This is a genomic window from Yoonia sp. 67-2 (assembly GCF_035117555.1).
Taxonomy (GTDB): Bacteria; Pseudomonadota; Alphaproteobacteria; order Rhodobacterales; family Rhodobacteraceae; genus Yoonia.
Map to the genome: position 1 here is coordinate 1 of NZ_JAYKPK010000001.1, position 54,693 is coordinate 54,693.

At 59.9% G+C, this 54,693-nt stretch carries 60 protein-coding genes and 1 tRNA gene (1 of these 61 only partly in view); 30 read left to right on the forward strand and 31 right to left on the reverse strand.

The window, feature by feature from the left end; translation table 11 throughout:
- On the forward strand, window positions 1-506 hold a 506-nt coding region (locus VOY09_RS00005; protein WP_322892943.1), incomplete at its 5' end, for a hypothetical protein.
- A 331-nt stretch (window positions 507-837) separates the two neighbouring features.
- Here VOY09_RS00005 and VOY09_RS00010 read toward each other — a convergent pair.
- Complete coding sequence (locus VOY09_RS00010; protein WP_322892942.1) at window positions 838-1,365, reverse strand: REP-associated tyrosine transposase; 528 nt, start codon at window positions 1,363-1,365, stop codon at window positions 838-840.
- A 55-nt stretch (window positions 1,366-1,420) separates the two neighbouring features.
- Here VOY09_RS00010 and VOY09_RS00015 point away from each other — a divergent pair, with 55 nt between their 5' ends.
- On the forward strand, window positions 1,421-1,741 hold the full coding sequence (locus VOY09_RS00015; RefSeq protein ID WP_322892941.1) for an arsenate reductase family protein: 321 nt from the start codon (window positions 1,421-1,423) through the stop codon (window positions 1,739-1,741).
- On the opposite strand, the gene VOY09_RS00020 is transcribed toward VOY09_RS00015, so the two are convergent.
- Complete coding sequence (locus VOY09_RS00020) at window positions 1,738-1,947, reverse strand: cold-shock protein (protein WP_322892940.1); 210 nt, start codon at window positions 1,945-1,947, stop codon at window positions 1,738-1,740. The genes VOY09_RS00015 and VOY09_RS00020 overlap by 4 nt on opposite strands.
- A 131-nt stretch (window positions 1,948-2,078) precedes the next feature.
- Here VOY09_RS00020 and VOY09_RS00025 point away from each other — a divergent pair, with 131 nt between their 5' ends.
- A complete protein-coding gene (locus VOY09_RS00025; RefSeq protein ID WP_322892939.1) occupies window positions 2,079-2,408 on the forward strand; it encodes an arsenate reductase family protein in 330 nt (109 codons plus the stop codon).
- Between the two features lie 43 nt (window positions 2,409-2,451).
- Window positions 2,452-2,820 carry a hypothetical protein gene (locus VOY09_RS00030; RefSeq protein ID WP_322892938.1) on the forward strand — a complete coding sequence of 123 codons (369 nt, stop codon included), beginning with the start codon at window positions 2,452-2,454 and terminating at the stop codon, window positions 2,818-2,820.
- Window positions 2,821-2,837: 17 nt separating this feature from the next.
- Here VOY09_RS00030 and thrS read toward each other — a convergent pair whose 3' ends face one another.
- Window positions 2,838-4,784 carry a threonine--tRNA ligase gene (gene thrS / locus VOY09_RS00035; protein ID WP_322892936.1) on the reverse strand — a complete coding sequence of 649 codons (1,947 nt, stop codon included), beginning with the start codon at window positions 4,782-4,784 and terminating at the stop codon, window positions 2,838-2,840.
- A 191-nt stretch (window positions 4,785-4,975) separates the two neighbouring features.
- Here thrS and VOY09_RS00040 point away from each other — a divergent pair, with 191 nt between their 5' ends.
- The 4 genes from VOY09_RS00040 to VOY09_RS00055 all read left to right on the forward strand — a co-directional run bounded on the left by VOY09_RS00040 (window position 4,976) and on the right by VOY09_RS00055 (window position 8,106).
- On the forward strand, window positions 4,976-5,221 hold the full coding sequence (locus VOY09_RS00040) for a hypothetical protein (protein WP_322892935.1): 246 nt from the start codon (window positions 4,976-4,978) through the stop codon (window positions 5,219-5,221).
- A 53-nt stretch (window positions 5,222-5,274) separates the two neighbouring features.
- Window positions 5,275-6,549, forward strand: coding sequence for an MFS transporter (locus tag VOY09_RS00045; protein WP_322892934.1), 1,275 nt, complete (start codon window positions 5,275-5,277; stop codon window positions 6,547-6,549).
- Window positions 6,542-7,291, forward strand: coding sequence for an alpha/beta hydrolase (locus VOY09_RS00050; protein ID WP_322892933.1), 750 nt, complete (start codon window positions 6,542-6,544; stop codon window positions 7,289-7,291). The genes VOY09_RS00045 and VOY09_RS00050 overlap by 8 nt, the downstream gene beginning before the upstream one ends.
- 95 nt (window positions 7,292-7,386) lie before the next feature.
- Window positions 7,387-8,106: an alpha/beta hydrolase gene (locus VOY09_RS00055; RefSeq protein WP_322892932.1), complete on the forward strand. Its 720-nt coding sequence runs from the start codon at window positions 7,387-7,389 to the stop codon at window positions 8,104-8,106.
- Here the strand turns inward: VOY09_RS00055 and phaZ are convergent.
- A complete protein-coding gene (gene phaZ / locus VOY09_RS00060; protein WP_322892931.1) occupies window positions 8,103-9,371 on the reverse strand; it encodes a polyhydroxyalkanoate depolymerase in 1,269 nt (422 codons plus the stop codon). The two genes, VOY09_RS00055 and phaZ, sit on opposite strands and share 4 nt — an antisense overlap.
- A gap of 62 nt (window positions 9,372-9,433) precedes the next feature.
- Between phaZ and VOY09_RS00065 the strand changes: the two genes are divergently transcribed.
- The 3 genes from VOY09_RS00065 (at window position 9,434) to phaR (ending at window position 12,512) form a co-directional block, all read left to right on the forward strand.
- A complete protein-coding gene (locus tag VOY09_RS00065; RefSeq protein WP_322892930.1) occupies window positions 9,434-11,233 on the forward strand; it encodes a class I poly(R)-hydroxyalkanoic acid synthase in 1,800 nt (599 codons plus the stop codon).
- 143 nt (window positions 11,234-11,376) lie between these two features.
- Window positions 11,377-11,823, forward strand: a complete 447-nt coding sequence (locus VOY09_RS00070) for a phasin family protein (RefSeq protein WP_322892929.1) — start codon at window positions 11,377-11,379, stop codon at window positions 11,821-11,823.
- 152 nt (window positions 11,824-11,975) lie between these two features.
- Window positions 11,976-12,512 carry a polyhydroxyalkanoate synthesis repressor PhaR gene (phaR, locus tag VOY09_RS00075; protein ID WP_322892928.1) on the forward strand — a complete coding sequence of 179 codons (537 nt, stop codon included), beginning with the start codon at window positions 11,976-11,978 and terminating at the stop codon, window positions 12,510-12,512.
- A 3-nt stretch (window positions 12,513-12,515) separates the two neighbouring features.
- Here the strand turns inward: phaR and VOY09_RS00080 are convergent, their stop codons facing one another.
- From VOY09_RS00080 to rlmJ, 10 genes are all read right to left on the reverse strand, one after another.
- A complete protein-coding gene (locus VOY09_RS00080; RefSeq protein WP_322892964.1) occupies window positions 12,516-13,820 on the reverse strand; it encodes an FAD-binding oxidoreductase in 1,305 nt (434 codons plus the stop codon).
- A complete protein-coding gene (locus VOY09_RS00085) occupies window positions 13,817-15,169 on the reverse strand; it encodes a glutamine synthetase family protein (protein ID WP_322892927.1) in 1,353 nt (450 codons plus the stop codon). The genes VOY09_RS00080 and VOY09_RS00085 overlap by 4 nt, the downstream gene beginning before the upstream one ends.
- Complete coding sequence (locus VOY09_RS00090; protein ID WP_322892926.1) at window positions 15,166-15,849, reverse strand: type 1 glutamine amidotransferase; 684 nt, start codon at window positions 15,847-15,849, stop codon at window positions 15,166-15,168. Before VOY09_RS00090 ends, VOY09_RS00085 begins: the two co-directional genes overlap by 4 nt.
- A 68-nt stretch (window positions 15,850-15,917) precedes the next feature.
- The gene (locus VOY09_RS00095; protein ID WP_322892925.1) at window positions 15,918-17,249 is read right to left on the reverse strand and encodes a glutamine synthetase family protein; all 1,332 of its coding nucleotides are present in this window, start codon (window positions 17,247-17,249) and stop codon (window positions 15,918-15,920) included.
- Window positions 17,246-18,052 (reverse strand): ABC transporter permease, encoded by an 807-nt coding sequence (locus VOY09_RS00100; RefSeq protein ID WP_322892924.1) that lies wholly within the window; start codon window positions 18,050-18,052, stop codon window positions 17,246-17,248. The genes VOY09_RS00095 and VOY09_RS00100 overlap by 4 nt, the downstream gene beginning before the upstream one ends.
- Window positions 18,049-18,933, reverse strand: a complete 885-nt coding sequence (locus VOY09_RS00105) for an ABC transporter permease (protein WP_322892963.1) — start codon at window positions 18,931-18,933, stop codon at window positions 18,049-18,051. The genes VOY09_RS00100 and VOY09_RS00105 overlap by 4 nt, the downstream gene beginning before the upstream one ends.
- A gap of 65 nt (window positions 18,934-18,998) precedes the next feature.
- Complete coding sequence (locus VOY09_RS00110; protein WP_322892923.1) at window positions 18,999-19,718, reverse strand: transporter substrate-binding domain-containing protein; 720 nt, start codon at window positions 19,716-19,718, stop codon at window positions 18,999-19,001.
- A 21-nt stretch (window positions 19,719-19,739) separates the two neighbouring features.
- Entirely contained in the window at window positions 19,740-20,513 is a 774-nt protein-coding gene (locus VOY09_RS00115) for an amino acid ABC transporter ATP-binding protein (protein ID WP_322892922.1), read from the reverse strand.
- Between the two features lie 139 nt (window positions 20,514-20,652).
- A complete protein-coding gene (locus VOY09_RS00120; RefSeq protein ID WP_322892921.1) occupies window positions 20,653-21,096 on the reverse strand; it encodes a TerB family tellurite resistance protein in 444 nt (147 codons plus the stop codon).
- Window positions 21,097-21,133: 37 nt separating this feature from the next.
- Complete coding sequence (gene rlmJ, locus VOY09_RS00125) at window positions 21,134-21,922, reverse strand: 23S rRNA (adenine(2030)-N(6))-methyltransferase RlmJ (protein WP_322892920.1); 789 nt, start codon at window positions 21,920-21,922, stop codon at window positions 21,134-21,136.
- A gap of 136 nt (window positions 21,923-22,058) precedes the next feature.
- On the opposite strand from rlmJ, the gene VOY09_RS00130 reads away from it, so the two are divergent.
- On the forward strand, window positions 22,059-22,796 hold the full coding sequence (locus VOY09_RS00130; protein ID WP_322892919.1) for a MipA/OmpV family protein: 738 nt from the start codon (window positions 22,059-22,061) through the stop codon (window positions 22,794-22,796).
- 56 nt (window positions 22,797-22,852) lie between these two features.
- Here VOY09_RS00130 and VOY09_RS00135 read toward each other — a convergent pair whose 3' ends face one another.
- From VOY09_RS00135 to VOY09_RS00150, 4 genes are all read right to left on the reverse strand, one after another.
- Entirely contained in the window at window positions 22,853-24,136 is a 1,284-nt protein-coding gene (locus VOY09_RS00135; protein WP_322892918.1) for a PQQ-dependent sugar dehydrogenase, read from the reverse strand.
- A 152-nt stretch (window positions 24,137-24,288) separates the two neighbouring features.
- Window positions 24,289-25,932 (reverse strand): CTP synthase, encoded by a 1,644-nt coding sequence (locus tag VOY09_RS00140; protein WP_322892917.1) that lies wholly within the window; start codon window positions 25,930-25,932, stop codon window positions 24,289-24,291.
- A gap of 158 nt (window positions 25,933-26,090) precedes the next feature.
- Window positions 26,091-26,441 carry a preprotein translocase subunit SecG gene (gene secG, locus VOY09_RS00145; RefSeq protein ID WP_322892916.1) on the reverse strand — a complete coding sequence of 117 codons (351 nt, stop codon included), beginning with the start codon at window positions 26,439-26,441 and terminating at the stop codon, window positions 26,091-26,093.
- Window positions 26,442-26,526: 85 nt separating this feature from the next.
- Entirely contained in the window at window positions 26,527-26,922 is a 396-nt protein-coding gene (locus VOY09_RS00150) for a DUF6524 family protein (protein ID WP_322892915.1), read from the reverse strand.
- A 136-nt stretch (window positions 26,923-27,058) separates the two neighbouring features.
- Here VOY09_RS00150 and VOY09_RS00155 point away from each other — a divergent pair, with 136 nt between their 5' ends.
- Complete coding sequence (locus VOY09_RS00155; RefSeq protein ID WP_322892914.1) at window positions 27,059-28,351, forward strand: adenylosuccinate synthase; 1,293 nt, start codon at window positions 27,059-27,061, stop codon at window positions 28,349-28,351.
- A gap of 5 nt (window positions 28,352-28,356) precedes the next feature.
- Window positions 28,357-28,569: a DUF2842 domain-containing protein gene (locus VOY09_RS00160; RefSeq protein WP_322892913.1), complete on the forward strand. Its 213-nt coding sequence runs from the start codon at window positions 28,357-28,359 to the stop codon at window positions 28,567-28,569.
- Between the two features lie 109 nt (window positions 28,570-28,678).
- Here VOY09_RS00160 and VOY09_RS00165 read toward each other — a convergent pair whose 3' ends face one another.
- On the reverse strand, window positions 28,679-30,163 hold the full coding sequence (locus tag VOY09_RS00165) for a hypothetical protein (protein ID WP_322892912.1): 1,485 nt from the start codon (window positions 30,161-30,163) through the stop codon (window positions 28,679-28,681).
- Window positions 30,164-30,288: 125 nt separating this feature from the next.
- On the opposite strand from VOY09_RS00165, the gene VOY09_RS00170 reads away from it, so the two are divergent.
- Window positions 30,289-30,957, forward strand: coding sequence for a thiamine diphosphokinase (locus tag VOY09_RS00170; protein ID WP_322892911.1), 669 nt, complete (start codon window positions 30,289-30,291; stop codon window positions 30,955-30,957).
- Here VOY09_RS00170 and VOY09_RS00175 read toward each other — a convergent pair.
- A complete protein-coding gene (locus VOY09_RS00175; protein ID WP_322892910.1) occupies window positions 30,899-31,810 on the reverse strand; it encodes a DMT family transporter in 912 nt (303 codons plus the stop codon). The genes VOY09_RS00170 and VOY09_RS00175 overlap by 59 nt on opposite strands.
- 85 nt (window positions 31,811-31,895) lie before the next feature.
- A complete protein-coding gene (locus VOY09_RS00180) occupies window positions 31,896-33,269 on the reverse strand; it encodes an L-serine ammonia-lyase (protein WP_322892909.1) in 1,374 nt (457 codons plus the stop codon).
- A 145-nt stretch (window positions 33,270-33,414) separates the two neighbouring features.
- On the opposite strand from VOY09_RS00180, the gene rpiA reads away from it, so the two are divergent.
- From rpiA to VOY09_RS00215, 7 genes are all read left to right on the forward strand, one after another.
- Entirely contained in the window at window positions 33,415-34,203 is a 789-nt protein-coding gene (gene rpiA, locus VOY09_RS00185; RefSeq protein WP_322892908.1) for a ribose-5-phosphate isomerase RpiA, read from the forward strand.
- Window positions 34,204-34,236: 33 nt separating this feature from the next.
- Window positions 34,237-35,673, forward strand: coding sequence for an FAD-dependent oxidoreductase (locus tag VOY09_RS00190; RefSeq protein WP_322892907.1), 1,437 nt, complete (start codon window positions 34,237-34,239; stop codon window positions 35,671-35,673).
- A 77-nt stretch (window positions 35,674-35,750) separates the two neighbouring features.
- The gene (gene hflK / locus VOY09_RS00195; protein ID WP_322892906.1) at window positions 35,751-36,917 is read left to right on the forward strand and encodes an FtsH protease activity modulator HflK; all 1,167 of its coding nucleotides are present in this window, start codon (window positions 35,751-35,753) and stop codon (window positions 36,915-36,917) included.
- Window positions 36,917-37,870 (forward strand): protease modulator HflC, encoded by a 954-nt coding sequence (locus VOY09_RS00200; RefSeq protein ID WP_322892905.1) that lies wholly within the window; start codon window positions 36,917-36,919, stop codon window positions 37,868-37,870. Before hflK ends, VOY09_RS00200 begins: the two co-directional genes overlap by 1 nt.
- A 175-nt stretch (window positions 37,871-38,045) precedes the next feature.
- Complete coding sequence (locus tag VOY09_RS00205; RefSeq protein WP_416236723.1) at window positions 38,046-39,512, forward strand: Do family serine endopeptidase; 1,467 nt, start codon at window positions 38,046-38,048, stop codon at window positions 39,510-39,512.
- Window positions 39,513-39,638: 126 nt separating this feature from the next.
- The gene (locus VOY09_RS00210) at window positions 39,639-40,235 is read left to right on the forward strand and encodes a GNAT family protein (protein WP_322892904.1); all 597 of its coding nucleotides are present in this window, start codon (window positions 39,639-39,641) and stop codon (window positions 40,233-40,235) included.
- Between the two features lie 92 nt (window positions 40,236-40,327).
- Window positions 40,328-40,651, forward strand: coding sequence for a 2Fe-2S iron-sulfur cluster-binding protein (locus VOY09_RS00215; protein ID WP_322892903.1), 324 nt, complete (start codon window positions 40,328-40,330; stop codon window positions 40,649-40,651).
- A gap of 151 nt (window positions 40,652-40,802) precedes the next feature.
- Here VOY09_RS00215 and VOY09_RS00220 read toward each other — a convergent pair whose 3' ends face one another.
- Window positions 40,803-41,591 carry an adenosylcobinamide-GDP ribazoletransferase gene (locus tag VOY09_RS00220; RefSeq protein ID WP_416236722.1) on the reverse strand — a complete coding sequence of 263 codons (789 nt, stop codon included), beginning with the start codon at window positions 41,589-41,591 and terminating at the stop codon, window positions 40,803-40,805.
- 50 nt (window positions 41,592-41,641) lie between these two features.
- Between VOY09_RS00220 and cobT the strand changes: the two genes are divergently transcribed.
- Window positions 41,642-42,652, forward strand: coding sequence for a nicotinate-nucleotide--dimethylbenzimidazole phosphoribosyltransferase (gene cobT / locus VOY09_RS00225; protein WP_322892901.1), 1,011 nt, complete (start codon window positions 41,642-41,644; stop codon window positions 42,650-42,652).
- Between the two features lie 5 nt (window positions 42,653-42,657).
- On the opposite strand, the gene VOY09_RS00230 is transcribed toward cobT, so the two are convergent.
- Window positions 42,658-44,973: a hypothetical protein gene (locus VOY09_RS00230; RefSeq protein WP_322892900.1), complete on the reverse strand. Its 2,316-nt coding sequence runs from the start codon at window positions 44,971-44,973 to the stop codon at window positions 42,658-42,660.
- Window positions 44,974-45,161: 188 nt separating this feature from the next.
- Here VOY09_RS00230 and VOY09_RS00235 point away from each other — a divergent pair, with 188 nt between their 5' ends.
- Complete coding sequence (locus VOY09_RS00235; protein ID WP_322892899.1) at window positions 45,162-45,578, forward strand: VOC family protein; 417 nt, start codon at window positions 45,162-45,164, stop codon at window positions 45,576-45,578.
- Window positions 45,579-45,670: 92 nt separating this feature from the next.
- Window positions 45,671-46,180 (forward strand): MgtC/SapB family protein, encoded by a 510-nt coding sequence (locus VOY09_RS00240; RefSeq protein ID WP_322892897.1) that lies wholly within the window; start codon window positions 45,671-45,673, stop codon window positions 46,178-46,180.
- Between the two features lie 33 nt (window positions 46,181-46,213).
- Here VOY09_RS00240 and VOY09_RS00245 read toward each other — a convergent pair whose 3' ends face one another.
- Entirely contained in the window at window positions 46,214-47,197 is a 984-nt protein-coding gene (locus VOY09_RS00245; RefSeq protein ID WP_322892896.1) for a hypothetical protein, read from the reverse strand.
- 172 nt (window positions 47,198-47,369) lie between these two features.
- On the opposite strand from VOY09_RS00245, the gene VOY09_RS00250 reads away from it, so the two are divergent.
- Window positions 47,370-48,692 carry a sulfatase-like hydrolase/transferase gene (locus tag VOY09_RS00250; protein ID WP_322892895.1) on the forward strand — a complete coding sequence of 441 codons (1,323 nt, stop codon included), beginning with the start codon at window positions 47,370-47,372 and terminating at the stop codon, window positions 48,690-48,692.
- 37 nt (window positions 48,693-48,729) lie between these two features.
- Here the strand turns inward: VOY09_RS00250 and VOY09_RS00255 are convergent.
- Window positions 48,730-48,813 (reverse strand) — tRNA-Tyr (locus VOY09_RS00255).
- A gap of 124 nt (window positions 48,814-48,937) precedes the next feature.
- On the opposite strand from VOY09_RS00255, the gene rlmB reads away from it, so the two are divergent.
- Entirely contained in the window at window positions 48,938-49,714 is a 777-nt protein-coding gene (gene rlmB / locus VOY09_RS00260) for a 23S rRNA (guanosine(2251)-2'-O)-methyltransferase RlmB (protein ID WP_322892894.1), read from the forward strand.
- Between the two features lie 203 nt (window positions 49,715-49,917).
- Window positions 49,918-50,334, forward strand: coding sequence for a CoA-binding protein (locus VOY09_RS00265; RefSeq protein ID WP_322892893.1), 417 nt, complete (start codon window positions 49,918-49,920; stop codon window positions 50,332-50,334).
- A gap of 49 nt (window positions 50,335-50,383) precedes the next feature.
- On the opposite strand, the gene VOY09_RS00270 is transcribed toward VOY09_RS00265, so the two are convergent.
- Genes VOY09_RS00270 through hisA form a run of 3 tightly spaced genes read right to left on the reverse strand, consistent with a single transcriptional unit; the run spans window position 50,384 to window position 52,187 of the window.
- On the reverse strand, window positions 50,384-50,689 hold the full coding sequence (locus VOY09_RS00270) for a phosphoribosyl-ATP diphosphatase (protein WP_322892892.1): 306 nt from the start codon (window positions 50,687-50,689) through the stop codon (window positions 50,384-50,386).
- The gene (hisF, locus tag VOY09_RS00275; protein ID WP_322892891.1) at window positions 50,686-51,444 is read right to left on the reverse strand and encodes an imidazole glycerol phosphate synthase subunit HisF; all 759 of its coding nucleotides are present in this window, start codon (window positions 51,442-51,444) and stop codon (window positions 50,686-50,688) included. The genes VOY09_RS00270 and hisF overlap by 4 nt, the downstream gene beginning before the upstream one ends.
- 8 nt (window positions 51,445-51,452) lie before the next feature.
- Window positions 51,453-52,187: a 1-(5-phosphoribosyl)-5-[(5-phosphoribosylamino)methylideneamino]imidazole-4-carboxamide isomerase gene (hisA, locus tag VOY09_RS00280; protein ID WP_322892890.1), complete on the reverse strand. Its 735-nt coding sequence runs from the start codon at window positions 52,185-52,187 to the stop codon at window positions 51,453-51,455.
- 131 nt (window positions 52,188-52,318) lie between these two features.
- On the opposite strand from hisA, the gene VOY09_RS00285 reads away from it, so the two are divergent.
- Window positions 52,319-52,708, forward strand: a complete 390-nt coding sequence (locus tag VOY09_RS00285; RefSeq protein ID WP_322892889.1) for a DUF2147 domain-containing protein — start codon at window positions 52,319-52,321, stop codon at window positions 52,706-52,708.
- Between the two features lie 35 nt (window positions 52,709-52,743).
- Here VOY09_RS00285 and VOY09_RS00290 read toward each other — a convergent pair whose 3' ends face one another.
- Genes VOY09_RS00290 through hisB form a run of 3 tightly spaced genes read right to left on the reverse strand, consistent with a single transcriptional unit; the run spans window position 52,744 to window position 54,478 of the window.
- Window positions 52,744-53,253, reverse strand: a complete 510-nt coding sequence (locus tag VOY09_RS00290) for a lytic transglycosylase domain-containing protein (protein WP_322892888.1) — start codon at window positions 53,251-53,253, stop codon at window positions 52,744-52,746.
- 2 nt (window positions 53,254-53,255) lie between these two features.
- The gene (hisH, locus tag VOY09_RS00295) at window positions 53,256-53,894 is read right to left on the reverse strand and encodes an imidazole glycerol phosphate synthase subunit HisH (RefSeq protein ID WP_322892887.1); all 639 of its coding nucleotides are present in this window, start codon (window positions 53,892-53,894) and stop codon (window positions 53,256-53,258) included.
- A complete protein-coding gene (gene hisB / locus VOY09_RS00300) occupies window positions 53,891-54,478 on the reverse strand; it encodes an imidazoleglycerol-phosphate dehydratase HisB (protein WP_322892886.1) in 588 nt (195 codons plus the stop codon). Before hisB ends, hisH begins: the two co-directional genes overlap by 4 nt.
- Window positions 54,479-54,623: 145 nt before the next feature.
- On the opposite strand from hisB, the gene VOY09_RS00305 reads away from it, so the two are divergent.
- On the forward strand, window positions 54,624-54,693 hold the 5' end (the start) of the coding sequence (locus tag VOY09_RS00305; protein ID WP_322892885.1) for an imidazoleglycerol-phosphate dehydratase. Its footprint extends 515 nt past the window's final position; only the first 70 of its 585 coding nucleotides appear in the window; it begins with the start codon at window positions 54,624-54,626; its stop codon lies beyond the right edge, outside the window.

The following is a 54,693-nucleotide window of genomic DNA, read 5'->3' on the forward strand; positions in this document are numbered from 1 at the left end:
AACAGCAGAAAGCTTTCTGGGCTTCATCGATATCGTTTCGATCCGCCTCTGGCTGCGTCTTTTGTCAACATGACCTAGCGCCGTATTTGACATCCGAAAAAGACCTAAATATTTATTTTGAGAAAATGAATCATGACTACGATGCTATGCGGCGATTTCTTGTGAAAGTGAGAGATAAGCCAGTTTACTCACACTCTCTATCCCTTAGGAGCTTAAATCCATTTGGAATTTCGACTTTAAAAAAAGGTGAGAATGATATGCTGGAGATTGCTGATTTTGTTGCCCACGCGGTCTATCAGTGTGCAAACCTAACTGACTCAAATTTTGGAATTCCAGAGCCAAGATATTTTTTGGAAATTTCGTCTAGATTTGCCGGAGATGAACGCAACTGCCCAAATGGGGTTGGGCTGAAGTTTATTCACGACTTGAAAAGCATGAAGTTTGAGCCTGAAATTGAGACCATGTTCCGGAGTGTAAAGGTTACACCACCGGTGAAGTTAAGGTAGATGTTTGCGCCTGATCTGGAGGTCGGTGTTCTTCCCGCCCTTCCGCAACATTTTCACTACTGATTGCGCCTATCGTGGCACTGGCGGGGTGAACCCCGCCCTACGGGTTCATCTTCCCCGCGGGGAAGGTGGTATGCCGGACTCTGTAGGTCGGGGTTTTCCCCGACACACCGGGAGCTTTCTAAATACGACGGGTGATTGAGTGCGGGGGGCGGCGGGGTGAACCCCGCCCTACGGCGATCTTCCCCGCGGGGAAGGTTTGGTGGATTGTGGTGCGCAGGATGCGCACCCGACGTTGCGGAAATTGTGACCTTCCCCGCGGGGAAGGTTTTCATTGCGCACCGCCCCGGTCCCGGAATGACGTGTAGGGCCAATCCGCAGGATCATCGACAAGGCCGTGTTTCACCGGGTTGATCCGGCAGTAGTCCATATGGGCGGCGAAATCCCTGTCGTCGCGGATGTGATGTTCCCAGAAACGTTTTTGCCAGATCGGTGCTTCGGCGCGTGGGTCGGGGTTTTCCCCGACCCGGATGCGCCCAGCGACGACGCCGTGGGGGTTGTAAGGGTGGGGTGTCGGGGTGAACCCCGACCTACGGACAGCGCGGGAAAAGCGGCCTTTGATGGCGCCCATGCGGGTGGAGTAATCGGAATCGCCGTCCGGCAGGGTCCAGATGCAATGCATGTGATCGGGCAACACGACCCAGGCGTTGACGGTAAACGGGCGCTCGGCCCGGGTTTGCATCACCGCAAGCCGCAGCGCGGCCACCTCGCGCACAAGCAAGACACAAGAACGGTCCGCCAGATTGACGGTAAAGAATATGGTTGCGCCGGGGCGCTGGGGGCGGTGATAACGGGGCATAGCGCAATATCGCGCGACAGGATGAAGATCCGGTTAATCGCAAGGACGTTGCTCTATGATCCTCTATGGCCTGCCGACCTGTTCGGATTGCAAAGCGGCGCTGAAGGCGCTTGCGGATCAGGGGGTGACCTTTCGTGATATCCGCGCTGATCCATTGAGTGCCGCAGAATGGGCGCCGCTGATTGCGGAATTTGGCGACAACCTTATTGACCGCAAATCGCAGACCTATCGCAACCTCAATGCCTGGCTGCGGGAATCGGAGGCGGAAGCGCAGTTGGAGGCGCAGCCCGCGCTGATGGCCCGTCCGGTGATTACGGACGGGAACCGCTGGACGCTGGGCTGGGGCGCGGAGGCGCAGGCGGTCTGGCTGGGTTAATCGGCTTTCGCCAGATTGCCGGCCATCTTGCGGCCATCGCGGCCTTCGATCAGGTCGAAGCTGACCTTTTGGTTATCGGCAAGCCCGGTCAGCCCGGATTGTTCCACGGCGGAAATGTGCACGAAAATATCGTTGCCGCCGTCATCGGGGGCGATGAAACCGAACCCTTTGGTGGTGTTGAACCATTTTACTGTGCCGTTTGGCATGATCTTGTTCTCCTTTTGTCGCCAGCGCTTGGGCTCCGCGACAGGCGGTCTTCCCTTGGCCTTGTATTCTTAGAGTTAAGTGTTTTATCCAAAAGGCAATTGACAGGACGTCGCAGCGAAGGGGATGGAAGATGCGTTTTTTCGGGCTGAAAAGCTGCGATACCTGCCGCAAGGCGCTGGCCGCGTTGAAGGCGCAGGGCATCACGCCAGAGGTGATTGATGTCCGTGCCGATGGGTTAAGCGTGGATGATATCACCGCGATTGTGCAGGCATTCGGTGATCAGGCGATCAACCGTGCATCGACCACTTGGCGTGGATTGTCGGAAGATGCGCGGGGGCAGGATACGGCCGCTTTGCTGGCGGCGCATCCGACGCTGATGAAACGCCCAGTGATTGCGTCGGATGATGGTTGGACGATCGGCTGGAAACCGGATGTGCAGGCGAAATACCTTGGCAGTTGAGGCAGTTGCGCCTATCTGACCCCGATGAATGAAGGAATATAAGATGCGTAATGCTGCCGCTGTATTGGGCCTGATCGCCGGGCTGATCGGGATTGTCGTGGGGATGTTCGGCTATGGGTTTGCCGAATTATCCGAACGCAATGCCGAATTGGGCGAGGTTTTCGGCGTGCTGGAAAACCCCGGGTTCATCCGCTTTGCGAGCTTTATCGCGCCCTTGCTGGCGATTGCGGGCGGAGCGATGGCCAAGACCCGCGCGCTGTGGGGCGGTATCCTGATGCTGCTGGCGTGTGGGTTCTTTTACACCGCATTCGGGTTCAATGTGGGCACGATGTTCCCGATTGGCTTTGCTGGCTTGGGTGGTATCCTTGCCATCGCCGCAGGCAAGCCGGATGAGGAAAAGGCGCACTTTTAAAGCGCGCCTTTCCTAGGTTACAGCAGGTCTGGCGGCGTGGCGCGGGTTTTGAGTTCAGCCACAATTTCGTCCATCGTCACCACGCGGGTCTGGTTTTCGCCCAACTGCCGTGCGGTCGCGGTGCGTTCTTCGACTTCGCGCGCGCCGACCGCCAAAATCACCGGCACTTTGCCGACGGAATGTTCGCGGACCTTGTAGTTGATCTTTTCGTTGCGGGTGTCGGCTTCGGCCCGCACGCCAGCCGCCGTCAGCGCGGCGACCAGTTCATGCGCGTAATCATCGGCGTCGGATACGATGGTCGCGACGACGACCTGACGCGGGGCGAGCCAGAAGGGGAGTTTGCCGGCATGTTCCTCGATCAGAATCCCGATGAACCGCTCGAATGACCCCAAGGTCGCGCGGTGCAGCATGACGGGGCGGTGTTTTTCGCCGTCCATGCCGACATATTCCGCGTCCAGCCGTTCGGGCAGGTTCGCGTCTACCTGCAAGGTGCCGCATTGCCAGTTGCGCCCGATGGCATCGGTCAGGGTGAATTCCAGTTTCGGGCCGTAGAACGCGCCTTCGCCTTCCAGCAGTTCATAGTCATAGCCTGCGGCGCGGCAGGCGTCGCCGAGGGCTTTTTCCATCATATCCCATGTCTCATCCGAGCCGATCCGCTGTTCGGGGCGGGTGGAGAGTTTGATGGTCCAGTCGTGGAAGCCGAGGTCTGCATAGATTTTTGACAGGAAGGCGATGAAGCGGGCTGTTTCCGGTTCGATCTGGTCTTCGCGGCAGAAGATATGACCGTCATCTTGGGTAAACCCGCGCACCCGCATGATGCCGTGCAGCGCGCCCGAGGGTTCGTAGCGCGCGCAAGAGCCGAATTCGGCCATGCGCAGGGGCAGGTCGCGGTAGGATTTCAGGCCTTGATTGAAGATCTGCACATGGCAGGGGCAGTTCATCGGTTTCAGGGCGTTGACCGCTTTTTCGCGGGCGTGCTCTTCGTCCACTTCGACGATGAACATATTTTCCTGATATTTGTCCCAGTGACCCGAGGCTTCCCAGAGCTTGCGGTCCACGACCTGGGGTGTGTTCACCTCCACATAGCCGCCCGCGCGTTGGCGGCGGCGCATGTAATCCTGCAATTCGGTATAGATAGTCCAGCCGTTGGGGTGCCAGAAGATCTGGCCGGGGGCCTCTTCCTGCATGTGGAACAGGTTCATTTCGCGGCCCAATTTGCGGTGGTCGCGTTTGGCGGCTTCTTCCAGACGGTGCAGGTGTTCTTTCAGCCCTTCCTTGTTGGTGAAGGCGGTGCCGTAGATGCGCTGCAGCATCGCGCGGCTGCTGTCGCCGCGCCAATAGGCCCCGGCGATGGACATCAGTTTGAAGGCGTCGGCAGGGACCTGACCAGTGTTCTGCAAATGTGGACCACGGCAGAGGTCCTGCCAGTCGCCGTGCCAATACATGCGCAGGGGCTCGTTACCGGGGATCGCCTCGATCAATTCAACCTTATAGGGCTCACCCCGGTCGGTGTAATATTGCACGGCGCGGGCGCGGTCCCAGATTTCGGTGCGGACATCATCGCGTTTGTTGATGATTTCCTTCATCTTTTTCTCGATCAGACCGAGGTCTTCGGGGGTGAAGGGTTCCTTGCGGTCGAAATCGTAATACCAGCCATCCTTGATCACGGGGCCGATAGTGACCTGTGTGTCGGGCCAGATTTCCTGCACCGCGCGGGCCATGATATGCGCCAGATCGTGGCGGACGAGTTCCAGCGCGGGACCTTCATCCTTCATCGTGTTGATGGCGATTTGCGCGTCGGCGTCGATGGGCCATTGCAGGTCCCAATGCGCGCCGTTGACGGTGGCGGAAATCGCCTTTTTGCGCAGGGATGTGGAAATATCGCTGGCGACATCAGCGGCGGTGATCCCGGATTCATATTGGCGGCTGTTGCCATCGGGAAATGTCAGGGAAATCTGTGCCATTGGCAAGCTCCTCGTCGGTTTGGCGCCCACGGAACGCCCGGTTGCGGGTTATGATGGCGGTGTGATGCCGCCAGTGGGGCCTATCGTCAAGAGGATTGCGCCTGTATGCCCAGATATACGTTGACTGCGACCAGTTGCAGGATAAAACCGACCTTAGTTTCCGATACGAAACCATGGCGCGAGGATGCACGATGCCCAGTTACAACCGCAGCTTTGACCTGAACATCGCCGATATCGACCTGATCGAGGAGGCGCTGCGCGCCCGTGGCCGGGAATTGTCGCGGATGCGGCTGGCGCTGACGGATGGGAATCCGGCCCATGCGGAACAGATCCGGGTGATCGAGGATGATCAGCGCGCGGGCGAGGCTTTGCTGGGGCGCTTGCATGATCAGAAAATCTTTTACCGTCCGCGCAAAGCGGTCTATGTCGGGGGGTAAGTCCCTTTCATAGCCACTTTGACGCCTGATCCCGATCCGGCGGGAGCCAGCCATTGACCACGCCTGCCGCGCAGAAGATTTTCGATACCCTTACCCGTAAAACTGATCCTGACCCTGATTTGCCCGATGCCGCGCAAGCGGCAGAGCCGGGCAATTTTCTGCGCCATATCTGGTCGCTGGGGGCGAGCAAGCTGGCAGATGGGTTGATTGACCCCAAGCTGGTGCTGAGCTGGCTTTTGTCGCAACTGGGTGCGGGCGCCTTCTGGGTCGGGCTGCTGGTGCCGGTGCGCGAGGCGGGGGCGTTGCTGCCGCAACTGCTGGTCACGCCGGTGATTTCGCGCGCGAAACTGCGCAAATATTTCTGGGCCGGTGGTGCGCTGGTGCAGGGTGCTGCGGCGGCGGGGATCGCGCTGGTTGGGTTGACGCAGGAGGGTGCCGTTGCGGGCGGGCTGATCATCGCGCTGCTGGCGCTGTTGGCGGTGGCGCGGTCGGTCTGTTCGGCGAGTTACAAGGATGTCCTGGGCAAGACCGTGGGCAATTCCCGGCGCGGCACGGCGATGGGGCTGGCGAGTTCGACCGGCGCGGTGGGCGTGATCCTGTTCGCGCTGGTGCTGATGTCGGGGTTCGGTGATCGCTATGTGATTGTGATCGCGGCGATCTTTCTGGCGGCGGCGTTCTGGCTGGTGTCGGGTCTGGTGTTTTTCCGGCTGGATGAGACACCGTCGGAACCTGCGGAGATGGATCTGAAACGCGCGTCATTCGGGTTGCTGCGCGCGGAGCCGCAATTGCGCCGGTTCATCCTGACGCGGTCATTGCTGATCGGGACAGCCCTTGCGCCGCCCTATCTGGTGTTGCTGGACGCGGCCGGGGGCTTGGGGGAATTGGGCGCTTTGGTGCTGGCCTCGGCGCTGGCGTCGCTCTTGTCCTCCTTTGTCTGGGGGCGGTTGTCGGATGTATCATCACGCCTTGTGCTGATCCTTGCGGGCTGCGGCGGGGGCGGGGTGTTGGTGGCCACGGTCGCCCTGCATCTGGTGGGGTTGACGGCGGTGCCTTTGGTGCTGCCTGCGCTGCTGTTCGGCCTGATGATCGCGCATCATGGCGTGCGGCAGGGACGCAATACGCAATTGGTCGATATGGCCGATGAGGATCAGCGCACGGCGTTTACCGCGCTGTCCAATACCATCGTCGGGCTGGTGCTGATCGCAGGCGGTGCGCTGTTTGCCGGGATCGCGGCGTTCAGCGTGCCCTTGGTGCTTGGTCTCTTTGGGGGGATGTGTTTTGGTGCGGCCATGCTCGCCACCGGGCTGGAAAAGGTGCAAAATGACTGAAGACTTCATGACCCCCGAAGGGCGCAGGATCGCCTATCATCTGAGCGACGGGACCGGGCCTGCGGTCGTGTTCCTTGGCGGGTTCAAATCTGATATGGGCGGGACCAAGGCGGTCTATCTGGAAGACTGGGCGCGCAAACGCGGGACGGCGTTTTTGCGGTTCGATTATTCCGGCCATGGCGAAAGCGGCGGGGAATTCACCGATGGCGCGATTGGGGATTGGTTTGAGGATGCCAAGGCCGCGCTTGGCCTGATCGCGGGGCCGGTCATTCTGGTCGGGTCGAGTATGGGCGGCTGGATATCTTTGCTGATCGCGCGGGCCATGCCGGAACGGGTGGCGGGGTTGGTGACGATTGCCGCAGCACCTGATTTTACCGAGGACAGTATGTGGGCGAATGCAAGCGCGGCGCAGCGTGAGGCCTTGATGACCGAAGGCCAGATCGCCTTGCCGTCGGATTATGGTGAGCCCTATATCATCACGCGGCGGTTGATCGAGGATGGGCGCGGCCATCTGGTGCTGCGCGATCCGTTGCACCTGCCGTGTCCGGTGCGGTTTTTGCAAGGGACGGCGGACCGCGATGTGGATATGGCCGTGGCGCTGCGCCTGCTGGATCATGCGCAGGGGCCGGACATGCGGCTGACGCTGGTTGATGGCGCGGATCACCGGTTTTCCGACGATACCTGTCTTGACCTGATTGCGGCCTCAATCGCGGATGTCGAAAGCCGCATCCGGCGGGTTTAAGCGGGCTTGTGCCGATGGCCCTTGTGATAGGGGGGCAGAGCGGCCAAAAGGGGGTGCCGTCGCAAAAGGCGCCCAGGAAACAGGTCATCTGATTTATGCCGCGTGAAACTTTGGTCCTTGTGCCCCCGATGCTCTGTGATGCAGAGATTTTTGCGCCGCAGATGCGCGCCTTGGGCAATGATCATGCGGTGATGTTCGCGCCGACGACGCAGGGCGAGCGGATGGAGGAAATCGCCTCGCAGATCCTGACATGGGCGCCCAGCAAATTCGCGCTGGCAGGGATGGGCATGGGCGGCATGGTCGCGCTGGAGGTCTTGCGCCGTGCGCCTGACCGGGTGACGCGGATCGCGCTGATCGCGACCTCTGCGCAGGCCGATACGCCTGATGCGGCGGCTGAGCGGGAAACCCATATCGTTGCCGCCAAAAGCGGCGGACGCTGGCAGGAGGTGCTGCAGGATGAGATCAAATCAAGCTGGATGGCCCCGGCGACCGACCGTGTCGCGCTGACGCGGCAATTGATGCAGATGGGGCAGGGGCTGGGGCCTGCGGTCTATATCGGCCAGTCGCGCGCGTTGCAGCGGCGTAAGGATCAGCAGGCGACGTTGCGTCAGATCAAACAGCCCGCGCTGGTGATTGGCGGACGTCATGACGGGCAATATCCGGTGAAACGGCAGGAATTCACCGCCGAAATGATCCCCTATGCCAAGCTGGAAATCATCGAAGAGGCCGGTTACCTGCCGACGCTGGAAGCGCCGGATCAAGTATCCGATGCGCTGCGGCGCTGGATGAAAGCGCCGCAGATGTCGCGCGCTTAGGCGGCGACGTTTTTGTTTGCTGCTTTGGCGGTATCGCCGGAATGCGCATCAATGAATTCCAGCACCAAAGGCCGGATATTGTTGCGCCAGCTGCCGCCCGCGAAGATCCCGTAATGTCCGGCACCCGGTTCAAGATGCGCGAATTTCTTGCTGTCGGGCAGGCCGGTCAGCAGATCAAGGGCGGCAAGACATTGGCCGGGGGCGGAAATATCGTCTTTCTCACCCTCGACGATCTTGACGGCGACGGTGGTGATCTTGCCCATATCGACAGGTTTGCCATTCACGGTAAAGCAATTGCGGGCGATATCGCGGTCTTTGAAGATGCGTTCGACCGTGGACAGGTAGAATTCGGCGGTCATATCCATCACCGCCAGATATTCATCATAAAACAGGTTATGCTTGTCGTAATCCGAGGCTTCGCCTTTGGCGGTCTTGATGATCTGGTCCTGAAACGCCTTGCTGTGGGTTTCCATATTCATCGAGATGAAAGACGACAGCTGCAACAGACCGGGATAGACCTGCCGACCGACGCCGGAATATTTGAAACCGACGCGCTGGATCATCGTCTGTTCCAGCTGGCCCATGGTGACAGAGCGGCCGAAATCGGTGACTTCGGTCGGGTTGGCATCGGGGTCGACAGGACCGCCGATCAGGGTCAAGGAGCGGGGCTGCGCCTTGGGGTCTTCTTCCGCCAGATAGGCGGTGGCGGCCAGCGCCAAAGGCACGGGCTGGCAGACCGCAATCACATGGATGTCAGAGCCGAGTTCGCGCATGAAATCGACCAGATAGAGCGTGTAATCATCGACGTCGAACTTGCCTGCGCTGACGGGGATGTCGCGGGCATTGTGCCAGTCGGTGATATAGACATCGGCATCGGGCAACAGGCTGATCACTGTCTTGCGCAGCAAGGTCGCGTAATGGCCCGACATCGGCGCGACCAGCAGAACGCGGCGTTTGCTGGCTTTGCGGCCCGGTGTGGTGAAATGCAGCAAATCGCCGAACGGGCGCTTGAGGATGCGTTCAATGACCACAGGATAATCGCGGCCTTTGTCGCCCGCGATCGGCGGCAGGTTCCAGTCAGGTTTGACGACCATGCGGGCGAATGTCCGTTCCGTCACATCGCCCCATGCGCCCAGCCAATCCATCGCCGGGTTCGCGGCCAGCGACATCATCGGATAGGATGCAAAAGCTCGCGCCGTGGCACCAAGCCACTGATTGGTGTTACGCATGCTTTCCATCAGGTCATAGGTCATCATATACTTCATACCAATACTCCGACGGGTTACGCAAAATGCTGCACTCGCAGCATAGGCATAGGTGAGGGACCATGACAACCAACGATTTAGACTCCGTAAAAGAAACGGGCGAAGGTGTTGCAAAGCTGGAAGCCAACCTCGCGCGGGTCGAGGAACTGACACAGCGTTTGTTGAAAGTCATGGGCCAGTCCCGCAAAGTCCCCGCCGCCTTGCAGGGGCCTAGTCAGGAGCTTTATGTCAAAGCGGCCAGCGCCTATATGAATGAGATGATGCAGAACCCGGCCAAGCTGATCGAACATCAGCTGGCGTTCTGGGGCAAATCGGTGAAACATTACGTCGAAGCGCAGCATCTGCTGGCGCAGGGCAAGCTGACCCCGCCGAGCGACGAGACGCCCAAGGATCGCCGGTTTGCGCATGAATTATGGGATACCAATCCCTATTTCAATTTCATCAAGCAGCAATATCTGTTGAATGCCGCTGCCGTGCAGCAGGCGGTGGAGGATATCGACACGCTGGATGAGGGTGAGAAAAAGCGCCTGCGCTATTTCAGCCAGCAATTGGTCGATATGATCAGCCCGACCAATTTCCTGCCGACAAATCCCGAGGCGCTGGCCCTGGCCGCAGAGACGGAAGGCGAAAGCCTTGTCGCCGGTCTGGAAAACATGATTGCCGATCTGGAGGCCAATGGCGGCGATCTGGTGGTGACATTGGCGGATAAGAAGGCGTTCAAACTGGGTGAAAATCTGGCCACGACGCCGGGTTCGGTGGTGTTTCGCAACCATCTGTTCGAACTGATCCAATATGCGCCCAGCACGGATGAGGTGCATGAAATCCCGCTGCTGATCTTTCCGCCATGGATCAACAAATTCTATATCCTTGATCTGAAACCACAAAACAGCCTGATCAAATGGGCGGTCGATCAAGGTTACACCGTTTTCGTCGTGTCCTGGGTGAACCCGGATGCATCCTATGCCGATACGTCGATGTCGGATTACATCGAGGATGGCTATCTGACCGCGATGTCCGAGGTCAAAAAGATCTGTGGCGTGAAAAAGATCAATGCGGTGGGCTATTGCATCGCGGGCACGACCCTGTCGCTGACTTTGGCGCTGATGAAGCAGCGCAAGGATACATCGGTGAATGCTGCGACCTTCTTTACCACGCTGACGGATTTTTCCGACAGGGGCGAGGTGGGGGTGTTCCTGAACGATGATTTCATCGACGGGATCGAGGCGGAAGTGGCCGAGAATGGCATCCTCGATTCCTTTTTCATGTCGCGGACGTTTTCGTTCCTGCGCTCCAACGATCTGATCTATGGACCCGCGATCAAAAGCTATATGATGGGCAAGGCGCCACCGGCGTTTGACCTGCTCTATTGGAATGGTGACGGCACCAACTTGCCAGCGAAAATGGCAGTCGAATATCTGCGGGGCCTGTGTCAGGACGACCGTTTCGCCAATGGTGACGGGTTCGAGATTTGCGGCACCACTGTCCGACTGAAAGACGTGACCGTGCCGCTCTGTGCTGTGGCCTGCGAGACGGATCACATCGCCGCCTGGAAAAGCAGCTATGCGGGAATTCAGAAGATGGGGTCGAAGGACAAAACCTTCATCCTGTCGGAATCCGGCCATATCGCGGGGATCATCAATCCGCCCAGCAAAAACAAATATGGACACTATCTGAACCCCGAACTGGGTCTATCTGTCAACGACTGGCGCGAATCGGCAACGCGGCAGGAGGGGTCATGGTGGCCGCGCTGGGATGCGTGGCTGGCGCCGAAATCGGGCAAATCAGTGCCTGCGCGCACAGCCGGTGATGCGGATCATCCTGTCCTTGCCCCAGCACCTGGCACCTATGTTGCCGCTAAGTAAGCCATATGACAGCACAATCTGGGGTTTACAAAAAATTCATGCTGCGGTGCAGAAAAAAGACTTGAAATGCTGCAGTGCAGCATTCATATTGGTGTCAGACGAAAACAGCGGATGTTGATCCGCAAACACAAAGGATTACTCCAATGGCTAAGACCCAAGATTTCACCGCCGTCTTCAAAGACATGATGGGTTCATTCCCAGTTGACACAAAGTCGATGGAAGACAGCTTCAAGAACCAGACTGCTCTGGCAGAAAAAATGTCCAGCGTTGCCATCGACGCAGCGACCAAATCGACCGAATTGTCGGCGAAATGGGCGCAGGACACGCTGACCAAAATGCAGGCGATCACCACCGCCAAGACAGAGCCTGCTGATTACGCGAAAGCGATGACCGACTTTGCAACCGCAGCGTCCGAATCCGCAGCCGAGCATATGGCTGCTTTCGCTGAGATCGCGAAAAAAGTGCAGACACAGACCATGGAACTGGTTCTGGCTGCTGGCAAAGATATGTCCGAAGAAATGTCCGCCGCTGCCAAAAAAGCCACCAATGAAGTGACTGCTGCTGCGAAAAAAGCAACAGCCGCCAAGTAAGGTTGATCGACATAACCCGGATTTCGTCCGGGGATTGTTTCAGAAACGGCTCGCGTCACGCGGGCCGTTTTTTCGTTTGAGGTAGTGCTTTCCTTTTCGGCAGACGCGTCCTAGGCTTGCCGCAGTGCAACATTCCCCGGGGAGGGCGCGTTTTGGCTGACACCAACAAACCACTACTGATCAAGCGATATGCAAGCCGCCGTCTGTATAATACGGAAACCAGTGATTACGTGACGCTGGAGGATATCGCGCTGTTCATCCGCGAAGGCCGCGAGGTGCAGATCGTCGATCTGAAATCCGGCGATGACCTGACCCGGCAATATCTGCTGCAAATCATCGCCGAACACGAAAGCCGCGGCGAAAGCGTTCTGCCCGTCGACGTGCTGACCGATCTGGTGCGCAGCTATACCACACAGGCCGCTTCGGTGGTGCCGCAATTTCTGCAAGCCAGTTTCGAGATGCTGCGCGATGGTCAGTCCAAAGCGATGGAAAACATGACCAAGGCCAGCCCGATGACCGCGATGCCCGGCTTTGACGCGATGCGCGCGCAGCAGGCGGCGTTTTTCAAGGCGATGACGGGTGGTCTGGTCGGTGCCAGTTCCGGCCCTGCCAAGGACGGCGATGAATTGCGCGAGATCAAAAGCGAATTGGCCGCTTTGCAGGACAAGCTGGCGAAACTGAATAAATAGGCGTCAGATCCCCAGCCGGTCGCGCAGGGCATACCATGTCATTGCCAGCGTCAGCAGTGGCGCGCGCAAGGCGGGACCACCGGGGAAATTGGGCACTTTCAATCCGGCGAGCGTGTCGAAACGACCGGCTTGACCCGCCACAGCCTCTGCCATCACTTTGCCTGCGAGGCCTGACAGGGCGACGCCATGGCCGGAAAATCCGGCACCTGACAGCACATTGGGTGCAACACGCTGGATCGCGGGCAGGCGGGTCATGGTGATGCCAAGCGTGCCGCCCCAGACATAATCCACCTTCACGCCTTTCAACTGCGGGAACAAATTGGTCATCCGCTGGATCAACGCGGTGCTGATATCGCGGGGGTAGCCGATGGAATAGCTTTCACGCCCGCCGAACAGGAAACGGTTATCTTCGGACAGACGGTAGTAGTTCACCACGAATTTGCTGTCGGCCACCGCGATATCGCGCGCCAGCACGTCGTGCGCGCGATCTCCCAATGGCTCCGTCGCGCAGATGAAGCTGTTGATCGGCATGACCTTGGCCGCGACCTTGCGGTTGATGTCGGACAGATAACCATTGCCCGCCATGATCACATGGCGCGCTTTGACCTGCCCCTTGGCGGTGCGGATTGTCGCGGGATCGCCCATGGTGATATCGGTCACTTCGGACAGATCATATAGCTGTGCGCCCGCTGCTTCGGCCAGCCGCGCGAGGCCAAGCGCATAGCGTAATGGGTGGATATGCCCCGCACCCATATCGAGCAGGCCGCCCTGATAGAGCGGTGATTTGACCAGATCGCGCATTTCCTCGGGGGCGAGCTTTTCAATCTGGTCATAGCCATAATGCTGCGCCAGATAATCGGCATCGACGTAATAGTCGCGCGCTTCACCGGCGGAATAGAAGCCATGCGCCACGCCGGGGCGATAGCGCGCCTCGGGGATATGAGTGGCGCAGGTTTGGCGGACATCCTCTTTGGCCTCTTCTGCCAGAACCCAAAGCGCGGTCGCCTGATCCTTGCCCAGCTTGCGCGCCAGACTTTGCTGGCTGGCGTTATAGCCTGACCCGACCTGACCGCCATTGCGCCCCGACGCGCCGAACCCCGCGCGATGCGCATCCAGCACCACAACGCTAAGGCCCTTTTGCGCCAGATGCCATGCCGCCGACAGGCCGGTATAGCCCGCGCCGATCACGCAGACATCGGCGGTGATATCACCCGTCAGGGCCGGGCGCAGGGGCGGCAGGTCGCAGCTCGCGGCATACCAGCTGGGCGGCATTTCACCGGCGCGGTCGTTGCGATACAGCGGGTTCATACGTTCAACAACAAATGTTCGCGTTCCCATGGGCTGATGACCTGCAGGAATTCCTTGTATTCCAGCCGTTTGACGATGGAATAGACCCGCGCGAAATCTTCGCCTAAAACCTCACGCAATTCTTTCGCCTCGTCGAAGAGGTCCAGCGCGTCGGACAATGACCCCGCGATTTCGGATTCGGAATCGTAAGCTTCACCGACCCAGCGTTTTTCGGGGCGCAGTTCATTCTTCAGCCCCAGATACCCGCAGGCAAGCGAAGCGGCGATGCACAGGTACGGATTGCAATCCATCCCCGGCAGACGGTTTTCGATCCGCCGCGCGTCGGGGTCAGAGATGGGAATGCGAATGCCGGTTGTGCGGTTGTCGCGGCCCCATTCAAGGTTCACGGGGGCGGCCGAATCCGGCACATAGCGACGATAGCTGTTCACATAGGGCGCGATCACGGCGATGGCGCTGGGCATATGTTTCTGCAAGCCGCCGATGAAGTGGAAAAACGCATCGGTTTCGCCGCCGCCCGGCCCGGTGAACATATTGCGGCCTTTGCTGTCCAGCACCGAATGGTGGACATGCATGGCGGAACCCGGTTCGCCCTCGATCGGCTTGGCCATGAAAGTGGCGAAGCAATTATGCTTCAAGGCCGCTTCGCGGATCAGGCGTTTGAAGAAGAAGACTTCATCGGCGAGTTTGATCGGGTTGCCGTGGCGCAGGTTGATTTCCAACTGGCCTGCGCCGCCTTCCTGCGCGATGCCGTCGATTTCAAACCCCTGAATTTCGGCAAATTCATAGATATCGTCGATGACCGGGCCGTAATCATCCACCGCCGACATCGAATAGGCCTGCCGTCCGGCGGCGGGGCGTCCGGTGCGGCCCATCATTGGTTCAATCGCCTTGGCAGGGTCGATGTTGCGGCCCACCAGATAGAATTCCATTTCGGGGGCGACAACCGGCGTCCAGCCTTCGGCTTTATAGAGGTCGACCACCCGACGCAGCACGTTGCGGGGGGAAAAGGCGACAGGATTGCCTTTCTGGTCATAGGCGTCATGGATCACCTGCAATGTGCCATCGGCGGCCCACGGCGCGGCAGTCGCGGTCGAAAGGTCTGGTTTCAGGATCATATCGGGTTCAAGGAAACCGTCCGGGCCGGAAGCTTCACCCCATTCGCCGGTGATGGTCTGGAAGAAGATCGAATTGGGCAGGTGGAAATGGCTTTGCTTTTCCCATTTGCCCGCTGGCACGGCCTTACCGCGCGCGATGCCGGGCAGGTCGGCAATGACGCATTCGACCTCGTCCAGACGGTTTGCCTCCAGATAGGCGGCGGCGGCGGCGGGGATTTTTGTGGTCCAGCTCATGCGAGTGTTCTTTCCTTGAAGAACCGCGCGATCTGCGCGGCAAGGCGGGGGCTATCCACCGGTTTGTCCAGATCGTCACGCACCTGTTCCAGCTGCGCATCGGGCACATTGCCGGGGCCGCGATATTTCAGCAGCCCGTCAATGACCGGCGTGTCGAATTCAGGATGCGGCTGCACGGTGAAAATCCGGTTGCCATAGACCAGCGCGGCATTGGTGCAGAAATTATTGCTGCCTACGACAGTCGCATCATCGGGGCGGGTGACCACCTGATCCTGATGCCAGGCGTTCAGGGCGTATGCGGTGCCGTTGATGTCATATTCCTGCCGCCCGACAGCCCAGCCGCCCGCGAATTTTTCGACCTTGCCACCCAGCGCCTGCGCGGTGATCTGATGGCCGAAACACACACCCACCAAGGGGATATCAGCGGCATAGATGTCGCGGATCAGCGCCTCAAGCGGGGGGATGAAGGGATGGTCTTCATAGGCGCCATGTTTGGACCCGGTGATCAGCCAGCCGTCGCAATCGCTGACCGCCTGCGGGAATTCCATGTCCACGACATTATAGACGATAAAGTCAAAGCCATTGCCGCTTAGAAGCCGTTGGAACAGGTCTGCGAAATCACCAGTGGTCGGGCGCAATTCGTCCGGCGCGTGCCCTGTTTGCAGGATGCCGATTTTCATCATTTCACCATATGTTGGGTTTCGCCGCCAAGCTAACCCGCCATTGATGTGGCTGCAAGCAGACAGCGTCAGACAGTGTCGAGGTAAAGTTCCAGCTGCTGTTCTTCGGACAGTTCGGCGAAATAGTGGAGTTCCTGCCGCTTGGTCATCACGAAGTTATCGACCAGTTGATCGTCGAAAATCCGCCGCGCCAAGGGGCTGTGTTCGAAGGCATCAATCGCGGCGGCCCAAGTGTCGGGGATTTGCGCGAGATCCTGATCATAGGCATTGCCGGAAATCGGCTTTGGTGGGGTCAGATCATCCTCGATCCCGATCAGGGCCGATCCCAGCACGGCGGCAAGGAACAGATAGGGGTTCACATCGCCGCCCGCGACGCGGTGTTCGACACGGCGCGCCTTGAAACTGCCACCCGGCACCCGGACCGAGGCGGTGCGGTTATCATAGGCCCAGCAAACGCCTGTTGGCGCATGGCTTTCGGGGACCAGCCGTTGATAGGAATTGCCATGCGGCGCGAAGATCAGCGCGAGGTCGGGAATGCCTTTGAGGCAACCGGCAATCGCATTGTGCAAAATCCGCGTGCCTTCAAATGTGTCATTGGCCATCAAATTGTTGCCTTCGGCATCGACAACCGAAAAATGCGTATGCAGACCGCTGCCCGCATATTCCTCATAGGGTTTGGCCATGAAACTGGCGGCCATGCCGTGGTTGCGGGCAAGGCCGCGCACCAGCATCTTGAACAGCCACGCATCATCCGCCGCTTTCAGCGCATCGGGGACATGTTCGAGGTTGATTTCGAACTGGCCCATGCCGACCTCTGATATCGCCGCCTCGGCGGGGATATTCATCGCGTCGCAGGCATCGTAAAGATCGTTGAAGAACATATCAAAGGCGTCAAGCGCGCGCAAAGACAGGATTTCCGCACCGGGGCGGCGTTTGCCCGACCGGGGCGAGCGGGGTTGGCGGATGCCATCGCCGCTGTCATCGACCAGATAGAATTCCATTTCCGTGGCGACCACAGGTGTCAGCCCGCGCGCCTCGAACCGTTCGACGACGCGGGCCAGCGCCTGACGCGGATCACCGGCGAAGGGGGTGCCGTCTTCGTGAAACATCCACATCGGCAGCAGGGCGGATGGGCTGGACAGCCAGGGCATCGGGACATAACCACGTTCGGTGGGCATCAGCAGACCGTCGGGATCGCCTGCTTCGAACACCAGCGGGCTGTCTTCGACATCTTCGCCCCAGATATCGAGGTTGAGGATCGAGAACGGGAACCTTGTGCCTTCTTCTTCCAGCTTGGCGGCGAATTTGCGCGGCACGCGCTTGCCCCGTGCCTGACCGTTCAGGTCAGCGGCACCACAACGTACATTGCGCACTTCGGGACGATCGTCGATCCAACTCATCTGATTACCTGTGGTTTGAAACGCAGCTTTGCGCGGACGTTTTGCGGAAGATGGCGGTTCAACCGATTATTGACCAGCCCGAATATGGCAATAATCACAAGCGTCAGCAGAATGAAATAGCCCGCGAGGATCGGATAGGGGATGAACGGGTTGAAGGTCTTATCGGCAAAATAGCGGGCGTAATACAGCGCATCGCCCTTTTGCTGGATCGCCGGGAAGCCGGAAAAGAACACCAAGGTGGTGGCGTGAAACAGAAAGATCGCTTCATTCGTATAGGCGGGCCAGGCAAGACGCAGCATCGTGGGCCAGGTGATCCGCCGGAACCGCGCCCAGCCGGACAGGCCGTAAGCATCGGCGGCGTCCAGATCGCCTTTTGGGATGGATTGCAGCGCGCCATGGAAAATCTCGCCCGAATAGGCGGCGGTGTTCAAGAACAATACCACCAGCGCGCCCAACCATGCAGAGGTGAACGGGTCAAAGAAAGGCGAGACATTCTTGAGGCTGAGAAACAGGAAATAGGCAAAGAAGAACTGGATGAAGAGGGGCGAGCCGCGGAAGATGAAGATGAACCATTCCGAGGCTTTGCAGATCACACGGTTCTGTGCCGCTTTGCCAAGGGCAACCGCGGTGGCAAGGAAAAACCCGCTGCACAGCGCAAAAAGCCCGAAATAGATGTTCCAGATCATCCCCGAGCCGATCAGGGTGAATTGCTGACACAACGTGAAATCGCGCTGCGGCAGCAGGCGTTCGCCGATGCCCTGACTGCGCAGACCGTAGTCGAGGATGGTTTCCCAACAGCTCATATCTGCGCCTTGCGTTGCGCTTCACCGGCGGCGGTGGCTTGGCCATAGGTCAGGCGGGCCATGATCCGGTCCAGCACAACCTCCGACACTTTGGTAAAGCAAAGATAGAAAACCAGCAGGGCAAGGAAGTACCACATCCGCCAGTCAGGATGCGGGTAATCGGTGAAACGCGGCTGTTTTGCGCCACCTAATTCACGCGCCCAATAGACAATATCCTGAATGCCGAGCAAGAACAGCAATGGTGTCGCCTTGATAAGCACCATCCACAGGTTCGACAGGCCGGGCAGGGCAAAAACCCACATCTGCGGCACCAGCACGCGCCAGAAGGTCTGGCGCTGGCTCATGCCATAAGCCTCGGCTGTTTCTAATTGGCCGCGCGGCACCGCGCGCATCGCCCCGAACAGGACGTTGGCGGCAAAAGCGCCAAAGACGATGGCAAAGGTCAGCGTCGCGATCAAAAAGGCATAGGTGTCGTGGACTGACTGCGGCGCATTGCTCAAAGGCATTTTGGCGATGTCACAGACAACGAAATCACTGCCTTGCCAGATCGGGCCTTCCCAATCGGGGCATTTGAGCCGGTGGCGGATATATTCAATTGCCTGATCCAGTGCGATCACGAAGAACAGGAAAAACGCGATATCGGGCACGCCGCGCACCACCGCGATATAGGTTTTGCCAAACCAGCGGAATGGCGCAAAAGCGGCCCGCGCCGCCGCCGCCCCGGCAAAACCGAAGGCCAGCGCCAAAGGCGCGGTCAGTGCCAGTAGCAAAAGCACGGTAAAGACGGCGGTATAAATCTCCATATGCTTGCCGGTTGTCAGGTAACAGGCAAACCATTGCAGACCGTCAAGGGTCGCAGGATCTGTGCAAAAGCTGAATATGGCGTAACCCGCGTGTCAGGAATGGGTGGGTGAGGCCCCGGCGCAGTGGCCGGGGCGCTCGGTGTTCAGAACGTTGCCGAACCGGGAAGCCATTCGGTGATCAATTCGTTCAACGTGCCGTCATCCTTCATCGACTGGATCGCGGCGCTGAATGTGTCGCGCAATTCGGTATCCGACTGACGTATGCCCAGACCGATGCCGCCACCGAGCAGAACGTCTTCGCCCACAAAGGACACCTCTGCGTCGGATTCCGCGATTGGTTCAAGGAAAGCCTTATCGGCCAGAACGGCGTCGACCTCACCGCTGCGCAAGGCAGAGACGGACTCGTCAGGGGTGGCGAATTCCAGCAAGGTCGCACCTTCCATCGAGGTTACATAGCTGGCTTGAATAGTGCCGGTCTGTGCCGCGATCAGGGCATTTTCCAGATCAACTTCACCAAGTGCGAGGAAGGCAGATGGATCAGGCTGTGTATAGGGGTCGGTGAAATCGATGACCTCTTTGCGTTCATCCGTAATCGACATGCCCGCGATGATTGCGTCGTAATTGCCGGACACGAGGTTTGGAATGATGCTGTCCCAGTCGGTGACGACCCAGGTGCAGTTCAGTTCGGCGCGCAGGCAGAGCTCATCACCAAGCGCGCGTTCGAACCCGTCGACTTCACCGGCGTCGTTGATGAAGTTGTACGGAGGGTAGGCACCTTCGGTCCCCAGACGGATCACGTCCTGGGCCATGGCGGCGCTGCCCAGAAGGGCGGCGGTGACACTTGTCACGATCAGTTTGTTCATCTTTTCTCTCCTGTTAGATGGTTATGCGGCTGTCGCGGACAGAAATCCGCGCAGACGGTCGGTTTTTGGGCTGCCGAATAGGATATCCGGCGGGCCTTGTTCTTCGATGACCCCTTGATGCAGAAACACGACATGGTCGCTGACATCTGCGGCAAGGCGCATATCATGGGTGACGATGATCATGGTGCGGCCTTCGGCGGCCAGATCCTTGATCACGCGGATCACTTCCTGTTCCAGTTCAGGGTCAAGCGCGCTGGTCGGTTCGTCAAACAACAGCGCCTTGGGTTCCATACAAAGCGCCCGCGCGATAGCGGCACGTTGTTGCTGGCCCCCGGATAATTGCGCCGGATAAGCATCGCATTTATCGCCGATGCCGACCTTGTCCAGATAGGCGCGGGCTGATGCCTCGACCTCTGCCTTGGGTCGTTTCAGCACCGTCACCGGCGCTTCCATCACATTTTGCAGAATCGTCATATGCGCCCAGAGGTTGAATTGCTGGAACACCATCGACAGATTCGTGCGGATGCGGATCATCTGCGCGTGATCGCCGGGGCGGCGGTTCAGGCCCGCGCCTTTCCAGGTCACCGCCTCACCACAGAACAGAACATCGCCTTGCTGGCTGTCTTCGAGCAGATTTGCACAGCGCAGCAGGGTTGATTTGCCCGAACCCGATGATCCGATCAAGGATACGACATGACCGGCGGGCGCGGTGATATCCACACCTTTGAGAACCTCAAGCGCGCCGTAAGATTTATGCAGGTCGCGGATTTCAATCACAGGTGTAGTGCTGGACACGTTTTGACTTCTTTTCTTGTTCCGCTGCTGATTAGGCCCGGTTTTCGCGCGGTTTGCAACGCTTTGGTGACAGATGACGCTGTGTCAATCCGCAACTGCCTGCGGAACAGGCAGCAAGCAATCCAAAGCTGTCGGCCTGTCAGGACCGGCCTACACTGACGCGCAGACGTGCGGCATGGCTGTCCTGATCGGAGACGCCCAGCAGCGATGCGGTCATCCGCATCATGCTGTCCTCGGCATCGTCACGGACACCATCGGCCATGGCGACGCGCCACAACGCCTCGATCACGCCAAGGCGGTTGTCGTAATCGACCGCATCCTTGATCGCGCGGGTAAAACGGACAGTATCGGGAGCTTCGGATTCCAGCACTTCGCAATCAAGGCGCAGGGCTGTGGCCTCGGCTGCGGTCAGGCCATAGCGGGCGATCAGCGCCTGATCGATGGTGGATTGTTCTGCCGGATCATAATGCCCGTCAGTGCGCGCGATGCGCACAAGTAAAGCACCCAGCGCCAGACGCGCATCAGGGTCAGGCAGGGTTTGTGGGGCGGGGGCGGTCATGCGCCGGATCAGATCTGCAAACATGGGACTGACATAAGACCTTTCTGTGTCAGAGCAAACATCACTTCTGCTTGAGCTTGGTGTCAAACAGGGCCGAGAGGCGCTGTGCCTCTTCCGTCAGACCATAAGGCGGGTTCACGACAAACAGACCTGAACCCACCATCCGATGGCCGGGGCGGGCAGGGGGAAAGCCGACCTCGTGCCGCAAGCCATCGGGGAAAGCCTCCCGCAAGGCGCGGAGCATCGGCAGATGCGGGTTGTCGGTCAGCAGGGGATACCACAGCACCAGAATCCCCACGCCCCATTTGCGATGCACCTTGGTCAAAAGCGGCGGAATCGTGTCGTAATCTGCCTTCACCTCGAAACTGGGATCGATCAGCATCAACCCCCGGCGGGGATCGGGCGGGCAGACGGACAGCGCCATTTCAAACCCGTCGCGTTGGCGAAAGACGCCGCCATAAGGGCCCATATGGGTCGCAAGGGCCTGATATTCCTGCGGATGGAGTTCGGACAGTTGGATGCTGTCCATCGGGCGTAGGCTTTCCGCAGCGACAATTGGCGACCCGGGATAAGCATTGGTGCCGTATTTCGCGTGGATACGGCCGAGGACGCGGGTATAGGGATGATCCGCTGCGAACCAATCCGCCGCGATGGCGATGCCTTTCGCAGCTTCTCCTGTCTTTACAGCAGCATCATCGGTCAGATCATAAAGCCCGCGCCCGGCATGGGTTTCCAGATAGGACAGGGCTTTGTCCTTTTGCGTCAGATAATCCAGCATCCAGGCCAGCAGGCTGTGTTTGTGGACATCGGCAAGGTTACCGGCGTGATAGGCATGTTGATAGGACAGCATTGGCAGGGCCTTTGATCAGGTGCGATCCCTGCCTAACTGGCCGCGCGGGCAGTGCCAAGTCATTGCCTTGTGCGCCTGATGCGATATGGTCCGCGTAGTCTGAAAATCTGAAACGAAACATTTGAAAAGGTGCCTTATGCGTAAATTGATGATCGCGGCCCTGTGCTGCCCGTCCTTTGCCTTTGCACAATCCGGGAATGAGGTTGGTGTGACCTTTGGTCTGGGCGTGAAATCGGCGCCGTCCTATTTCGGGGCTGACAGCAATTCATTCGGCCCGACAGGCAGCTTTGCGCTGGAACAGCTGGATTACAACGGCCTGTCCTTGGGCAGTGGCGAAGCCAGCGGTTTTGGTATTGGCGGATCACTGCGGTTTATCGGTGCGCGCGAGGCGTCTGAAAACAGTGAATTGCAGGGGCTGAATGATATCGACGCGACGTTGGAACTCGGCGGCGGTCTGCGCTACGGCCTGCCCGGGTTCAATGCTTTTGCCAATCTGCGCTATGGCATCGGCGGGCATGAAAGCCTTGTCGCCGATTTCGGCGGTGACTTCATCCACCAGATCACCCCGCAATGGGAATTGCGCGCCGGTCCCCGCGCGCTTTGGGGCAGTGAGGATTATGCGCAGACCTATTTCGGCGTGACCGAGGCGGAAAGCATCAGCAGCGATTTTGCGCAATATGACGCGGATGCGGGTTTCGTCAGCGCCGGGCTGGCGGCGAGCCTGACCTATCAGGTGACCCCGGACTGGGGCGTCGTGGGCAAGATCCGCTATGATCAATTGCAGGGCGATGCTGCGGACAGCCCGATTGTGAAGAGTGATGATCAGGTGACCGCCGGTATCCTGATCACACGCCGGGTGAATTTCCGGTTCTGATCTGCCGCGTCAAGGTGATGCCCCGCGCCGGTCAAAACCGGCGCGGGGCTTGTTACTTATGGTTCCAGCTTGATGATCTCACCGGAATCGAGCGCGGTATAAAGCGCCCCATCCGGTCCCTGCACCAGTGACCGGAACCGGCCCGGTTCCATCGGCAAGGTCATCTCGATCACATCCACCACTTCAGTGCCGTCATCGTTCAGTGTCATGACATCGATCCGCTGACCCAGCGGCGTGCCGCCAAAGCCGATGCCCATCAGGCTGACAGCCAGCGCGCCATCCCAGTCGCCCCATTGGTCGCCGGTCAGGAAAGTCGCCGATGATGTGCCCTGCGAATAGCCATTGTTGGTCCAGATCGGTACCATCGCATCGGGGTAGGTTTCCAGATCGGTCATCGGCATGAAGGCCGCCCGTTCAAAGCGGTTCATCCCATCCATCTGGTTCGGGCTGTAGCCGCAATAATCATCGGGGCAATCCTCGCGGCCGGCCATATTGGGGCGCGGGTCCCAGCCACCATTGCCGCCATTGATCAGCACAGTGATTTCATCCGAATGCCATGGGCCATGTTCGGCCACAATCGGCGTGCCGGTGGCAGGGTGAAACGCGATGCCTTGGACGTTGCGGTGACCATAGGTGTAGGTACGCGGGTCGAAACCTTCAGGCGGGCTGTTGTCTTCGGCGGCATTGCCGTCAATGTCGATGCGCAGCACTTTGCTGCCCATGCTGGTCGGGCTTTGCGGGATTTCGGAATTATGGTTGTCGCCGGTGGTGACATAAAGGAACCCGTCGCCCGGATTGAACCTGATCCGCCCGCCGTTATGCGCCCCGGTATCGCCGAAAGGATGGTCCGACGCTTCGGTTTTGTACGGGATATCATCGACGATATCGGTCCGGTCAGCGACCGCGGTGAAATCATCACTGACGGTCAGGCGCATGACGCGGTTGGTCTGCGGATCGGACATTTCCGACAGGGAATAGACATAGACACGGCGGTTGGTTTCAAAATCCGGGTCGAGCGCGACACCATTCATCCCGCCTTGCCCGTCGCAGAACAGATCGCTGGCGGCACTGTCGTAGCCTTCGCTGTCTTTCATCCCGAGCAGTTTATTGACCTCGCCCGAGGGCAGCATCACCGACAGGCCAAGGCATTTTTCGGTGAAAAACATCGTGCCATCATCAAGAAAGGCCATGTCCCAAGGATTGTCGAGCCCTTCGAGCACATAGGTTTCGGTCAGGCTGGTGGTATTGGTCTGCGCGAAGGCTGGCGCGGTCAAAGCGGTCGTCGCGGCCAGAACGGCGGCGATGAGCGCAGCATTGCTTTTGGTGGCGTGGGTCTGCATGTCGTATCCTCCCATTGATAAGTCATGACTTTTCGTGTCGCGCGCGTAGTGCGGCGATCACGTGCAACCAGCATGAGCGTGGGCCAAAGGGATGGCAACCCGATTCGAAATAGGTTGCGGAGGGCGAAAATATTTCGACAGCGTCGCGGTGGTTACACCAGCCGCGACATCTCGACCGCTGCCCTTACGAAATCCGCGAACAGCGGGTGTGGCGCGAAAGGTTTCGATTTCAGCTCTGGGTGGAACTGCACGCCGATGAACCAGGGATGGTCTTTCCATTCCACGATTTCGGGCAATTTGCCGTCCGGTGACATACCCGAAAAGATCAGCCCGCCAGCCTCCAGCACATCGCGGTATTTGACATCGACTTCATAGCGGTGCCGGTGCCGTTCTTCGATCGCGGTGCTGCCATAGATCGCCGCAACCTTGGAGCCTTCGGTCAGGGTCGCGTTATAAGACCCCAGACGCATCGTACCGCCTTTGTCGTCGCCCGCGCTACGGGCGATGGTGTGGTTGCCCTGCACCCATTCTTTGAGGTGATAGACCACGGGTTCAAACCGCTTTGCGCCCGCTTCATGGTCGAATTCCTCGGACCCGGCAGTGGTCAGCCCGGCGACATTGCGCGCGGCCTCGATCACGGCCATCTGCATGCCAAGGCAGATGCCTAGATAGGGGATTTTCTTTTCACGCGCGAATTGCGCGGCCTTGATCTTGCCTTCTGTCCCGCGTTCACCAAAACCGCCGGGGACGAGGATGGCGTGATAGCCTTCCAGATAGGGGGCGGCATCTTCGCGGTCGAAAAGTTCGGCATCGACCCATTCGATCTTGACCTTGACCCGGTTGGCCATGCCGCCATGGGTCAGCGCCTCGGCTATCGATTTATAGGCATCTTCCAACTGCGTATATTTGCCGACGATGGCAACTTTCACATGGCCTTCGGGATTGTGGATACGGTCATAGACATCATGCCACATCGCAAGGTTCGGGGCAGGCGCGGGCGAGATTTCGAAGGCATCCAACACCGCCTGATCGAGGCCCTGCTGGTGATAGGCAAGCGGGGCCTCATAGATCGATTTCAAATCATAGGCAGCAACCACGGATTCCTTGCGCACGTTGCAGAACAAGGCGATCTTTTCGCGTTCTTTGTCGGGGATCGGATGTTCGGAGCGGCACACAAGGATATCGGGCGCGATCCCGATAGATTGCAATTCCTTGACGCTGTGCTGGGTCGGTTTGGTTTTCAACTCACCGCTGGCCGCCAGATAGGGCAGCAGGGTCAGATGCATGAAAATGCATTGGCCGCGTTTCTTGTCATGGGAAAACTGGCGGATCGCCTCGAAAAACGGCAGGCCTTCGATATCGCCGACGGTGCCGCCGATTTCGCAGAGCATGAAATCAACCTCATCCTCGCCGATATGCAGGAAATCCTTGATCTCATTGGTGACATGCGGGACGACCTGAATCGTCTTTCCCAGATAATCGCCGCGGCGTTCCTTTTCCAGAACGTTGGAATAGATGCGCCCGGAACTGACCGAATCCGTCTTGCGCGCGGGCACGCCGGTGAAACGCTCGTAATGTCCAAGGTCCAGATCGGTTTCGGCACCGTCGTCGGTGACAAACACCTCGCCATGTTCAAAGGGCGACATCGTGCCCGGATCGACGTTCAGATAAGGGTCCAGCTTGCGCAGCCGCACCGAAAATCCGCGTGCCTGCAACAGCGCCCCAAGGGCGGCGGATGCCAGCCCTTTGCCAAGCGAAGACACAACGCCACCTGTAATGAAAATGTAACGCGCCATAGGCGAATGCCCCCGTGAAAAGTCCAAAATTTGTGGAAAAGCGACCCGTTAAAATCGCATCATCACGGGGTTTGACCCATAGCGGATTCGGCGCAGATGCGCAACCTCGTGACGCAAGATCATGTTGCTGACCGTTGCCGATCAGCCATGGATTGTGGTCAGTCGCCCGACGGCACCAAAGGTTCATCCGATGCCGATGGCGGCAACAGGCTGTCGCCAAGGTCCGGCGTGCTGACAGGCGCGCTCAGATCGGACCCGCCGACGCGGTCAGCCACAGATGACCCTGCGGTATTGCCCGCCGCGATCAGCGTCAGCGTGATCGAGGTCGCAATGAAAGCCGCCGCCAGCATCCAGGTGAATTTGCTGATCGCCGAGGCCGGTGGCCGGCTGTTCGCTGTGCTGCCACCGCCGCCCATGCCCAGACCACCGCCTTCGGACCGCTGCAACAGAACGGTGCCGATCAGGCTTAACGCCAGGATCAGGTGGATGATAAGGACGACGTTTTCCATAATGGGCCTTTCGGGGCTTTCAGCGCTTGGGCGTATCTAAAAGCTGTCTGGCTGCGCCGCAACCCCTTTGTCCGCCCGCAGGGCCCTATTCATCCACATCATCGACATCGGCCTGCCCGGACAGCTTGCGCCGCACGATGGACCAGCTGAGCCCGATGGCCAGCACCATCGACAGCGCAAGGATCGCGATCCAGGTGTTCAGCGTCGGGTTATCAAGGCTGATCAGCCCTTGATCGAACAGCACCCAAATCACGGTGCCGACGACAGCAAGGATCAGGATCATCCCGAACAGCCCGATGGATCGCAGGGTCGCGCGCAGATAGATGATATAGCCCACCAGGAGCACCAGCCCGGCCAGCACGGTGAGCGACAATTGCGTCTGATAATTGGCCATGCCCCAGCGGATAAAGTTCCACTCGGTCGGGTTATAGGTCAGCGCCAGCAGGCTGAACGCAAAGACCCAGCGAAGAATAAAACCCATGATCCGCCTTTCCCATATTCGCGCGGACAATGCCTGCGGCATCCGCCGCTGTCCAGCAGGGGTGGCGCAACTTTGCGGTTTCGCGCGGGCCTGCGCATCGCTATAGGGGGTATGGGTTAAAACAAGGACAAGATTTATGGCAAATGTGGTGGTCGTCGGCGCGCAATGGGGCGATGAGGGCAAAGGCAAGATCGTGGACTGGCTGTCCGAACGCGCCGATGTGATCGCGCGCTTTCAAGGCGGCCATAATGCGGGCCATACTCTGGTCATCGACGGCACCGTTTACAAATTGCATGCGCTGCCTTCGGGTGTGGTGCGGGCAGGCAAATTGTCAGTGATCGGCAATGGTGTTGTGCTGGACCCTTGGCATCTGCTCAAAGAGATCGAGACCCTTCGCGGGCAAGGCGTGGAGATCACGCCGGACACCTTGATGGTGGCCGAAAATACGCCGCTGATCCTGCCGTTCCATGGTGAATTGGACCGCGCCCGCGAAAGCCAGAATTCCGTGGCCAAGATCGGCACCACCGGGCGCGGCATCGGGCCGTGCTATGAAGACAAGGTTGGCCGCCGCGTGATCCGTGTCGCTGATCTGGCCGATGATGCGACACTGGAATTGCGGCTGGACCGCGCGCTGGTGCACCACGATGCCTTGCGCCGGGGTCTGGGGCTGGAGCCGATCGACCGCGACGCCGTGCTGGCGCAATTGCGCGAGGTGGCCCCTTTGCTGCTGCCCTATGCCGCGCCGGTCTGGAAAGTGCTGAATGAAAAGCGCAAGGCAGGCAAACGCATCCTGTTTGAGGGCGCACAGGGCGCGCTGCTGGATATTGATTTCGGCACCTATCCCTATGTCACCTCGTCCAACGTCATCGCAGGGCAGGCGGCGACAGGTGTGGGCATGGGGCCGGGCGCGATTGATTTTGTGCTGGGGATTGTCAAAGCCTATACCACCCGCGTGGGCGAAGGGCCGTTCCCGACCGAATTGCATGATGCCGATGGCGAACGTCTGGGCACGCGCGGCCATGAATTCGGCACGACCACCGGGCGCAAGCGGCGTTGCGGTTGGTTCGATGCCTGCTTGTTGCGGCAGACCTGTGCGACATCGGGTGTGAACGGCATCGCATTGACAAAGCTTGATGTTTTGGACGGGTTTGACATTCTGAAAATCTGCGTCGGCTATGATCTGGATGGTGAGCGTCTGGATTATCTGCCCACCGCCGCCGATCAGCAGGCGCGTTGCACCCCGATCTATGAGGAAATCGAAGGCTGGACCCAATCCACCGAAGGCGCGCGGTCCTGGGCCGATCTGCCGGCGCAGGCGATCAAATATGTCCGCCGGATTGAAGAGTTGATCGATTGCCCGGTCGCCCTAGTTTCCACCTCACCAGAGCGCGAGGATACGATCCTCGTGACCGACCCTTTCGCTGATTGAGGCTGATGACCTATAAAAACCGCAAACGTCTGGCCCTGTTCGTGCTGGTGGTGGGCCTGCCGGTCTATATCGTGATCGCCGTCACGATCATGAGTCAGGCCAGCCGGTTTCCCATGGTGCTGGAATTCCTGACCTATGTCGTGCTTGGCATCGGTTGGGTGTTTCCGCTGAAATGGATTTTTGTGGGCATCGGCCAGCCCGACCCGAACGGCGAGTAGGGGCGCGGCCTTCTGCTAGCCTGCGGCCTGTTTGCAGTCTTGTCCGTAGTGAGGCCGCTTCGCTAGCTGGAAGCGACAATGTCGCCGCCAGCCGCCGCAAGCGGTGATATTAGCCGCGCGCAACTTTGCTGTCGGGCCGGTAAGGTGTATCCGGTGCCGCCTGAAAACGGCCATTGTCGAGCCGGATGATCCGTTCTTCACTGACCAGGCGGCCAAACATGCGGACACCGTTTTCGCGCGCCACCGCATCCGGGGCATGGGCGCGGACAAGACGCATCACCTCGGGGCGGGAAAAATCCTGTTTGCCTTCGACAAAATTCACATAGGCGGCTGCGGCAAGGATCATTTCCTCGACCTCGGTCACGCTGTGATGGGCAACAAACTCCGGGTAAGTGACCGGATCTACTGTCTTTCCTTCGATCCGCGACACGATCCGGCGCAGCCGCTCTTCGGCGCCATCGGTCGGGATGATCGGATCAACCACGCGCTGCGACGCGACCAACCGTAGCGGCGGCAAAGGCGATGGGGCGATGGGTGCGGTCAGCACCAAGGGCCGGGTGAGGTCATCATATTGATCCGTCGCGTCCAGATCGGATTGAACTGGGGCGGCCTGTGGCGCGGGCTCTGCCGATTGGGTCGCTGCGATGTCGTCGAAATCTTCGCGATAGGCGTCGTTGATATCTGCGTTGCTGTCAGTCTCGTCGCCCAACTGGCGGGCGGCGTCGATGGCAACAGAGGCTGCCTTGAGCTGCGCAAAAGAATCGCGCTGGCGGCGCAGTTCGGGCGCGTTCAGATGATCATCGGTTTGTGACAGGATCCGCTGGATGGATTCATCTGCGCTGCGGGAAAATGCCTGCCGCTTTTGGCGGTCGTCACTTGCGCGCCCGCCTTCGGCCAGGTCATCCTGCAGGTTCAGATCATCATCGGCGCCCCAAAGTGCCGGATTCATCGTGCTGTCGTCTGACAGGGGCTCTGCCGCAGGTGCAGATTCATCCTTTACGTCCTGCGCTGTTTCCGGCTGATCAGCGGTGTCACCACCCGCTTTTTCGGCGGGATCATCATCCGTCTTACCATCATCATGTGGGGGTGCGGTGTCGATCAACCCCGCTTTGCGCAAGGCCAGATCGGCCAGCCTTTGCGCCAAAGGGGTCATGCCAGTGCGGGGCTGTTCTGGCGTCGGCAGATCCTCTGTGAAGTCATCATCAGCAGCCTTAACGGCGCCGCGTCCGACCACCGCGCGGATGCGGTCCAGCTTGGCCGCCACGCTGTCATTGTCTTCGTCGGCATCGTCCTGCGTCACAGCCAGATCTTGCCGCAGATTGGGGGATGTCGCCGGTTCCGCGTCATATTTGCGCAGCCGCAATTGCACCTTGCCATCGGATGTGCCGACATCCTCGACTGATCCGCCGGTCAGCGCGGCCAGTGCCGCCATGTCGGAGGCTGTGGTTGACCTGTCAGTGATATGACCCTGATCGGACAGGTTATGCAGATATTCCGCCACCAGTTTCATGGTTGCGACACTGTCTTCAAAGCCTTCAAGCCGACAGGAAAACGTGCCATAGGTCACGTCAAGAATTTGTCTGTTGTCGCTCATCAGGCGGGTCCTCACTCAACAATCTGATCATCACGGCCGGTGGCATCGAACGAATCTTGGTTCTGTGCAAGGCATCATAAGAATATGTCGGTATTGAGGAATGATTATGAAAAGACAACTTGCGCATGTGCAACACTGAATGCGTCACCTCTGACCGCACGATCTGTCTGATTGGCGGGGGTCCGGTCGCCGAAGCCGCCTTTGCGGCAGTCCTGCCGTTGATCGCCGGGTTTGTCGGCGTCGATGGCGGTGCGGATGAACTGCTGGCACGGGACCTGATACCCAAGGCGGTGATCGGTGATCTGGACAGTGTCTCTGATGCGGCGCGGGCCAGATTTGTGGATTGCCTGTGGCATATTGCCGAACAGGACAGCACCGACTTTGAAAAGGCGCTGACACGGGTGAATGCCCCGCAGATCATCGCGCTGGGCTTTACCGGCGGGCGGATGGATCATGCCTTGTCGGTGCTGAATGTCATGGCGCGGCATCCCGACAGGCCGGTGTTTCTGGTTGATGCCGATGACGTGTCTTATCTCGCCCCGCAAGGCAGCAGCACCATCACATTACCCGCAGGCGCGCGGGTGTCTTTGATGCCTTTGGCGGATGTGCGTGCCTCGGTGTCGGGTGTGCGTTGGCCCTTCACCGATTGGGCGCTGCATCCGACAGGGCGCAATTCCGCCTCCAACATGGCGGCAGGCGGGCCGGTGCGGATCAGCGCAGAGGGACCCTTGCTGGTCACACTGCCGCTGGCACATCTGGTGGAGGCCGTGACAAACGGCGTTCGCGCAGGATGACGTAAAGCCCTGCCGCCACCGTGATGCAGATCCCGAAGGCCGCCAGCCCATTGGGCAGATCGGAAAAGATCAGCCAGCCAAACAATGTGCCGACCGGAATTTCGAGATATTGCATCGGCGCGAGGGTGGAGGCCGGGGCGAACCGCAGGCTCCATGTCATGAACAGATGCGCCAGCGTGCCGATCCCGCCAAGGGCTGCGATCAATGCCCAGCCAGTCGCATCCAGCGAGACATCAAAATCACCGCGCGCGACCGGCAGCAGCGCCAGCACCGGTGCCATGATCAGCACCGCCTGTATCCCGCTGATCGCCTGCAACTGGATCGGGTCCAGCGCGCGGGCAATCTGTCTTGTGACCATCATGAACAAGGCAAAGACCACGGCGACACCCAAGGGCAGCAGCGCCGGTGCGCTGACATCGACGAAATTTGGCTGGATCACCAGCAAGGTGCCGCCAAAGCCCACAGCACAGGCGGCCATCCGGTGGCGGCCAACCTCTTCACCCATGAAAAAATGCCCCAGGATCAGCAGGATGAAGGGCATCACGAAGGCAATCGCCAGCGCATCGGCCAAAGGCAGATAGCGCAAAGCCGAAAACATCAGCCCGATCCCGCAGATATGCAGCAAGGTGCGCAGCAGCGTCAGCCCCAGCAAACCGGGCGGCAGGCGCAGGCCTGTCCCGCTTGCCAAGACCAGCGGGACCAGCATCAGCGCCTGAATAGCAAAGCGCGCAAACACCAGCACGCCAAGGGCGACCATGCCGCCCAACAGCTTTGCCATGCTGTCACCCAAAGGGGCCAACACGCAAAAACCCAGCATCAACAATATGCCCAGAAAAGGCCGGTCTTCATTCATGGCCGCAGGCTAGCCCGCAGCCAATCACAAGACAACACCATCGTCAGAGTATAAATATCCCCGCGCGGCGCGCTTTCCCAATTGCTTAACAATTGGGAACATTCACCGCCAACCCACCCAAGGCTGTCTCTTTATACTTCACACTCATATCCGCCCCGGTCTGACGCATCGTCTCAATCGCCACGTCCAAAGCCACCAGATGCTGCCCATCACCGCGCAGCGCCAAGGACGCGGCCGAAACCGCCTTGATCGCCCCCAGCCCGTTGCGTTCGATACAGGGTACCTGCACCAGCCCTTTCACCGGATCGCAGGTCATGCCCAGATGATGTTCCAGCCCGATCTCTGCCGCGTTTTCGATCTGCTCTGGCGTGCCACCCAAAACCGCCGCAAGCCCGGCTGCGGCCATGGCGGCGGCGCTGCCGACCTCGGCCTGACAGCCGCTTTCGGCACCGGAGATTGAGGCATTGGTCTTGATCAACCCGCCCACCGCTGCGGCTGTCAGCAAAAACTCCGGCACGCGCGTCGTGGTGGCCCCCGGCACGTGATCCAGCCAATAACGGATCGTCGCAGGCACAACACCTGCCGCGCCATTGGTGGGGGCGGTCACGACCTGCCCACCGGCGGCGTTTTCTTCATTCACCGCCATCGCATAGGTGGACATATAATCATTGATCGTATGCGGCGCGGTCATATTCAGCCCGCGTTCGGCCAGCAGGGCGGTGTAAATCCCCTTCGCCCGCCTGCGGACCTGCAAACCGCCGGGCAGGATACCGTCCGTGGCCAATCCGCGATCAATGCAGGCAGTCATCACGCCCCAGATCCGCATCAGGCCGCGGTCAAGATCAGCGCCTGACATCCGCGTCAGCTCATTGGCGCGTTTCATCGCGGCGATGGTTTTGCCGCTGGTCTGCGCCATCTGCAACATCTGCGCGGCATTGCGGAACGGATAAGGCACGGCAGGGCCATTGTCGGGGCTCTGACCTGCGGCCAATTCCTCGGCTGTGACGACAAAGCCGCCGCCGATGGAATAATAGGTGACCTCGGTGATCACATCGCCTTGGGCATCGACACCGCGCAGGATCAGCCCATTGGCATGGCCGGGCAGGGCGGGGCCGTAATCGAACAGGATATCTTTTGCCGGATCAAAGCGCAGCGCGCCCAATCCCTCGGGTTGCACATTTTGCGCGAGTTTGATCCGCGCCAGTTCCGCCGCGGCCAAGGTGGCGTCATAATCCTCGGCGCGGAACCCCGCGAGACCCAGAACGACCGCGCGGTCAGTGGCATGGCCCACACCCGTGAAGGCCAGTGACCCGTGCAAGGACGCCCGCAATCCGGTCACTGCAAAGGGCAAGGCGCGCAGATGGTCCAGAAACCGCGCTGCCGCGACCATCGGGCCGATGGTGTGGGATGATGACGGGCCGATGCCGATCTTGAACATATCGAAGACGGACAGAAACATGATGGCACCTCTTTTGTCATTGCTACCCCATCCCCCTTGCTCTGGGCTATCAAAACCGACAGCCACCCTGCGGGTTGCGGCATTTGTGGTCTCGCACCTTGGTGCCAAACCGCCTATAAGCGCCGCAACAAATCGGAGCCCCCAGATGTCCCACGAATTGTCACCGATCGAGACTGCCAAATTCGTCGCCGCGAAACAGGCGACACAATATGTCAAATCCGGCATGAAAGTCGGGCTTGGCACCGGCTCTACCGCCGCCTGGCTGGTGCAATGTCTGGGCGAGATGGTCCGCAACGAAGGGCTGAAGATCAAAGGCGTGCCGACATCCAACCGCACGGCAGAGATGGCGCGCGAGGTCGGGATCGAGATCATCACGCTGGACGAGGCGAAATGGCTCGACCTGACCATCGACGGGACCGATGAATATGACAGCCATCTGAACCTGATCAAAGGCGGCGGCGGCGCGCATCTGCGGGAAAAGGTCGTGGCCACAGCCAGTGACCGGATGATCGTGATCGCCGATGCCTCCAAACAGGTGGCGGCGCTGGGGGCCTTCCCGCTGCCGGTCGAGGTGTTGCCCTTTGGCATGCATACGACCCGGACGCTGATCGAAGATGTGCTGACCGGCGCCGATGTGCTAGGCCGCGAAGTGACCCAGCGGATGCAGGGCACGGACCCTTATATCACCGACGAAGGCAATTTCATCCTTGATCTGCACCTCAAGCGGATCGGCAATCCGCAGCATCTGTCGATTGCACTGAACCAGATCCCGGGTGTGGTTGAAAACGGGCTGTTCATCGACATCTGTGATATGGTCATCGTCGGTCATGGCACTGGCCGGGTCGAAGTGCGCGACATCAGCAACAACGCCAGTGAAGTGCTGCAATATGATGTGCGCGACGATGAGAATATTTTTGCGCGGCTGGCTGATTAATCTTCAGGTCACACCGCAACCCAAGGAATTAAAATGACTTTTGACTATGATCTTTTTGTCATCGGCGGCGGTTCTGGCGGGGTGCGTGCCGCGCGTGTGACCGCAGCAACCGGCGCCAAGGTCGCTTTGGCCGAAGAATTCCGCATGGGCGGGACCTGCGTGATCCGGGGCTGCGTGCCCAAAAAGCTGATGGTTTTTGCGTCCAGCTATTCCGAAATGTTCGATGATGCCCGCGCTTATGGCTGGGATGTGGAGGATGGCCCGTTCAACTGGCCCCGGTTCCGCACGGCCTTGCACAAGGAGCTTGACCGGCTGGAAGGGATTTATCGCAAGATGCTGGCCAATGCCGGGGTCGAGGTTTTCGATGCCCGCGCCAGTCTGAAAGATGCGCATACGATTACCCTGTCCACCGGGCAGGAATTGACAGCAAAACATATCCTGATCGCCACCGGCGGGCGGCCTGTGCTGCCCGATATTCCGGGCGCGGAACTGGGGATCACGTCCAACGATATCTTCCTGTTGGAAGACTTGCCGAAATCGATCCTGATTATCGGCGGCGGCTATATCGCATCAGAATTCGCAGGCATCCTCAATGGCCTGGGCGTTGACGTGACGCAATTCTACCGCGGTGCGCAGATCCTGCGCGGCTTTGATGACGAAGCCCGCGGGCTGGTCGCCGAAGGCATGCGCGACAAAGGCGTGAACCTGCATCTGGGCACCAATATCGTCGAAATGCGCGCCGCCACTGAGGATGATCTGCAAGGTGAAGGGATGAGCGCCCCGATTGAAGAGGGCAAACCCACCTCGGTCGCATCCGGCAAACCCGCCAAGGGAATCTGGGTCAAGGCGACCAATGGCAAAGAAGCGATCTATGATCAGGTCCTGTTTGCCACTGGCCGTGCGCCCAATACCGAAAACATGGGGCTGGATCAGGCCGGTGTCGCCACCGGGCGGCATGGCGAAATCATCGTCGATGATTACAGCCAGACCGCCGTGCCCTCGATCTACGCTATCGGAGACGTGACCGACCGTGTCCAGCTGACCCCTGTCGCGATCCGCGAAGGTATGGCATTCGTAGAGACTGTGTTCAAAGGTAACCCGACCAAGACCGATTATGATCTGATCCCTTCGGCAGTCTTTACCCAGCCCGAACTTGGCACCATCGGCCTGACCGAAGAACAGGCGCGCGAGATTGAACCGGTCGAGATTTACTGCACGTCCTTCAAACCGATGAACCATGCCTTTGCCGGACGCAGCGACCGTGTCATGATGAAACTGGTCGTCAGCATTGAAACCCGCAAGGTTCTGGGCTGTCATATCGTCGCAGACCACGCAGGCGAGATGATCCAGCTGGCCGGCATCGCGATCAAGATGGGCGCAACAAAAGAAGACTTTGACCGCACTGTCGCCGTTCACCCCACCATGGCGGAAGAACTCGTGACAATGAAGGACCCCGTCCGCAGCGCTTGATAAAGCATTTGCAGGACACACATGACCAATCAAGGCCCGGTTCGCCGGGCAAGGCTGAAAGGAAGCATAGGGAAGAGATGGCAGGAAATTCAGGAGGCCCCTGGGGCGGCGGCGGAAACAACGGCGGAGGCGGCAATGACGGCGGTCGCAACGATGGTGGCCGCAACAATGGCGGCGGGCGCAGACCCGGCAGCGATGGCCCCAACATCCCCGAGATTGACGATCTGGTCAACAAAGGCCGCGAACAACTGCGCGTCCTGATGGGTGGCGGCGGAAACCGTGGCAATGCCAATGGTACTGGCGGCGGCGGCAATGGCCCGAAACTGACGCGCGGCACTGTCGGAATCGGGATTCTGGCGCTGGCCGCATTGTGGCTGTTTGCGTCTTTCTACACCGTTCGTCCGGAAGAACGCTCTGTCGAGCTGTTCCTTGGCAGCTATTACAGCACGGGTGAGCCGGGCCTGAACTTTGCGCCTTGGCCTATCATCACCCGCGAAGTGATTGCAGTCTCGACCGAACGGACCATCGACATCGGTGAAAGCGCCACCCGCCGTGATCCGGGGCTGATGCTGACCGGCGATGAAAACATCGTCGATATCGATTTCCAGATCGTGTGGAATATTGTTGATCCGCAGCTTTATCTCTTCAGCCTTGCTGACCCGCCCCAGACCATCGCGGCCGTGTCGGAATCTGCAATGCGTGAAATCATTTCCCAATCGGAACTCGCACCTATTCTGAACCGTGACCGTGGTGCCATTGCCGACCGGCTGCAGGAGGATATTCAAGCCTCTCTCGACAGTTTCCAGTCCGGCGTGAACATCATCCGTGTCAACTTTGACAAGGCCGATCCGCCGGAACCTGTCATCGCGGCCTTCCGTCAGGTGCAGGATGCGCGACAGGAACGTGACCGTCTGCAAAACGTCGCTGACGCCTATGCCAACCGCGTGGTTGCGGAAGCACGTGGTCAGTCAGCACAGGTCCTTGAACAGGCCGAAGGCTACCGTGCCCGCGTCGTGAACGAAGCGGTCGGTGAAGCCAGCCGCTTTACCTCGGTGCTTGCAGAATATGTGCAGGCCCCGGATGTGACGCGCAAGCGGATCTATCTGGAAACGCTGGAAGGTGTTTTGGGTGATGTCGACATCATCATGATGGATGAAAGCGCAGCAGGCAGCCAGGGCGTCGTGCCTTATCTGCCGCTCAATGAAATGCGGCGCACACCCGCCGCAGCAGAAGGAAGCAACTAATGCGGAAAACAGCTCTACTTATCCCCGCGTTGGTCGTGATCATCGTCGTCGCGTTTTCGTCGGTCTTTATCGTCGATGAACGCGAAAAGGCGCTGGTGCTGCAATTCGGTCAGATCGTGAATGTGAAGGAAGAACCCGGTCTTGGGTTCAAACTTCCGCTGATTCAGGAAGTCGTGAAATACGACGACCGTATCCTCAGCCGTGATCTGGACCCGATCGAGGTGACGCCCGCCGATGATCGCCGTCTGGTGGTCGATGCTTTCGCCCGGTTCCGGATCTCTGATGTTGAGCAGTTCCGCCGTGCTGTCGGTGCCGGTGGGCTTGCAGCCGCGTCGCAGCGGCTGGACAGCATCCTGCGCGCCAACACCCGCGAAGTGTTGGGTTCGGTATCGTCAAACGACATCCTGTCCACTGATCGTGCCGCTTTGATGCTGCGCATTCGCAACGCGGCCATCACAGAGGCCGAGGCGCTGGGTCTGCAGGTTCTGGACGTGCGGCTGAAACGGACTGATCTGCCAGAGGCCAACCTCAACGCTACTTACGAGCGGATGAAGGCCGAACGTGAACGCGAAGCGGCCGATGAAATCGCCCGTGGTCGCGAAGCGGCCCAGCGGATTCAGGCGCAGGCCGACCGCACCGTGGTCGAACTGGTGTCCGAGGCTGAACGTGAAAGCCAGATCATTCAGGGTGAGGCTGATGCCGCGCGAAACGAAATCTATGCAACGGCCTTTGGCGAAGACCCGGAATTCTTTGAATTCTATCGGTCCATGACCGCCTATCAGCGGGCTTTGCAGGGTGGGAATACGATGATGGTGATGTCGCCGGAAAGCGAATTCTTCAACTACCTGCGGTCTGCCGAAGGCGCATCCTCGCTCAGCGCGGGCGCCGATACCGGCACCGGGACGGCTGTGCCTTCCCTGCCGCAGCCGGAAGAAGAAGCAGCGTTGCAGTGATTTCTGCGCAAACTGAAACAAAGGGCCAGCCGTTGTGCTGGCCTTTTGCATTTGAAAAGGCCCAATGATCACTTGGCAGTGAGGGGGATTGCAGAGTTTTATTCCGGCTTTAACTTCATATTATGTTTTCGGTGAGATGTTCTGATCATCCCGCCCAACCTGAGGGAGATTTTTCGTGAAATCCAAGGCTGTCGCTATCCAACAAGACACGGGTCGCCTGCGCATTCTGGTGACCGCATTTTTCACGACGCTGGCATTGGCGCTGGCGTTCGTGGTGATGCAGGCCAATGCCGTGCTGTCGCAGGAACGTCCCGCGACTTTTGCCGATCTGGCCGAACAGGTCAGCCCATCGGTCGTCAATATCACCACCAGCACAACGGTGGCAGAACGTGTCGTCCCGCCGGGCATCGTGCCCGAAGGCTCGCCGTTTGAAGAGTTTTTTAACCAAGGTCCACGGGGTGGTCCGCAACGGTCATCCGCGCTGGGGTCTGGTTTCGTGATCTCTGATGACGGGTTCATCGTCACCAATAACCACGTCATCGAGGGCGCCGATGAAATCCTGATCGAATTCTACTCCGGCGAAGAACTGCCCGCAGAATTGATCGGCACCGACCCCAACACCGATCTTGCCGTGCTGAAAGTTGATGCCACCGATTTGCCATTCGTCACATTTGGCGACAGCAATGGCGAAGGCGCGCGCGTCGGCGATTGGGTCGTCGCAATGGGCAACCCGCTGGGCCAAGGGTTTTCGGTCTCTGCCGGGATCGTGTCCGCACGCAACCGGGCGCTTTCTGGCACCTATGATGATTACATCCAGACCGATGCCGCCATCAACCGGGGCAATTCCGGCGGGCCGCTGTTCAACATGGATGGTGAGGTGATTGGCGTGAATACCGCGATCCTGTCGCCCACCGGCGGATCGATCGGGATCGGCTTTGCGATGTCGTCTGAGGTTGTGACCAATGTTGTCGATCAGCTGATCGAATTCGGTGAAACCCGCCGTGGGTGGCTGGGTGTCCGCATTCAGGATGTGACACCGGATATGGTTGCGGCAATCGACGGTTTGGACACAGCACGTGGCGCGCTGGTCACTGATGTGCCCGCCGGCCCGGCAGAGGATTCGGGGATGCTGTCCGGCGATGTCATCCTGATCTTTGAAGGGGTCGAGATCGAAGATACCCGCGAACTGGTCCGTATCGTCGGCAATTCGCCCGTTGGCAAGGAAGTCCCGGTGACTGTCCTGCGCGACGGCGAAATGGAAGAGCTGACCGTGGTGTTGGGCCGCCGTGAAACGTCAGAAGCGACAGCTTTCCCTGCTGCCGCCCCGGAAGAAGCACCCGCCGAGCCATCCGAAGTGCTGGGCCTGTCGCTGTCCCCGATCACACCGGAGCTGAGCGAGCAATTCTCGCTGAGTGTCGAGGAGGGGCTGGTTATCACCGGTATCTCCCCTGATTCGGACGCCGCATCCAAAGGCCTGATCGAAGGCGATGTGATCACCGAAGCCTCGCGTCAGCCGGTCAGTTCTGTGGCAGAGTTGCAGGAGCAGATCGACGTTGCGGTCGATGCCGGACGGACATCCATCCTGATGCTGGTCCGTCGTGGCGGCGATCCACGGTTTGTGGCGCTGGTGCTGGAAGAGTAGGCTTTGCTGCTCATCATTCGACAAAGGGCGGTCCGGTGGACCGCCCTTTGTGTTTGGTGTCTGCGCTATCCAAACGCCGGGCCGCCAAGTACAAACGTGGCAATGATGTAATGAAAGACCACCACCATGGCCATTGAACCGATCCATTTGTCGGGCAGATATGTCACACTGGCGCCCCTGATGCGCGATCATCACGACGGGCTTGTCGCCGCAGTGCAGGATGGTGCGCTTTGGCAATTGTGGTACACGACCATCCCCACACCCGATGCGATGGAAGCAGAGATTGATCGGCGGCTAACCCTGCAGGCGGCCGGGACGATGCTGCCCTTTACCGTGCTGGAGGCGGCCACCGGCAAGGTGGTTGGCATGACCACCTATATGAACATCGACGCTGACAGCCCGCGGGTGGAAATCGGGTCCACATTCTATGCCAGCAGCGTGCAGCGCACGTCGCTGAACACCGAAGCGAAATTGCTGCTGTTGTCCCATGCGTTCGAAGACCTGGGGTGTCTCGCCGTTGAATTCCGCACGCATGTCATGAACCAGCAAAGCCGCCGCGCGATTGAACGGCTCGGGGCCAAGCTTGACGGTATCCTGCGCCAGCATATGCGGATGCCGGATGGCAGCCTGCGCGACACTTGCGTCTATAGCATCATCGCCTCCGAATGGCCGATGATCCGCCGCGCGCTGACCTATAAGCTCGATCAATATAGCGCGCCATGACGCGCGCCCTGCGGCAAGATTTACGCTGGCCCCGCAGGGTCGCGTCATTTAGGAACGCAGGGAACATCATTCTTACTGCAAGGGACCGGAAAATGGCGAAAATCACTTATGTCGAACATGGCGGCAAGGAACATATCGTGGATGTGCCCAATGGCCTGACTGTCATGGAAGGTGCGCGCGACAATGGCATTCCGGGGATTGAAGCGGATTGCGGCGGTGCCTGCGCCTGTTCGACCTGCCATGTCTATGTTGATGATGCATGGGTCGACAAACTGCCCGCCAAGGACGCGATGGAGGATGACATGCTCGATTTCGCCTTCAAGCCCGATCCCGTCAAATCGCGCCTGACCTGCCAGTTGAAGGTCAGCGATGCGCTGGACGGTCTGCGGGTGCAGATGCCGGAAAAGCAGATTTAGGGTCGATCGCGTCTGACTGAACTTGGGCAATCCGGGGATTTTCCGGCTGTCGCCTATTTCAAGTAAGGCTTTGATAACATAGCACATATCGCAGAATTGCCAATTGGCAACTTTTTCGCCACGGCAGTTGCACAGCGGATTGCGCGACGCTCTATGCCAGCATGGATGCCACGGCGACCAGCAACGCGACTTCGGTCAGTTGCTGGATCGCGCCAAGGATATCGCCGGTCTGTCCGCCGATCTTGGCCTTTGCAATCAGGGCGCAGAGCGTTGCCACGATGGCGGCGAGGATCACTAGCGGCAGATAGCCGGTGACCACTGCCAACCCGGCCCCCAACCCGATGGCGAGCCAGACCGTGCGCGCCGCAGGTCGCCCGACAGCGCGTGACAGCCCGTCACCACGCGCATGGGGCAGGGCAGCCATGACGCCCACCATGCCTGCCCTGCTAAGCCCTGCGATGACGATCAGCACCAGCGCAAAGCCATCAGCCCCGGCAATCGCGACCAGCCCGAGCCAGCGCAATAACAGCGTCAACGCCAGCGCGATCACACCATAGCTGCCGATATGGCTGTCTTTCATGATGGCCAGTCGGCGCGCCTTGTCCCAGCCGCCCCACAGCCCGTCCGCGCTATCGGCCAGCCCGTCTTCGTGCATCGCCCCGGTCAGCACCACCGCCAGCGCCAGCGCCAAGGCGGCGCTGATCGCTGCTGGCACACCGAGCCACAAAAGCAGGGCCAGCGTGACCGCCTGTTTCAGCCCGATCACCATGCCCGCCAGCGGATAGGCCCAGGCCGCCGCCGCGCCGCGCGCTGCGGCCTTGTCGCTATCCACCCGCACCGGCAACCGTGTCAGCAAGCCAAGGGCGGCGGGCAGGTCGATTGCGGCGATCAGTTTGGTGTCGGGATTGGTCAAGGTGATGCCCTTTGCGGCTCTTTCCATCTCTGCGCTGATCGTTAGACAGTAGAGGCAACTTTCGCAACGAGGACCTGATGCGCGCAGCTTTCACCACCCTGTCTGAATTCCGCAATCTGCTGTCACAGATGCCCGTCGCGGATGCCGCTGCGGCCGCCAAGGCGGCTGACCGCAACCGGCAATTGACCAAACCGCCCGGCGCCTTGGGCCGCCTGGAGGATCTGGCGATCTGGTATGCCGGCTGGCGCGGCAATCCGCGCCCAGTGATCGCAGCGCCGCAGGTGATCATTTTTGCGGGCAACCACGGTGTTTGTGCGCAGGGCGTCTCGGCCTTTCCGGCAGAGGTGACGGCGCAGATGGTCACGAATTTCGAACATGGCGGGGCGGCGATCAATCAACTTGCCAAGGCGGCGGGGGCAAGGATGGATGTGCATGCCTTGTCGCTGGATCAGCCGACAGCGGATTTCACCCAAGCGCCCGCGATGACCGAAGCTGAATTGCTGGACGCCTTGCAGAAAGGCTGGGATGCGGTTGATCCGCAGGCTGATCTGCTGGTCACCGGCGAAATGGGTATCGGCAACACCACATCGGCGGCGGCGCTGGCGGCGGCTTTGTTCGGTGGCAGCGGGGCCGACTGGGCCGGGCGCGGCACGGGCGTGGATGACGCGGGCCTCGCGCGCAAGATCGCGGCGGTCGATGCCGGGCTGGCGCTGCATGCGCCGACAGATCCGCTGGAGGCCCTGCGCTGCCTTGGCGGGCGCGAATTGGCGGCGATGGCCGGGGCGATGGCTGCGGCGCGGCACTATCGCATTCCGGTGATCCTTGACGGGTTTATCTGTTCAGCCGCAGCGGCCGTGCTGGCAAAACTGACACAAGATGCGCTGGATCACGCGGTTGCGGGCCATCTGAGCGTGGAAGGCGCGCATGAGCGGCTGCTGGACGCTTTGGGCAAAACACCATTGCTGTCGCTTGGTCTGCGGCTGGGCGAGGGATCAGGCGCTGCCGTCGCCATCAGCATTTTGCAGGCCGCCGTCGCGTGTCATTCGGGCATGGCGACCTTTGCAGAATCAGGTGTCAGTGACGCCTGATTTGATCAGCCGGACGGGATCTGCAAGGCATAGGTCGTGCCGCGTTTGACGTAATTCAACGCGTTTTCTCCGATGGCAGTGACCTGACCACCGTCAAGTTCGCTGCCAACCTGAACCCGGATATATTGCCCATTGCCCAGCCGGACCAGCGCGCGGCGGGCATTGGCCTGACCGTAAACGCCGATCAGATTGACATCGCGCATCCGGATTGCATTTTCCTGTGTCGCCGCGCGCGCAACGCCGCCGGGAACGGGGGCGTAGTTTTGCGGCGCGACGGGTGCTGCGACCTGTGCTGGCGGTGGCGCTGGTGCGGGCGCCGCGGGTTGCGGTGTGGCAGCAGGTGCTGCGGCCACTTGCGGTTCTGGTTCTGGTTCCGGCTCTGGCGCGGCGGCTGGTTGCTGGCGGCTGCGGGCGGCAGCGACAACCTGATCAAAATTGGTTGGCCGCAATGTCGGACGCAGCGAGGCGGCAACCGCAAGGGCAGAGGCCCCTTCCAGCGGGTCAGGCTCTGCAAATGCGATGCCCCCCAGCAGAGCGTTCACTTCGTCCGGATTGGTTGCCACCTGCGGCAGATCAGGCCGGAGCCTTGGCCGGATCGCCCCGGGCGGCGGCGCAAGGCTGGCTGTCGCGCTCTGGGTGCTCTCGGCGTCGGGCAGCAGGCCATTTAAGGCGACACCGCCGGGGGTGGGGGCGTCCGCATCTGCCTCGGCCACGTCTGCGGGGCTGGCCGTTTCAGGGCGCACGGGCGGCACAACGGGCGGTCGCCCTTCGATGACGGTGATGGTGTCATCAGAACTTTGCGCCAGATCGGTGGTGGCATCCTCTTCTGGCACCTCTGCTGCGGTTGCGATCTCATCAGCGGCGACAGCTTCGACTGACCCAGGACGTTCCCGGAACGGCAGATCAGGCAATCCGGCATAGACCACCGCGCCGTCGGGCGTGACGGCACCTTCTTCCGTGGCGCGCACAAAGCCTTCGTCATCAAGGTCAAACACGACATCGGCGGCAGGCGGATTGACCAGCGGTACAAAGCTCAGATCCGTGGACAAAGCCCCGATCGACGGCAGGGCAGGCAGCGCGATCTGGTCCGGGGCTTCGACACTGACAGGCCAAATGACGCTGTCATTGACCGTGGCCTCAGGCAGATCGACAAAGCGTGGGGCGCGTTGCCACACGCCGGTCGCTGCATAGACTGCTGCCGCTTCATCCGGGGTCAGGACACGGCCAATTGCGCGCGGTTCCGCCGGTGTCTCCGGTTGGATGGCAAGCTCTGCATCGGCGGTGTCGCTGACCAGCGGGGCAGGGGCCGTGTCCAGCGCCAGACGCGCATCATCGTCAGGCAAGGTCGCCGGGGGCAAGCTTTGATCCGGTGCGGTCAGGGCCAGATCGACAACCCCCGGTTCGGGGTTTTCCGCGCTGCTGATCGCGGCGGTTTCAACCGGCGTGTCGATTGGAGTGGTGGGGTCATACAGAGCCCAAAGAGCCAGACTCAGCGCGGCGACACTTGCCGCAATGGTGCCCGGTATGGCGAAAGACCGGCGCTGTCTTGCAGGCGCAGGCACATCAACGACGCCGCCCAAAATCACCGGGCGCGGTGATCCGGCCATCGGCACGGCGATCAGCGGCACCTCAGTCTGGAGCGGGCGCGCGTGATATTCGCTGATGACCCGGTCCAGATAAACCGGGGCAATTGGTGCGACTTCGTTGTGGGTGGCAGGGGCCTGTTGCGGCTGGGCCGGTGCCGCATCCGCGCCCTGATCCACGACCAGCAGATGTGACTTGATCCGCGTGCCGACCAGCAGCACCGGCAGTGTATCACGGTCAATCGCGCTATGCGGGCCAAGGATACGCGGCGCGACAGATGTTGGCCCGAAAAAGATTTCCTGCCGGAAGGTGAAAGGTTCCGGCACAGCAACAAAGCACACGGGATTAAACCCATGCGTCTGCGCGAAATCTTCGGCCTCTTTCAGCGTTTCGCGCGCGACAGCCGCGATATGTGTGCGCCCGCCAAAGCGTTCAAAGTCAATGGCCAATTCTTCTGGCTGGTAAGGTGTGGCACCGTCAAGCACGGCCTGAACATCGGCAAGCGTGGTCTGGGTGGAGTCAATCGCCAGATATTTGATCTGCTCGGACGGAATGACAATCTTGGTTTTCAAGCCTTCGGGGGCCAAAGCCTCGCCTTTCGCGCGCAGACGGGCCAAATCGGCTGCCAAATCGGCCGATAACAGCGAGGCCGTGCCCACGCGGCGCCAGCCGTCAGGACTACGTTGCAACAGGTCAATGCCTGCATAAGTCAGCGAAAGCGCAAAATTGATTGTCATATATAGCGTTTAGCAGGCTTCGGCGCGGGGGCAAAACCGATTTATTGCTTGGCTGGACACAATAGCATGATCCCGCGCACGGTCTGACATCATGATCTGGGGCTGGTTTCGCCGGATGTGGTTTTGTAATCCTGCCGGGGACGGTGTAAACGACTGCAAGCAACCCCTGACGACCAAAGGAAAACCTGATGCCTGTGCCATTTCACTTTGCCTTTCACGTGACCGATCTGGATGAAGCCCGTGCCTTTTATGGTGGCGCTTTGGGGGCTGTCGAAGGGCGCTCCACAGACACCTGGGTCGATTTCGACTTTTTCGGCCATCAATTGAGCCTGCATCTGGGCGAACCTTTCGCCAATGCCCCGACAGGCAAGGTCGGCGACCACATGGTGCCGATGCCGCATTTCGGCGTGGTGCTGCCATTGGACGACTGGACTCAGCTGGCCGGACGGCTGGAAGAGCGGCAGACAGATTTCATCCTTGCCCCTTCGGTGCGGTTCAAGGGCGAACCGGGCGAACAATGGACGATGTTCTTTCGCGACCCGTCAGGGAACCCGATCGAGGTGAAAGGGTTTGCATCAGACAGTGGCGTGTTTGCAAAAGGCTGACGCCTGCGCTGCGCCAGCCATGCAACATCTCTGCCTTTGGTGCGGGTCCTGCTGACCAATCGCCCGTCTGGGCATCATTGTAGGACCTCGCCATGTTTCAAGAAATCGGCACAACAATCGCCGCTGAATTTTCGGACCTGCCGGATGTGGCGACGATCACCGTCATCACGGTCCGGCTGGTGATTGCCGCACTTCTGGGGGGCGTTCTGGGGTATGAACGCGAACGCAAGGCGCGCAGTGCCGGTGTGCGCACCCATATGCTGGTCGCCGTAGGCGCGGCGCTGTTCGTGCTCGGGCCGGTGCAGGCGGGGATGGAGATCGCCGATATGTCGCGTGTCATTCAAGGCGTGGTGCAGGGGATCGGCTTTCTGGGCGCGGGGGCGATCATCATCCGTCAGTCGCGGCATCAGGTCGAGGGGCTGACCACAGCCGCCAGTATCTGGGCCACGGCCGGGATCGGCGTGATCGTCGGTCTGGGGCTGGAGGCGACAGCGATCCTGTCGACCGTGATTGTGCTGATCATTCTGGCCGTGGTGCCGATTGTTGTGCCGCAAGCGGCGCTGCCGCGTCAGACCGAGGATGAGACGCGCAGGCGATCATAGCCAGGATTTGCGCCTGATACCCAGATTGAGGGTTCATCGCACCCAGAAACCTGCGGCCTTGATCCGGTTGCGGATCGCCTGTTCGCGCCGGGGCAGGGCATTGCGGTCGAACAAGGCGCGCACTTTATGGCCTTGGCCCTGATACACCATCCGCTTGAACGGCGTGTGGTTTTTGAGAATTTTCTTGATCTTGTTGGGCGCGCAGATGTCTTCCAGCGTCGCAATCTGGTCATCGGTGCCGCGTGCGTAAAGCAGCGGCAGAAGCCGGTAATGGCAGGTCAGATCACCGTCAAGCCCCGCCAGTTCCGGCCCCGGCCTGCCGCCACCGAAACGATGGATCACCAGCGGCAAAGCCACCTGATCAAGCCATGGGTCCAGCGGCTGGATCACCAGTTCGGGCGGTGCATCATCGCGGATAGCCACCGCATATTCGGTGAACTTTTGCCCGAAGGCCGCAGGATCAGCCCCAAAGAACCATCCTGCGTTGAAATAAAGATAGCGCTGCCAGAATTCATCGGGCTGCGAAAGATCGAGCGACGTCTCGAAATCCAGACCGAATTTATCGTAAAGCGATTTCCAGATCGCGGTATAGCCGGGCCAGTACAGATCTTCGACCGGCCATGTGCCCGTCCGGTTCATGGATGCGGCTGGACGGGTGAAATCGAAACTGACCGCGCTGACATCGCCGGTCATCAGCGTGTCACTGTCAAAAAATACAAAAGGCTCGCCTGCGGGCAGCGTTTTCAACCCTTCGATCTTGTTGCCTTGCGGGTAGCTTTGGCCGAAATGATCATTGGTGAAAGGCCGCACCTCGGCGTCCAGCGCAGCCAGTGCTGCCTTGATATCGGGCGACATCCGCGGATCGTCATGCCACAGCGGCCCCGGCTGCGGTTCGGCCACGATCACGCGGCCGGCAAAGCCCGGTGCCTTGGCGCGCAGGCTCGCGACAAACAGCAAAGCCTCGAACTGCAACCTGCCGTTCTGGCCGACAATCATGATGTTGTAAGGCACGGGCATTGGGTGCTTTTCCATGTTCCATGGTATCGTGACCGCTGTAGCGCAAAGCAGGCCTGTGGTGCAACAAAGGCGATGATGAATGCCGCAGCTGCCTCTTTCTTGGTTTGGGCATTTGCGCCATAATCGGCGTGGGTCTGGTTCCATCTGCTGTATGCGTTGACGGGTATATGTTGTGACAAAGCCGAATGTGTTGTTGGTCAGCTTTGATGATGCGGTCGCCTATTGGCCTTATAAGACAGCGTTCAATGAACCGCTTCTGACGCCCCATCTGGACCGGATCTGCGCGGTTTCCACCGCGTTTCACGCCGCCTATAGCCCCGCGACGGTCTGCAACCCGGCGCGGGCCAGCTTCATGTCGGGCCGATCGACCCATCAACTGGGTGTTTTTTCCAATCAGGACAATGTCTTTGACAAACACGATCCGCGGATCATGTGGCCTTACCGGCTCAAGCAGGACGGCTATTTCTGTTCCTCCGGCGGCAAGGTGCATCACGGACATGCGCCGCTGCCCCAGCCGGTCCATGATATCCTGTATTCGGATGCGCAGAAGGATTTTACCTATGCGATCTCCAAACCTGTCAGAACGACCCATTTCGGTGGCTACAAGAACGGCGCCGCGACGCTTGATCCCGCTGATGACGATGTATTCTATGACATGCGATCAGCGGAATCGGCGATCACCTTTCTGACCGGCTATGACGGCGACGCGCCGTTTTACCGTGAGGTGGGCTTTCACAGTCCGCATAGCCCCTTTACGACACCGGCACGGTTCAAGGAAATGTATCGGCTGTCGCGGTTCCGGGAACCCGCAGACTGGGCCGGGGGATATGACAGCAACGCCTATGCCGACCGGGCCTTTCCCCCTCGCAAGGAACTGGTGAATGGCCGCAGCCGCTGGTGGAAACAAAGCCTGCGCAATTACTTTTCCGCCTATTCGCTGGTGGATGATCAACTGGGCCGGGTCTGGGACGCGTTGAAAGCGTCGCGGCATGCGCAGAATACGATTGTGATTGTCCTTGCCGACCATGGGTTTCACCTTGGCAATAAAGACCGGTTGCAGAAAAGCACCCTGTGGGAACAGGTCGCCAATGTGCCGTTGATCATCCATCTGCCGGGCCAGACAGAGGCACAGGTGATCACCGACCCGGTCAGCATGATCGACATCGGCCCGACTGTGCTGGATTATCTGGGCCTGGGCGAGATTGCAGGAACTGTCGGTCAGAGCCTGCGCCCCTATCTGGAACGCCGCGGCGTTACGCCCCGCGCGATTCCGACATTCTTTTACAACAACGCCGCGATCAGACAGGGCGACTATCGGATCATCCGCTATGATGACGCGACCACGCAATTATACAATCTGCGCGAGGATTACTGGCAATTGCATGATCTGGGAGAGGGGCACCCGGCCTATGCGGCACTTTACGCGTCGCTGGTAGTGACAGCGCGGCTGTGGGGTTTGCAGGTTGAGGGTGGGACATTCCCACAGGCCCAATAGCGCCGTGTCTGGCGAGCCGCATAGCAAAATGAGAAAATGGTGGGCGACCCAGGAATCGAACCTGGCGTGCGTCTCCGCGAGGGAGTTACAGTCCCCTGCCACACCTTGCGGCCTGTCGCCCACTGGCGCGGTGATTACCTGTGGCCCCCTATGCCGTCAACAGCAAAAACGCCGATTTTGTGCGCCCCTTCACAGCGGCGCCAATGTCGCGTATCGACGGGGCAAATGTCAGGACAGGTCGCGATATGAAAAAGCCGGATTGGGTGATTGCCAAGGAACAAGCCAAGCGTGTGGCTGCCAATGAAACCATCTGGCTGTTCGGTCTGCATGCGGTGCGCGATGCGCTGGAAAACCCCAAGCGTGAAAAGCTGCGCCTTGTCGTGACCCGCAACGCGCTCGAACGTCTGGGCGATGCCGTGCCGGCCAGCGGGATGGAGCCCGAAATCAGCGATCCGCGCAAATTCGCCGCGCCGCTTGATCCGCAATCGGTGCATCAGGGCGCGGCGTTGGAGGTCAAACCGCTTGATTGGGGCAGTTTACAGGATGTCGCCCTGCGTGAAGGCCCGATGCCGCCGCGTATCGTGCTGCTGGACCGGGTGACCGATCCGCATAATGTTGGCGCGATCCTGCGGTCGGCCGAGGTGTTTGGCGCGCGCGCAGTTGTGGCGATGCAGCGCCATGCCGCGCCTGAAACCGGGGCCCTGGCCAAGACTGCGAGCGGCGCGCTGGAGCGCCAGCCCTATCTGCGAGTGCGCAATCTGGCCGATGCGATCACAGAATTGCAGCAGATGGGCTATCTGGTGCTTGGCTTGGATGGTGAGGCGGATCTGACAATTGAAGCCGCGGTCGAGGGCAAGCGTGACCGCGCCATCGCGATCGTCATGGGGGCCGAAGGGCCGGGCCTGCGCGACAAAACGCAAGAAACCTGCGATGCTTTGGTGCGGATCGATGCGGCGGCTGCTTTCGGATCGCTGAATGTGTCAAATGCAGCGGCTGTGGCGCTTTATGCAGCGCGGGGTTGAGCGGGGCTGCGGTGATCGCGCGCATCACGATACTATCACGATGTGATGAGGGAACTTTTTGTTGCCTCATGCGCTTACCATATACCTCCCATGAGGCAGCTCTTGGAACCGGCTGTTTCAAAATCACTGTCCCTCGTTCCATACCTTGCGCCCGGGCTTAGCCTCGGGCGCTTTTTTTTACCAAACCACGATTGGATGCAGTCATGAGCGATGATCTTTTGCGCGATATCCTGACCCGGACCAAGGTGATTGCTTTGGTCGGTGCCTCGGCCAATCCTGCGCGCCCGAGCCATCAGGTGGCGCGCTATCTGGGCCAGCAAGGGTATCGTGTGATCCCGGTCAATCCGGGGCTGGCCGGGCAGGAACTGCTGGGCGAGGTGGTTTATGCCACGCTTGCCGATATCCCGGATGATGTCGATATGGTTGATATCTTCCGCCAGCCGGATGCTGTGCCTGCGCTGGTGGATGAAGCCTTGGCGCGCTGGCCTGACCTGCAGACGATCTGGATGCAGATTGGCGTGACGCATGAAGCGGCGGCGCAAGTGGCCCGCGCACGTGGTGTCGATGTGGTGCAGGATCGCTGTCCCAAGATTGAACTTGCGCGGTTATTCGGGCGGTAGGTTTCAGGGGCTCCGCCCCTTACCCCGGAGTATTTGCAGAAATAAGAAGTTACCTTTTGGCTTTTTCAGCGATGCCGGATGTGCCTTGGCGGCGGGCCAATTCGGCGATGACGTCCGACAATGGCACGTCGCGCGCGGTCAGCATCACCAGCAGGTGGTAGAGGACGTCTGCCGCCTCTGACGTCAGCTTTTCACGGTCGCCTTTGACGGCTTCGATGATTGCCTCAATCGCTTCTTCGCCGAATTTCTCGGCGCATTTTTCCGGGCCTTTGGCCAGCAGTTGTGCTGTCCAGCTGCTTGCCGGGTCCGCGTCTTTACGTGACGCAATCAGTGTGGCGAGATCGTCGAGGGTCATGGCCGCACCGCAATGCCTGCGGCGGCCATATGCGCCTTGGCCTCAGCAATCGTAAACGTCCCGAAATGGAAGATGGAGGCGGCGAGCACGGCAGAGGCGCCGCCTTCAAGAACCCCTTCGACCAGATGGTCGAGTGTGCCAACACCGCCCGAGGCGATGACCGGCACATCGACCGCATCCGATATCGCGCGGGTCAGGGGCAGGTTGAACCCCGATTTCGTGCCGTCGCGATCCATCGAGGTCAGCAGGATTTCACCGGCACCTTTTTCCACGACCGTGCGGGCAAATTCCACCGCGTCGATCCCGGTGGCGCGTCTGCCGCCATGGGTGAAGATTTCCCATCTGCCGGGGGCCACGGTTTTCGCATCAATCGCCACGACGATACATTGCGAGCCAAAGCGCATCGCGGCCTCGGCCACGACATCGGGGTTGGCGACAGCGGCGGAGTTGAAGCTGACCTTATCCGCCCCCGCCAGCAGCAGGTCGCGCACATCGTGATGCGTGCGCACACCACCGCCGATGGTCAGCGGCATGAAACATTGCTCTGCCGTGCGGGTGGCGAGGTCGAACATCGTGCCGCGGTTTTCATGGGTGGCTTTGATGTCGAGAAAGACCAGTTCATCCGCGCCCGCCGCATTATAGGCCATCGCCTGTTCCACAGGATCGCCTGCATCGATCAGATCGACGAAATTCACGCCTTTCACGGTGCGCCCTTCGGCGACGTCAAGGCAGGGGATGATGCGGGTTTTCAGCATGGCTTTGTTTAGGCTCGTCGCGCGGGTTCGGCAAGGACGCGCAAAGCCTCTGCCAGATCCAGCGCGCCGTCATAGAGCGCGCGGCCCGAGATTGCGCCAGCGATGACGCCGGTGTCGCGCAGCGCGGTCAGATCGGCCAGCGATGAGACGCCGCCAGAGGCGATGACGGGGATGCTGACCGCGCGGGCCAGATCGGCGGTGGCGTCGATATTCGGGCCTTTCATCGCGCCATCGCGCATGATGTCGGTATAGATGATCGCGGCGATCCCGGCATCCTCAAAGGACCGCGCCAGATCGGTGACCATCACATCGGTTTCCTCGGCCCAGCCACGGGTCGCAACCCGCCCGTTACGCGCATCAAGGCCGACGGCGACCTGGCCGGGGAAGGCGCGCGCGGCTTTGCGCACCAGATCAGGGTTTTCCACCGCAACGGTGCCCAGAATCACCCGCGCGAGGCCCTTGTCCAGCCAAGCCTCAATCGTCGCCATGTCGCGGATGCCACCGCCCAATTGCGCGGGGACTTTGCAGGCCTTCAGGATCGCCTCAACCGGGGCGGCATTGACCGGCGTGCCAGCGAAAGCGCCGTTCAGGTCCACAAGATGCAGCCATTCACAGCCAGCATCCACGAAAGCACGCGCTTGCGCGGCGGGGTCGTCGTTGAAGACTGTGGTCTGATCCATATCGCCATGCACCAGCCGCACGGCTTGCCCGTCTTTGAGGTCGATGGCGGGGTAAAGGATCATGGGCCGGGCCTTTCTGGTGGTTCGCGCCCGTTATGCATGGTGCGCGCGGGAATGCAACGCAGCGTCAGACTTGATTGCGCAAATCACTCGCGCGCAATCTGGGCCGAGTATTCAAGGGGGAGGAGACCCACATGAGACATCTTATCTTGGCCGCAGCAGCGGCCTTCGCAATGGCCGGTGCGGCGGCGGCGCAGGATGCGGCCATCGGCACCTGGCAGACCGAGGTGGATGAAGGATCATTCGCCTATGTCGTGATCGAACCCTGCGGTGCGGCTGTCTGCGGCAATATCGCGCGGACTTTCAATGCTGATGGCGAATATCAATCGCCCAATCTTGGGCGGCAGATTGTCGTCAACATGGCACCCAACGGTGACGGAACCTATGACGGGCAGGTCTGGCGGCCATCCAATGACCGGATCTATACCGGCAAAATGGATGTGGAAGGTGACGCGCTGCGGTTGCGTGGCTGCGTGGCTGGCGGCTTGATCTGTGCCAGCCAGAACTGGGTGCGCGTGCAGTAACCAAGATGGCCCCACCTGTCGGGGCCATTCTTTCCTTAAGCTGACCTCAGCCCGGTTTCGACCAGCAGACCCCGGCGGCGCGCCTCGTAATAATAGCCGCGCGCATACCAGCCGACGGCAGTCGCCTCGCTGCCGTCAGATACCAGCCATGCGCCGCGCAGATATTTGCCCGCATATTTCAGGTTCGTTTCCGCATCCAGCAGGTCGCGTGGTTCGCCCCGGAAACCCATCGTGCGGGCGGTCTGCGGAAGGATCTGCATCAGCCCGTAATAGGGCCCGTTGCGCGCGGCGGGATTATGCGTGCTTTCGCGGATGATGACCCGGTGCAGCAAGGTCACGGGCATGTCGTATTCATCGGCATAACGGTTGATCAGAGCGCGTAGCTGCGGTGTTTCATTAGGATAAAGCGGCAGATCGCGCGACGCAAAGGCCGCGCGCGACCCCATGTCGTTGTCGCGCCGCTGCACATCAGGGCTGGCGCAGGCGGCGGTGGCGGCAAGACCGCCCAGCAGGATCAGGCGGCGGGTCAGGCGTGAGGAAGTCATCACTAAGGTCTCCATGTCAGGAAATTGCCGATGATCCGCAAACCTGCGGCCTGGCTTTTTTCGGGGTGGAACTGGGTGCCGATGATATTGTCACGCCCGATGATCGCGGTGACATCACCGCCATAATCCACATGGGCCAGTCTTTGTGCAGGATCGGCGACCTGCATCGCATAGGAATGGACGAAATAAGCGTGTTCGCCGGTGGTGATCCCGTCCAGCACCGGATGCGGATGGTCGATCACCAGATCGTTCCAACCCATATGCGGGATCTTCAGCGCCGGATCATGGGGTGCGATCCGGCGGATATCGCCTGCGATCCAGCCAAAGCCTGTGGTTTCTTCATATTCATGGCCGGTGCTGGCCAGCATCTGCATGCCGACACAGATGCCGAAAAATGGCACGGCGCGCCTCGTCACCGCCTCGGTGATCGCCTCGGCCAGACCGCTTTGCGCGTAAAGCTGGGCCTGGCAATGCGGGAAAGCACCGTCCCCCGGCAGCACGATCCGGTCGGCGCGGGCCACGACATCAGGGTCAGAGGTGACGATGATCGGGCCTGCACCGACCTCTGACGCCATGCGTTCAAACGCCTTTTGCGCCGAATGCAGATTGCCGCTGTCGTAATCGACCAAAGCTGTGGTCATAGGCTGCCCTTGGTCGAGGGGATTGCATCCGCCATGCGCGCATCAGTCTCGACCGCCTCGCGCAGGGCGCGGGCGACCGATTTGAACGCGGCCTCGGCGATGTGATGCGCGTTGAAGCCGTGCAGCCTGTCAATATGCAGCGTGATGCCGCCATGGGTCGACAGGGCCTGAAAGAATTCGTGCACCAATTCAGTGTCGAATGTGCCGATCTTGCCGAAGGGCAGGTCCAGATTGCAGATCAAATAGGGCCGCCCCGACAGATCGAGCGCGGTGCGCAGCTGCGCATCATCCATCGCCAGATGACAGGACCCATACCGCTTGATTCCGCGTTTGTCACCCAAAGCCTGAGTCAGCGCCTGACCAAGGGCGATGCCCACATCCTCGACCGTATGGTGGTCATCGATATGCAGATCGCCTTTCGCGCGGATATGCATGTCGATCAGCGCGTGGCGCGACAATTGATCCAGCATATGGTCGAAAAAGCCTATGCCTGTGTCATTGTCATAGATCCCGGTGCCATCCAGATTGATGGTGACCGTAATCTCGGTTTCCGCGGTTTTGCGGGTGATTGTGGCTGTCCGCATAGTGCTGTCCCTTGCCTGTTGGCCATGTCTATAGGCGCAACGAGGGCCACCGCCAAGCCTGTCGGTCAAGCGCCAGCGCTTTTCAGCATATTTTAAGGTTTCTCTGTCAGTTTTTGCCTATTGCAGCCTCATTCAGGAGAATCCGATGAAAGCTCTGGTTTTGCGCGACTGTGCCGTGGCGGCGGCGGAAACTGCCGATGCGCTGGCGGAACGGG

Excerpts from the sequence above, each read along its gene's own strand:
- VOY09_RS00010 (WP_322892942.1), bottom strand. The coding sequence starts at position 1,365 with ATGCCCCGTTATCACCGCCCCCAGCGCCCCGGCGCAACCATATTCTTT.
- VOY09_RS00015 (WP_322892941.1), top strand. The coding sequence starts at position 1,421 with ATGATCCTCTATGGCCTGCCGACCTGTTCGGATTGCAAAGCGGCGCTG.
- VOY09_RS00020 (WP_322892940.1), bottom strand. The coding sequence starts at position 1,947 with ATGCCAAACGGCACAGTAAAATGGTTCAACACCACCAAAGGGTTCGGT.
- VOY09_RS00025 (WP_322892939.1), top strand. The coding sequence starts at position 2,079 with ATGCGTTTTTTCGGGCTGAAAAGCTGCGATACCTGCCGCAAGGCGCTG.
- VOY09_RS00030 (WP_322892938.1), top strand. The coding sequence starts at position 2,452 with ATGCGTAATGCTGCCGCTGTATTGGGCCTGATCGCCGGGCTGATCGGG.
- thrS (WP_322892936.1), bottom strand. The coding sequence starts at position 4,784 with ATGGCACAGATTTCCCTGACATTTCCCGATGGCAACAGCCGCCAATAT.
- VOY09_RS00040 (WP_322892935.1), top strand. The coding sequence starts at position 4,976 with ATGCCCAGTTACAACCGCAGCTTTGACCTGAACATCGCCGATATCGAC.
- VOY09_RS00050 (WP_322892933.1), top strand. The coding sequence starts at position 6,542 with ATGACTGAAGACTTCATGACCCCCGAAGGGCGCAGGATCGCCTATCAT.
- VOY09_RS00055 (WP_322892932.1), top strand. The coding sequence starts at position 7,387 with ATGCCGCGTGAAACTTTGGTCCTTGTGCCCCCGATGCTCTGTGATGCA.
- phaZ (WP_322892931.1), bottom strand. The coding sequence starts at position 9,371 with ATGAAGTATATGATGACCTATGACCTGATGGAAAGCATGCGTAACACC.
- VOY09_RS00065 (WP_322892930.1), top strand. The coding sequence starts at position 9,434 with ATGACAACCAACGATTTAGACTCCGTAAAAGAAACGGGCGAAGGTGTT.
- VOY09_RS00070 (WP_322892929.1), top strand. The coding sequence starts at position 11,377 with ATGGCTAAGACCCAAGATTTCACCGCCGTCTTCAAAGACATGATGGGT.
- VOY09_RS00080 (WP_322892964.1), bottom strand. The coding sequence starts at position 13,820 with ATGAACCCGCTGTATCGCAACGACCGCGCCGGTGAAATGCCGCCCAGC.
- VOY09_RS00085 (WP_322892927.1), bottom strand. The coding sequence starts at position 15,169 with ATGAGCTGGACCACAAAAATCCCCGCCGCCGCCGCCGCCTATCTGGAG.
- VOY09_RS00090 (WP_322892926.1), bottom strand. The coding sequence starts at position 15,849 with ATGAAAATCGGCATCCTGCAAACAGGGCACGCGCCGGACGAATTGCGC.
- VOY09_RS00095 (WP_322892925.1), bottom strand. The coding sequence starts at position 17,249 with ATGAGTTGGATCGACGATCGTCCCGAAGTGCGCAATGTACGTTGTGGT.
- VOY09_RS00100 (WP_322892924.1), bottom strand. The coding sequence starts at position 18,052 with ATGAGCTGTTGGGAAACCATCCTCGACTACGGTCTGCGCAGTCAGGGC.
- VOY09_RS00110 (WP_322892923.1), bottom strand. The coding sequence starts at position 19,718 with ATGAACAAACTGATCGTGACAAGTGTCACCGCCGCCCTTCTGGGCAGC.
- VOY09_RS00120 (WP_322892921.1), bottom strand. The coding sequence starts at position 21,096 with ATGTTTGCAGATCTGATCCGGCGCATGACCGCCCCCGCCCCACAAACC.
- rlmJ (WP_322892920.1), bottom strand. The coding sequence starts at position 21,922 with ATGCTGTCCTATCAACATGCCTATCACGCCGGTAACCTTGCCGATGTC.
- VOY09_RS00130 (WP_322892919.1), top strand. The coding sequence starts at position 22,059 with ATGCGTAAATTGATGATCGCGGCCCTGTGCTGCCCGTCCTTTGCCTTT.
- VOY09_RS00135 (WP_322892918.1), bottom strand. The coding sequence starts at position 24,136 with ATGCAGACCCACGCCACCAAAAGCAATGCTGCGCTCATCGCCGCCGTT.
- VOY09_RS00140 (WP_322892917.1), bottom strand. The coding sequence starts at position 25,932 with ATGGCGCGTTACATTTTCATTACAGGTGGCGTTGTGTCTTCGCTTGGC.
- secG (WP_322892916.1), bottom strand. The coding sequence starts at position 26,441 with ATGGAAAACGTCGTCCTTATCATCCACCTGATCCTGGCGTTAAGCCTG.
- VOY09_RS00150 (WP_322892915.1), bottom strand. The coding sequence starts at position 26,922 with ATGGGTTTTATTCTTCGCTGGGTCTTTGCGTTCAGCCTGCTGGCGCTG.
- VOY09_RS00155 (WP_322892914.1), top strand. The coding sequence starts at position 27,059 with ATGGCAAATGTGGTGGTCGTCGGCGCGCAATGGGGCGATGAGGGCAAA.
- VOY09_RS00160 (WP_322892913.1), top strand. The coding sequence starts at position 28,357 with ATGACCTATAAAAACCGCAAACGTCTGGCCCTGTTCGTGCTGGTGGTG.
- VOY09_RS00165 (WP_322892912.1), bottom strand. The coding sequence starts at position 30,163 with ATGAGCGACAACAGACAAATTCTTGACGTGACCTATGGCACGTTTTCC.
- VOY09_RS00170 (WP_322892911.1), top strand. The coding sequence starts at position 30,289 with ATGTGCAACACTGAATGCGTCACCTCTGACCGCACGATCTGTCTGATT.
- VOY09_RS00175 (WP_322892910.1), bottom strand. The coding sequence starts at position 31,810 with ATGAATGAAGACCGGCCTTTTCTGGGCATATTGTTGATGCTGGGTTTT.
- VOY09_RS00180 (WP_322892909.1), bottom strand. The coding sequence starts at position 33,269 with ATGTTTCTGTCCGTCTTCGATATGTTCAAGATCGGCATCGGCCCGTCA.
- rpiA (WP_322892908.1), top strand. The coding sequence starts at position 33,415 with ATGTCCCACGAATTGTCACCGATCGAGACTGCCAAATTCGTCGCCGCG.
- VOY09_RS00190 (WP_322892907.1), top strand. The coding sequence starts at position 34,237 with ATGACTTTTGACTATGATCTTTTTGTCATCGGCGGCGGTTCTGGCGGG.
- hflK (WP_322892906.1), top strand. The coding sequence starts at position 35,751 with ATGGCAGGAAATTCAGGAGGCCCCTGGGGCGGCGGCGGAAACAACGGC.
- VOY09_RS00200 (WP_322892905.1), top strand. The coding sequence starts at position 36,917 with ATGCGGAAAACAGCTCTACTTATCCCCGCGTTGGTCGTGATCATCGTC.
- VOY09_RS00210 (WP_322892904.1), top strand. The coding sequence starts at position 39,639 with ATGGCCATTGAACCGATCCATTTGTCGGGCAGATATGTCACACTGGCG.
- VOY09_RS00215 (WP_322892903.1), top strand. The coding sequence starts at position 40,328 with ATGGCGAAAATCACTTATGTCGAACATGGCGGCAAGGAACATATCGTG.
- VOY09_RS00220 (WP_416236722.1), bottom strand. The coding sequence starts at position 41,591 with ATGGAAAGAGCCGCAAAGGGCATCACCTTGACCAATCCCGACACCAAA.
- cobT (WP_322892901.1), top strand. The coding sequence starts at position 41,642 with ATGCGCGCAGCTTTCACCACCCTGTCTGAATTCCGCAATCTGCTGTCA.
- VOY09_RS00230 (WP_322892900.1), bottom strand. The coding sequence starts at position 44,973 with ATGACAATCAATTTTGCGCTTTCGCTGACTTATGCAGGCATTGACCTG.
- VOY09_RS00235 (WP_322892899.1), top strand. The coding sequence starts at position 45,162 with ATGCCTGTGCCATTTCACTTTGCCTTTCACGTGACCGATCTGGATGAA.
- VOY09_RS00240 (WP_322892897.1), top strand. The coding sequence starts at position 45,671 with ATGTTTCAAGAAATCGGCACAACAATCGCCGCTGAATTTTCGGACCTG.
- VOY09_RS00245 (WP_322892896.1), bottom strand. The coding sequence starts at position 47,197 with ATGCCCGTGCCTTACAACATCATGATTGTCGGCCAGAACGGCAGGTTG.
- rlmB (WP_322892894.1), top strand. The coding sequence starts at position 48,938 with ATGAAAAAGCCGGATTGGGTGATTGCCAAGGAACAAGCCAAGCGTGTG.
- VOY09_RS00265 (WP_322892893.1), top strand. The coding sequence starts at position 49,918 with ATGAGCGATGATCTTTTGCGCGATATCCTGACCCGGACCAAGGTGATT.
- VOY09_RS00270 (WP_322892892.1), bottom strand. The coding sequence starts at position 50,689 with ATGACCCTCGACGATCTCGCCACACTGATTGCGTCACGTAAAGACGCG.
- hisF (WP_322892891.1), bottom strand. The coding sequence starts at position 51,444 with ATGCTGAAAACCCGCATCATCCCCTGCCTTGACGTCGCCGAAGGGCGC.
- hisA (WP_322892890.1), bottom strand. The coding sequence starts at position 52,187 with ATGATCCTTTACCCCGCCATCGACCTCAAAGACGGGCAAGCCGTGCGG.
- VOY09_RS00285 (WP_322892889.1), top strand. The coding sequence starts at position 52,319 with ATGAGACATCTTATCTTGGCCGCAGCAGCGGCCTTCGCAATGGCCGGT.
- VOY09_RS00290 (WP_322892888.1), bottom strand. The coding sequence starts at position 53,253 with ATGACTTCCTCACGCCTGACCCGCCGCCTGATCCTGCTGGGCGGTCTT.
- hisH (WP_322892887.1), bottom strand. The coding sequence starts at position 53,894 with ATGACCACAGCTTTGGTCGATTACGACAGCGGCAATCTGCATTCGGCG.
- hisB (WP_322892886.1), bottom strand. The coding sequence starts at position 54,478 with ATGCGGACAGCCACAATCACCCGCAAAACCGCGGAAACCGAGATTACG.